At 58.6% G+C, this 57,348-nt stretch carries 53 protein-coding genes and 2 pseudogenes (2 of these 55 only partly in view); 28 read left to right on the top strand and 27 right to left on the bottom strand.

The annotated features are described in order from the left end of the window. Positions 1-287: the 3' portion of a GreA/GreB family elongation factor gene (locus tag M0746_RS05760; RefSeq protein WP_258448464.1), read on the top strand. The gene continues 196 nt to the left of window position 1, outside the view; 287 of the gene's 483 nt are visible here — the last part of the coding sequence; the start codon falls outside the window, past its left edge; its stop codon occupies positions 285-287. Positions 288-296: 9 nt separating this feature from the next. Here M0746_RS05760 and cysB read toward each other — a convergent pair whose 3' ends face one another. From cysB to M0746_RS05735, 5 genes are all read right to left on the bottom strand, one after another. Next, the gene (cysB, locus tag M0746_RS05755) at positions 297-1,271 is read right to left on the bottom strand and encodes an HTH-type transcriptional regulator CysB (protein WP_208940300.1); all 975 of its coding nucleotides are present in this window, start codon (positions 1,269-1,271) and stop codon (positions 297-299) included. 112 nt (positions 1,272-1,383) lie between these two features. Then, positions 1,384-1,887 (bottom strand): universal stress protein, encoded by a 504-nt coding sequence (locus M0746_RS05750; protein WP_090284968.1) that lies wholly within the window; start codon positions 1,885-1,887, stop codon positions 1,384-1,386. A gap of 96 nt (positions 1,888-1,983) precedes the next feature. Continuing rightward, entirely contained in the window at positions 1,984-2,889 is a 906-nt protein-coding gene (locus M0746_RS05745) for a 5'-nucleotidase (RefSeq protein ID WP_090284970.1), read from the bottom strand. A 21-nt stretch (positions 2,890-2,910) separates the two neighbouring features. After that, positions 2,911-3,864 carry a putative 2-dehydropantoate 2-reductase gene (locus M0746_RS05740; RefSeq protein WP_258448463.1) on the bottom strand — a complete coding sequence of 318 codons (954 nt, stop codon included), beginning with the start codon at positions 3,862-3,864 and terminating at the stop codon, positions 2,911-2,913. Beyond that, positions 3,864-4,250 (bottom strand): thioredoxin family protein, encoded by a 387-nt coding sequence (locus M0746_RS05735; protein WP_208940297.1) that lies wholly within the window; start codon positions 4,248-4,250, stop codon positions 3,864-3,866. Before M0746_RS05735 ends, M0746_RS05740 begins: the two co-directional genes overlap by 1 nt. On the opposite strand from M0746_RS05735, the gene M0746_RS05730 reads away from it, so the two are divergent. Both M0746_RS05730 and M0746_RS05725 read left to right on the top strand, forming a co-directional pair. Next, positions 4,249-4,692 carry a PilZ domain-containing protein gene (locus tag M0746_RS05730; protein ID WP_258448462.1) on the top strand — a complete coding sequence of 148 codons (444 nt, stop codon included), beginning with the start codon at positions 4,249-4,251 and terminating at the stop codon, positions 4,690-4,692. The two genes, M0746_RS05735 and M0746_RS05730, sit on opposite strands and share 2 nt — an antisense overlap. Positions 4,693-4,821: 129 nt before the next feature. After that, a complete protein-coding gene (locus M0746_RS05725; RefSeq protein ID WP_090284978.1) occupies positions 4,822-5,898 on the top strand; it encodes a 3-deoxy-7-phosphoheptulonate synthase in 1,077 nt (358 codons plus the stop codon). A gap of 60 nt (positions 5,899-5,958) precedes the next feature. Here the strand turns inward: M0746_RS05725 and M0746_RS05720 are convergent, their stop codons facing one another. Then, positions 5,959-6,240: a GNAT family N-acetyltransferase gene (locus M0746_RS05720; RefSeq protein WP_203418892.1), complete on the bottom strand. Its 282-nt coding sequence runs from the start codon at positions 6,238-6,240 to the stop codon at positions 5,959-5,961. Positions 6,241-6,880: 640 nt separating this feature from the next. On the opposite strand from M0746_RS05720, the gene oprI reads away from it, so the two are divergent. Beyond that, positions 6,881-7,132, top strand: a complete 252-nt coding sequence (gene oprI / locus M0746_RS05715; protein WP_003199355.1) for an outer membrane lipoprotei OprI — start codon at positions 6,881-6,883, stop codon at positions 7,130-7,132. 126 nt (positions 7,133-7,258) lie between these two features. On the opposite strand, the gene M0746_RS05710 is transcribed toward oprI, so the two are convergent. The 3 genes from M0746_RS05710 to M0746_RS05700 all read right to left on the bottom strand — a co-directional run bounded on the left by M0746_RS05710 (position 7,259) and on the right by M0746_RS05700 (position 9,324). Continuing rightward, a complete protein-coding gene (locus M0746_RS05710; RefSeq protein ID WP_208940295.1) occupies positions 7,259-8,230 on the bottom strand; it encodes a L,D-transpeptidase family protein in 972 nt (323 codons plus the stop codon). A 137-nt stretch (positions 8,231-8,367) separates the two neighbouring features. Further along, on the bottom strand, positions 8,368-8,661 hold the full coding sequence (locus tag M0746_RS05705) for a hypothetical protein (protein WP_003226812.1): 294 nt from the start codon (positions 8,659-8,661) through the stop codon (positions 8,368-8,370). 57 nt (positions 8,662-8,718) lie between these two features. After that, positions 8,719-9,324, bottom strand: a complete 606-nt coding sequence (locus M0746_RS05700) for an arylesterase (RefSeq protein WP_258448461.1) — start codon at positions 9,322-9,324, stop codon at positions 8,719-8,721. 10 nt (positions 9,325-9,334) lie between these two features. Here M0746_RS05700 and M0746_RS05695 point away from each other — a divergent pair, with 10 nt between their 5' ends. From M0746_RS05695 to greB, 3 genes are read left to right on the top strand one after another with little or no spacing between them, the layout of a single operon-like run. Continuing rightward, positions 9,335-10,018, top strand: a complete 684-nt coding sequence (locus M0746_RS05695; RefSeq protein ID WP_090284986.1) for an ABC transporter ATP-binding protein — start codon at positions 9,335-9,337, stop codon at positions 10,016-10,018. Further along, on the top strand, positions 10,018-12,522 hold the full coding sequence (locus tag M0746_RS05690; RefSeq protein WP_258448460.1) for an ABC transporter permease: 2,505 nt from the start codon (positions 10,018-10,020) through the stop codon (positions 12,520-12,522). The genes M0746_RS05695 and M0746_RS05690 overlap by 1 nt, the downstream gene beginning before the upstream one ends. A 34-nt stretch (positions 12,523-12,556) precedes the next feature. Then, positions 12,557-13,054 carry a transcription elongation factor GreB gene (gene greB, locus M0746_RS05685; protein ID WP_203418896.1) on the top strand — a complete coding sequence of 166 codons (498 nt, stop codon included), beginning with the start codon at positions 12,557-12,559 and terminating at the stop codon, positions 13,052-13,054. A gap of 6 nt (positions 13,055-13,060) precedes the next feature. Here the strand turns inward: greB and M0746_RS05680 are convergent, their stop codons facing one another. The 3 genes from M0746_RS05680 to M0746_RS05670 form a co-directional block, all read right to left on the bottom strand. Next, entirely contained in the window at positions 13,061-13,369 is a 309-nt protein-coding gene (locus tag M0746_RS05680) for a hypothetical protein (protein WP_090284993.1), read from the bottom strand. A 248-nt stretch (positions 13,370-13,617) separates the two neighbouring features. Then, a complete protein-coding gene (locus M0746_RS05675; protein ID WP_208940291.1) occupies positions 13,618-14,052 on the bottom strand; it encodes a DoxX family protein in 435 nt (144 codons plus the stop codon). Between the two features lie 112 nt (positions 14,053-14,164). Next, complete coding sequence (locus M0746_RS05670) at positions 14,165-15,586, bottom strand: transglycosylase SLT domain-containing protein (protein ID WP_258448459.1); 1,422 nt, start codon at positions 15,584-15,586, stop codon at positions 14,165-14,167. A gap of 224 nt (positions 15,587-15,810) precedes the next feature. Between M0746_RS05670 and M0746_RS05665 the strand changes: the two genes are divergently transcribed. From M0746_RS05665 to M0746_RS05655, 3 genes are all read left to right on the top strand, one after another. After that, complete coding sequence (locus M0746_RS05665; protein WP_258448458.1) at positions 15,811-16,617, top strand: TatD family hydrolase; 807 nt, start codon at positions 15,811-15,813, stop codon at positions 16,615-16,617. Between the two features lie 213 nt (positions 16,618-16,830). Further along, positions 16,831-18,312 (top strand): methyl-accepting chemotaxis protein, encoded by a 1,482-nt coding sequence (locus tag M0746_RS05660; RefSeq protein WP_258448457.1) that lies wholly within the window; start codon positions 16,831-16,833, stop codon positions 18,310-18,312. 212 nt (positions 18,313-18,524) lie between these two features. Next, positions 18,525-18,890, top strand: a complete 366-nt coding sequence (locus M0746_RS05655) for an Mpo1-like protein (RefSeq protein WP_007908547.1) — start codon at positions 18,525-18,527, stop codon at positions 18,888-18,890. A gap of 1 nt (position 18,891) precedes the next feature. Here the strand turns inward: M0746_RS05655 and M0746_RS05650 are convergent, their stop codons facing one another. The 3 genes from M0746_RS05650 to M0746_RS05640 form a co-directional block, all read right to left on the bottom strand. Beyond that, positions 18,892-19,686 (bottom strand): acyl-CoA thioesterase, encoded by a 795-nt coding sequence (locus M0746_RS05650; protein WP_208940287.1) that lies wholly within the window; start codon positions 19,684-19,686, stop codon positions 18,892-18,894. A gap of 231 nt (positions 19,687-19,917) precedes the next feature. Beyond that, positions 19,918-20,679 carry a CHAD domain-containing protein gene (locus M0746_RS05645; protein WP_258448456.1) on the bottom strand — a complete coding sequence of 254 codons (762 nt, stop codon included), beginning with the start codon at positions 20,677-20,679 and terminating at the stop codon, positions 19,918-19,920. A gap of 92 nt (positions 20,680-20,771) precedes the next feature. After that, entirely contained in the window at positions 20,772-21,050 is a 279-nt protein-coding gene (locus tag M0746_RS05640) for a hypothetical protein (RefSeq protein WP_090285007.1), read from the bottom strand. A 213-nt stretch (positions 21,051-21,263) separates the two neighbouring features. Between M0746_RS05640 and M0746_RS05635 the strand changes: the two genes are divergently transcribed. Beyond that, positions 21,264-22,301, top strand: a complete 1,038-nt coding sequence (locus M0746_RS05635; RefSeq protein ID WP_203418905.1) for a patatin-like phospholipase family protein — start codon at positions 21,264-21,266, stop codon at positions 22,299-22,301. Between the two features lie 121 nt (positions 22,302-22,422). Here the strand turns inward: M0746_RS05635 and M0746_RS05630 are convergent, their stop codons facing one another. From M0746_RS05630 to kdpF, 6 genes are all read right to left on the bottom strand, one after another. After that, positions 22,423-23,121 carry a response regulator gene (locus tag M0746_RS05630; RefSeq protein WP_258448455.1) on the bottom strand — a complete coding sequence of 233 codons (699 nt, stop codon included), beginning with the start codon at positions 23,119-23,121 and terminating at the stop codon, positions 22,423-22,425. A gap of 48 nt (positions 23,122-23,169) precedes the next feature. Then, positions 23,170-25,821, bottom strand: a complete 2,652-nt coding sequence (locus M0746_RS05625) for a sensor histidine kinase (RefSeq protein ID WP_258448454.1) — start codon at positions 25,819-25,821, stop codon at positions 23,170-23,172. 127 nt (positions 25,822-25,948) lie between these two features. Next, complete coding sequence (gene kdpC / locus M0746_RS05620; protein WP_258448453.1) at positions 25,949-26,494, bottom strand: potassium-transporting ATPase subunit KdpC; 546 nt, start codon at positions 26,492-26,494, stop codon at positions 25,949-25,951. Between the two features lie 231 nt (positions 26,495-26,725). Further along, positions 26,726-28,783: a potassium-transporting ATPase subunit KdpB gene (gene kdpB / locus M0746_RS05615; protein WP_258448452.1), complete on the bottom strand. Its 2,058-nt coding sequence runs from the start codon at positions 28,781-28,783 to the stop codon at positions 26,726-26,728. 10 nt (positions 28,784-28,793) lie between these two features. Next, a complete protein-coding gene (gene kdpA, locus M0746_RS05610; protein ID WP_258448451.1) occupies positions 28,794-30,488 on the bottom strand; it encodes a potassium-transporting ATPase subunit KdpA in 1,695 nt (564 codons plus the stop codon). Positions 30,489-30,496: 8 nt separating this feature from the next. Continuing rightward, the gene (gene kdpF / locus M0746_RS05605) at positions 30,497-30,586 is read right to left on the bottom strand and encodes a K(+)-transporting ATPase subunit F (RefSeq protein ID WP_007899818.1); all 90 of its coding nucleotides are present in this window, start codon (positions 30,584-30,586) and stop codon (positions 30,497-30,499) included. A 397-nt stretch (positions 30,587-30,983) separates the two neighbouring features. Here kdpF and eat point away from each other — a divergent pair, with 397 nt between their 5' ends. The 3 genes from eat to M0746_RS05590 all read left to right on the top strand — a co-directional run bounded on the left by eat (position 30,984) and on the right by M0746_RS05590 (position 33,336). Next, complete coding sequence (eat, locus tag M0746_RS05600; RefSeq protein WP_208940281.1) at positions 30,984-32,348, top strand: ethanolamine permease; 1,365 nt, start codon at positions 30,984-30,986, stop codon at positions 32,346-32,348. A gap of 129 nt (positions 32,349-32,477) precedes the next feature. Continuing rightward, complete coding sequence (locus M0746_RS05595; protein ID WP_016770901.1) at positions 32,478-32,645, top strand: DUF2897 family protein; 168 nt, start codon at positions 32,478-32,480, stop codon at positions 32,643-32,645. 136 nt (positions 32,646-32,781) lie between these two features. After that, positions 32,782-33,336, top strand: a complete 555-nt coding sequence (locus tag M0746_RS05590) for a TetR/AcrR family transcriptional regulator (protein ID WP_208940280.1) — start codon at positions 32,782-32,784, stop codon at positions 33,334-33,336. Here the strand turns inward: M0746_RS05590 and fabF are convergent. From fabF to M0746_RS05570, 4 genes and pseudogenes are all read right to left on the bottom strand, one after another. Then, positions 33,333-34,607 (bottom strand): beta-ketoacyl-ACP synthase II, encoded by a 1,275-nt coding sequence (fabF, locus tag M0746_RS05585; protein ID WP_258448450.1) that lies wholly within the window; start codon positions 34,605-34,607, stop codon positions 33,333-33,335. The genes M0746_RS05590 and fabF overlap by 4 nt on opposite strands. Before the next feature lie 17 nt (positions 34,608-34,624). After that, the gene (locus M0746_RS05580) at positions 34,625-35,422 is read right to left on the bottom strand and encodes an SDR family NAD(P)-dependent oxidoreductase (protein ID WP_258448449.1); all 798 of its coding nucleotides are present in this window, start codon (positions 35,420-35,422) and stop codon (positions 34,625-34,627) included. 209 nt (positions 35,423-35,631) lie between these two features. Then, the gene (locus tag M0746_RS05575; protein WP_258448448.1) at positions 35,632-35,967 is read right to left on the bottom strand and encodes a ComEA family DNA-binding protein; all 336 of its coding nucleotides are present in this window, start codon (positions 35,965-35,967) and stop codon (positions 35,632-35,634) included. Between the two features lie 110 nt (positions 35,968-36,077). Continuing rightward, positions 36,078-37,939, bottom strand: a pseudogene (locus M0746_RS05570) (polysaccharide biosynthesis protein). Here M0746_RS05570 and M0746_RS05565 point away from each other — a divergent pair. Beyond that, positions 37,916-38,131 carry a hypothetical protein gene (locus M0746_RS05565; RefSeq protein WP_258451537.1) on the top strand — a complete coding sequence of 72 codons (216 nt, stop codon included), beginning with the start codon at positions 37,916-37,918 and terminating at the stop codon, positions 38,129-38,131. The pseudogene M0746_RS05570 and the gene M0746_RS05565 sit on opposite strands and share 24 nt — an antisense overlap. Before the next feature lie 42 nt (positions 38,132-38,173). Here the strand turns inward: M0746_RS05565 and M0746_RS05560 are convergent, their stop codons facing one another. Beyond that, complete coding sequence (locus tag M0746_RS05560; protein ID WP_258448447.1) at positions 38,174-39,202, bottom strand: MraY family glycosyltransferase; 1,029 nt, start codon at positions 39,200-39,202, stop codon at positions 38,174-38,176. Beyond that, positions 39,199-40,169, bottom strand: a pseudogene (locus tag M0746_RS05555) (UDP-glucose 4-epimerase family protein). Before M0746_RS05555 ends, M0746_RS05560 begins: the two are co-directional and overlap by 4 nt. A 432-nt stretch (positions 40,170-40,601) precedes the next feature. Between M0746_RS05555 and M0746_RS05550 the strand changes: the two are divergent. The 13 genes from M0746_RS05550 to M0746_RS05490 form a co-directional block, all read left to right on the top strand. Then, positions 40,602-41,612, top strand: coding sequence for a glycosyltransferase family 2 protein (locus M0746_RS05550; RefSeq protein ID WP_446731290.1), 1,011 nt, complete (start codon positions 40,602-40,604; stop codon positions 41,610-41,612). A gap of 176 nt (positions 41,613-41,788) precedes the next feature. After that, positions 41,789-42,622 carry an ABC transporter permease gene (locus M0746_RS05545; protein ID WP_446731289.1) on the top strand — a complete coding sequence of 278 codons (834 nt, stop codon included), beginning with the start codon at positions 41,789-41,791 and terminating at the stop codon, positions 42,620-42,622. Further along, positions 42,612-43,952: an ABC transporter ATP-binding protein gene (locus M0746_RS05540; protein WP_258448445.1), complete on the top strand. Its 1,341-nt coding sequence runs from the start codon at positions 42,612-42,614 to the stop codon at positions 43,950-43,952. Before M0746_RS05545 ends, M0746_RS05540 begins: the two co-directional genes overlap by 11 nt. Positions 43,953-43,956: 4 nt before the next feature. Then, a complete protein-coding gene (locus M0746_RS05535; protein WP_258448444.1) occupies positions 43,957-47,550 on the top strand; it encodes a glycosyltransferase in 3,594 nt (1,197 codons plus the stop codon). Next, positions 47,519-48,892, top strand: a complete 1,374-nt coding sequence (locus M0746_RS05530) for a glycosyltransferase family 4 protein (RefSeq protein WP_258448443.1) — start codon at positions 47,519-47,521, stop codon at positions 48,890-48,892. The genes M0746_RS05535 and M0746_RS05530 overlap by 32 nt, the downstream gene beginning before the upstream one ends. A 170-nt stretch (positions 48,893-49,062) precedes the next feature. After that, complete coding sequence (locus M0746_RS05525; RefSeq protein WP_258448442.1) at positions 49,063-50,475, top strand: glycosyltransferase; 1,413 nt, start codon at positions 49,063-49,065, stop codon at positions 50,473-50,475. Between the two features lie 12 nt (positions 50,476-50,487). Continuing rightward, entirely contained in the window at positions 50,488-51,426 is a 939-nt protein-coding gene (locus M0746_RS05520) for an NAD-dependent epimerase/dehydratase family protein (protein WP_258448441.1), read from the top strand. A gap of 284 nt (positions 51,427-51,710) precedes the next feature. Further along, positions 51,711-52,670, top strand: coding sequence for an acyltransferase family protein (locus M0746_RS05515; RefSeq protein ID WP_258448440.1), 960 nt, complete (start codon positions 51,711-51,713; stop codon positions 52,668-52,670). A gap of 265 nt (positions 52,671-52,935) precedes the next feature. Further along, positions 52,936-53,397, top strand: coding sequence for a hypothetical protein (locus M0746_RS05510; protein ID WP_258448439.1), 462 nt, complete (start codon positions 52,936-52,938; stop codon positions 53,395-53,397). Positions 53,398-53,754: 357 nt separating this feature from the next. Continuing rightward, positions 53,755-55,212: a UbiA family prenyltransferase gene (locus M0746_RS05505; protein WP_446731316.1), complete on the top strand. Its 1,458-nt coding sequence runs from the start codon at positions 53,755-53,757 to the stop codon at positions 55,210-55,212. Beyond that, the gene (locus tag M0746_RS05500) at positions 55,209-56,522 is read left to right on the top strand and encodes an FAD-binding oxidoreductase (RefSeq protein ID WP_258448437.1); all 1,314 of its coding nucleotides are present in this window, start codon (positions 55,209-55,211) and stop codon (positions 56,520-56,522) included. Before M0746_RS05505 ends, M0746_RS05500 begins: the two co-directional genes overlap by 4 nt. Beyond that, complete coding sequence (locus M0746_RS05495) at positions 56,519-57,259, top strand: SDR family oxidoreductase (protein ID WP_258448436.1); 741 nt, start codon at positions 56,519-56,521, stop codon at positions 57,257-57,259. Before M0746_RS05500 ends, M0746_RS05495 begins: the two co-directional genes overlap by 4 nt. Then, on the top strand, positions 57,256-57,348 hold the 5' portion of the coding sequence (locus M0746_RS05490) for a lysylphosphatidylglycerol synthase transmembrane domain-containing protein (RefSeq protein WP_258448435.1). Its footprint extends 873 nt past the window's final position; the window shows 93 of its 966 coding nt (coding positions 1-93); the start codon lies at positions 57,256-57,258; its stop codon lies off the right edge, out of view. The genes M0746_RS05495 and M0746_RS05490 overlap by 4 nt, the downstream gene beginning before the upstream one ends.

The following is a 57,348-nucleotide window of genomic DNA, read 5'->3' as shown; positions in this document are numbered from 1 at the left end:
AGTCGCTGGCGCTGTGCCAGAACCTGACGCTGCGTGCCTACGATGAACAGCGCGGCATCGAGATCGGCGCCCTGCTCGGTCTGGAAGACGAAAGAGGCCGCGAGCAATGGCTATTCCTGGCGCCTGATGCAGCCGGTTTGAAGGTCGATGTGGTCGGTCAGCCGATCACCGTTATCACCCCGCGCTCGCCGCTGGGCAAAAGCCTGCTGGGCAAGTTCGAGGGCGATGAGGTGGAGATTCTGGTGGCGGGCACCCGGCAACAATTCGCGGTCACCGAGGTGCTCTGAGACAGCGGATCAGTGAACCGGCAGTTCGACGCCGTCGAACAGTTCTTCCAGTTCCTGCTTGTTGTGGCATTGAATGGCTCTGGCCATGACTTCGCGGGTCAGGTGAGGGGCGAATTTCTCGATGAAGTCGCACATGAAACCACGCAAGAACGTGCCGCGACGGAAACCGATCTTGGTCACGCTCGACTCGAACAACTCGCTGGCGTCGAGCACCACCAGATCGTTGTCGAGTTTGGTGTCGACCGCCATTTTAGCGACGATGCCCACGCCCAGACCCAGGCGCACGTAGGTTTTGATCACGTCGGCGTCGGCGGCGGTGAACACCACTTTCGGGGTCAGGCCGCGATGACTGAAGGCTTCGTCGAGTTTCGAACGGCCGGTGAAACCGAACACATACGTCACGATCGGGTATTCGGCGAGGGCTTCCAGCGTCAGCTTCGGCAGCTTGGTCAGCGGGTGGCCCTGGGGCACAACCACGCAACGGTTCCAGCGGTAGCACGGCATCATCACCAGATCGCCGAACAGCTCCAGCGCTTCGGTGGCAATGGCGAAATCGACGGTGCCGTCAGCGGCCATTTCGGCGATTTGCATCGGCGAGCCTTGATGCATGTGCAGGGCCACGTCGGGATATTGTTTGATGAAATTGCTGATCACCGGTGGCAGCGCGTAACGGGCCTGGGTGTGCGTAGTGGCGATCGACAGGGTGCCCTTTTTCTCGTTGGAGAACTCCTGAGCGATCTGCTTGATGCTCTCGACCTTGCGCAGAATCTCGCCAGCGGTGGTGATGATGCGCTCGCCAGCCGGGGTGACGCGGGTCAGGTGTTTGCCGCTGCGGGCAAACACTTCGACGCCCAGTTCGTCTTCCAGCAGACGGATTTGCTTACTGATGCCCGGTTGTGAGGTGTAAAGGCTTTGGGCTGTAGCGGAAACGTTGAGGTCGTGGTGCGCCACTTCCCAGATGTAGCGCAGTTGTTGAAGCTTCATATCAATCCCTCAAAGCAGGTAGACGCCACGGGCATCAGCGACGGTATATAACTATATTAATGGTTTGAAGAATAAATCTAGAACTTTTTCATCAAAGCGCCATTATTTTGCCTCAGCGATCTTCGCGCCGCCGACGCTCGACCAGCGGCACCAGATAAACCGGCACCTTGGCCAATTGCAGGACCCGCGCCGCCGTCCGCCCCAAGGGTGTTTCCGCGCCGACCCCGTGGCTGTGACTGCCTACGATCAGCAGATCGACCGAGAGTTTCTGCACCTGGTCGAGAATCACCTGCGACGGATCGCCCTGCAGTACGCGCACCGCACGTATGCGCTGCAGATCCAGTTCGCCATCGTCGCCGAGTTCTTCGCGAAAGCTCTCCAGCACGCGCTGCTCGATATTGGCGATGACTGTTTTCAGACCCTGGCTGTGGAATTCGTTCAATGCCTGCTCGTCGAGATAACTCTGCAACACCGATTCGGCGAACAGCCCCATCGGCTCCACCGCGTGCACCACATACAGATCGGCATTGAACGTGCGCGCCAGCGCCAGGGCATGCTGCATCACGAACGGGGCGTACAGACCGAGGTCAGTGGCATACAGCATCGAACGAATCATATGACCTCCTCGCAAGCCAACATGGCGGAGATTGATTCAGCTTAGCAGTGCCTTGACGAGTACGACGGGCGAGGCAACGTCTTGAGCCAAAGGGCTTTAAATCGATGGTTCGTTGCTGATGCCGTGGGGCACATGGCCGGTGGCAACCACTTCGCGGGCCAGCTCGCAATGCCCGGTCTGATCATCGAAGAACACGTCGGCAGCGAAGGCTTCGAGGAACGCCGATTTGGTCAGACCGCCGAGAAACAGCGATTCATCGAGACGGATGTCCCACTCGCGCAAGGTGCGGATGACCCGCTCATGGGCCGGAGCCGAGCGTGCGGTGACCAGTGCGGTACGGATCGGGCAGTCATCATCGGGAAACTCGCGCTGGAGCAGATTGAGCGCCGCGAGAAAGCCCTTGAACGGGCCGCCGCGCAACGGCTCGCGCGCCGACTCGCGTTCCTTGGCCTGAAACGCTGCGAGGCCGCCGGACTGATAAATGCGCTCCGACTCGTCAGAAAAAATCACCGCGTCGCCGTCGAAAGCGATGCGCAATTCGTCACTGGCAGCACGGCTGGCGCCACCGGACAGAATCGTCGCCGCGGCAAAACCGGCGTCCAGCGCCGCGCGCACATCCTCGGCGTGGGTGGACAGAAACAGGTCGCAGCCAAAGGCTTTCAGATAAGGATAAGGACTGCGCCCGCCGACAAACGCCGCGCGGGAGATCGCCAGACCGTAATGATGGATCGAGTTGAACACGCGCAGCCCGGTGTCGGCGCTGTTGCGCGAGACCAGAATCACTTCGACCCGCGCACGGCCGAGGCGGCTGTTCAGGCTCAGCAGTTTTTCCACCAGCGGGAAGGCATCACCGGGCGCGAGAATCTCGTCCTCGTGTTCGATCTGATATTGCCGATAGGCCTCAACGCCACTCGACAGGTAGACCTTGTGGCTTTCGCTCAGGTCGAACAAGGCACGCGACGAGATCGCCAGCACCAGTTTGTCATCGATGTTGTTGGCCATGTTTTCCCCCAGAGCGACCGGTTAAAGGTTGCGTCGGTCGATAAATCCCAAAGTGCGGTACAGCGATTCGATGCGCGGCAGTTCGCAGCCTGCCGCTTTCGCGGCTGCCAATGGCCGAGCATAGATCGCTTCCAGCTCCATCGGCCGCTTGTGCAAAAAGTCGTGGTACATGCTCGGCCAGTAGTCGGGCATTTTGTCGGTCATCGTAAACAGGTAATCCGCGTAGCCCGGCGGCATATCGTGGCCACAAGCCTTGGCGCCCTGCACCACTTCGACCATCAGCGCCTGGATCAACGTGCGGCTGTCGGCATCGGCCATCAGCGCGCGGGTGCCGGCACCCAGCAATACCGAAAGTCCATTGTAGGGAATGTTCCACACCAGTTTCTGCCAGCGTGCCTGATGCAGATTGGGCATCGCCTGGGAATCGATCCCGGCAGCGCGAAACAGCCCGGCGCCCTCTTCGACAATCGCCATGCGCGCCAGCTCATCAATGGCCGGACCGCTGTGGTAACCGATGTTCACCGCGCCCAAGGCTTGATGAGTGATCACGCCGGGGCCTTCGCGATGGACGCAGATCAGGCACAAGCCGCCCAGCAGATGCAGGGAATCGGGGAGCAGTCGGCGCAAGCTGTCTTCGACGTCGAGGCCGTTCTGCAGCAACAGCACTTTGGCGTCGGGCTTGGCCGCCTCGATAATCGCCGGCGCCAGATCGGCGTTGCTGGTGGTTTTCGCGCCGACCAGCAGCCAGTCGCACTTGGGCATGTCGGCAGCGGCGCAATAGGCCTGCGCCGGATTCAGCGTCAGCGGGCCATGCACGGCGCTGTTGACCTGCAAGCCACGTTCAGCCACCGCCGGAAACTCGCTGCGCAACAGAAAGTGCACATCGAAGCCCGCACGCGCCAGCATCACCCCGTAAAAACCGCCAATCGCCCCGGTGCCGATAATCCCCACCACGGGTTTGTGCTCTGCCCCCATCACGGCAACTCCTCTGCAGTTCGACCCAATGCCTGCGCCAACGCGGCGTTCAACGCATCGGCAGTCAGGCGCGTGTGCAATGCGCCAAAGAACTCGCCGTCGCGTACCACAAACAGCGCCGGCAAATGAAATACCTGATAACGCTCGACCAGTCCGCCGTTGTCGCCGGCATCGATCCAGCACAGGTGATCGACGGCCAACGCCAGCCCCGGCAACACTTCGCGGGCATAGCGGCAACTGGCGCAGCCGACGCTGGTGAATATCACCAGGGAAACGCCACTCATCGCCAACAGGCGCTGGTCGGCGTCGAAATCGGTCAGTTCGGATTCGACCACTATACTGGGGGAAACAATGTCAGATGGCCGACACAGGGAGTCCGTGCTCATGGGACGTTTCATTCCTCATCCGGACGAAGTGCCGGTTGAATTGACGTTGCTCAAGCCTGAATGCATTTCCAGACAACAGCTGCACACTATCAGCCTCGGCGGCATCGCTTGCAATTACCACCGCGCATGGCGCCATGGCACCGCGTTGCAGGTGCGCATGCCAAGCGTGAATGCCGAGCTGTGTTACCCGGGCTATGTGGCGTGGTGTCTGCGGCGCAAAAAAGGTTACCTGGTGGGCATCGCGTTCACCGACGAGCAGACGCTGTTCAGTGCGCGAATGGGTGAGCAGGTGTGTCAGATCGAGCGCTTCTACCGCATGAAAAACAGCCACGACGATCTGCAGGATATTCAGGCGCTGGCCCTGCAATGGGTCGAGCAGCACGCTGACGAGTTCTCCCACGACACCGTGCACAAGGCTTTTATGCCGCCGACATTGGACTAAAGCGCTGTTTGCCCATTGTCGAGCAGCGCCCGACGCGCTAAGGTTCGGCTCCCCCGACGCGCTAAATCTGCTGTGCCCCGCCGCGCGGGGATCGCTGGCGGCCGGCACCCGTGACCTGACGAGTAAACGATGGCTGATTTACCGATCAACGACCTGAACGTCGCCTCTAACGAGACCCTGATCACTCCCGATCAGCTCAAGCGCGATATCCCTCTGAGCGATGCCGCCCTGCGCACCGTCACCAAGGGCCGCGAAGTCATTCGCAACATTCTTGACGGCACCGACCACCGTCTGTTCGTCGTGATCGGCCCGTGCTCGATCCATGACATCAAGGCTGCCCACGAATACGCCGATCGCCTCAAGGTGCTGGCCGAAGAAGTTTCCGACACCCTGTATCTGGTGATGCGCGTGTACTTCGAAAAGCCGCGCACCACCGTAGGCTGGAAAGGCCTGATCAACGACCCGTACCTGGATGACTCGTTCAAGATTCAGGACGGCCTGCATATCGGTCGCCAGTTGCTGCTGGATCTGGCGGAAAAAGGCCTGCCGACCGCCACCGAAGCCCTCGACCCGATCTCGCCGCAGTACTTGCAGGACCTGATCAGCTGGTCGGCGATTGGCGCGCGCACCACCGAATCGCAGACCCACCGGGAAATGGCTTCCGGCCTGTCCTCGGCGGTCGGCTTCAAGAACGGCACCGATGGCGGCCTGACCGTGGCGATCAACGCCCTGCAGTCAGTGTCGAGCCCGCACCGCTTCCTCGGTATCAACCAGGAAGGCGGCGTGTCGATCGTCACCACCAAAGGCAACGCCTACGGTCACGTGGTGCTGCGCGGCGGTAACGGCAAGCCGAACTACGATTCGGTCAGCGTCGCCCTGTGCGAGCAGGCGCTGAACAAGGCCAAGATCAAGCCGAACATCATGGTCGATTGCAGCCACGCCAACTCCAACAAGGACCCGGCCCTGCAACCGCTGGTGATGGAAAACGTCGCCAACCAGATCCTTGAAGGCAACCAGTCGATCATCGGCCTGATGGTCGAGAGCCATCTGAACTGGGGCTGCCAGGCGATCCCCAAAGACCTCGCCGATCTGCAATACGGCGTGTCGATCACCGACGCGTGCATCGACTGGTCCGCCACCGAAACCACCCTGCGCAGCATGCACGCCAAGCTCAAGGACGTATTGCCGAAACGTCAGCGCACCTGATCGACGTTTTGCAGGCACAAAAAAACGCCGGGCAGTGCCCGGCGTTTTTGTGTGTGCCGTTCAGATTTTCGCGGCGCGGCGCTGGTGGCGCTCCATGTAGCGCTCGACGTAGGAGCACGACGGGATCACCGTGTAGCCCATTTCTTCAGCGTAATTCAACGCACTTTCGGTCAGCGCGGCAGCAACGCCCCGGCCACGCAGGGCGTTGGGCACGAACGTGCGGTAGATATCCAGGGTCTGTTTTCCCAGATCCATATAGGTCAGATAGGCACGATGACCGTCCACGGTGGTCTCGAACTGATGACCAGCCTGGTCATGGTGGATGGACAACGCCTCGCTCATCACTACTCCTCGCGGGTCTTGGATTGTGACCCCTACCTTACCGATGTTTTCCCGGCGAAGGAACATCTACGCCACCCCGTGTCTGACGGACACCGAGAAGAGCCACACCGATCTCGCGCACCCTGACACCTGATAAATAGTAGGCACCATTGGCGGGAATGCTCAAGATGCGCTCGTCATTCGAGCGCGTTGCGCGGGGTGGCTCCCGGGGGACGCAGGACAGTCTCGGAAGAAGATCTTCGCGGGCCGCTCAGCTGAACATTGCCGGTTGTTGAGACTTGAGACGTGCAACCTTTTATAAAGTCACCTGAGCATCAAAAAGATACGCCAGGCCGCTCACGGAAACGGAACAAAAGTATCGACGAATTCATTTAGGCAGACTTTAGCCGAAGACGCGAAAAGAGCATCACAGTCAGGGAACTTTTTCCAATCAAGTCGCTCGGGGCGGGGCTTGCAGCTGGATGTTTTTTATACAGCGCAGTTAAAAGTTGCTCGAAAAAGAATCAACGCCTACAATTTTTTTTGCTTCTTGCGCTACGTCAGTTTACTTACTACAAGTAATGGGTAGTATGTACGCCGGCTATTTCCTCAATCGTGAGGAGACAGCTACTTAATTTGAAAGTCCTTGAAGGGGAACACGATGAACAACGTTCTGAAATTCTCTGCTCTGGCTCTGGCCGCAGTTCTGGCTACCGGTTGCAGCAGCGCATCGAAAGAAACCGAAGCACGTCTGACCGCTACTGAAGACGCAGCTGCTCGCTCCCAGGCTCGTGCAGACGAAGCTTACCGTAAAGCTGATGAAGCTCTGGCTGCTGCTCAAAAAGCACAACAGACTGCTGACGAAGCTAACGAGCGTGCTCTGCGCATGCTGGACAAAGCTAGCCGCAAGTAATAATCCCTCGGGATTGTTATCAGGCCGACCCGATTTTTTCGGGTCGGCTTTTTTATGCCTGATGCTTTTCTGCGGGCCATAAAAAACCCGTCGCTGCGTAACGCGGCGACGGGCTCGACTTGCGATTTACTGCTGCATGTCGATCGGCGTATTCGCAACAATCGGTGCCGAACCGCTCGGTGTGCCGATTTCCGTTGGCAGTCCGTCTTCGGCCGCGACCACGTCACGCACCACATCCCAATTCACACGCAGATTACTGGTGACGTCTTCACGCTTGAGCATCGCGTTGATGACCGCCGTGTGCTTGTCGACCACCGAAGGATTGCCCTTGTCGTCAATCGGCGTGTGGGCTTCCAGATAGACCTTGCCACCACTGCTGCCGAACTTGTAGGCATCGTTGAGAATGCGCACCGACGTGCCGACCGGCACCATGTCGGCCATTTCCAGCACGTTATTGTTGAACATGCGGAAGCAGCCGTGGCTGGTGCGCATGCCGATGCCGAACTTCTTGTTCGAGCCGTGGATCAGGTAACCCGGTGTGCCGAGGGTGAACTTGAACGGCCCCAGCGGGTTGTCCGGACCGGCGGGCACGACGTTTGGCAGCGGGTCACCATCAGCGGCGTGTTCAGCCTTGATCGAAGCCGGCGGTGTCCAGGTCGGATTGGGCGTTTTGGCAATGATCGAGGTGTGCGCTATCGGCGAGCCCCAGCCTTCACGACCGATCCCCAGCGGGAAGGTGTAGACCACGTTCCGGCCTTTGGGAAAGTAATAGAGGCGGTATTCGGCGAGGTTGATGACGATACCTTCGCGCGGCCCTGGCGGCAGAATGAAGCGCGTCGGCAACACGATCTCGGTGCCGGCGCCAGGCAACCAGGCATCGACACCGGGGTTGGCCGCGACCATTTCCGAGTAGCCCAGATCGTACTTCGTGCCCAGATCGGCAAACGTATCTTCGTATTTGGCTTTGATCACCTGCACCTGGCCGACGATGTCTTCGCCAGGCGGTGGCAGGGGAAGCTCCAATGCAGCAACGGGACCGGCCACACACAGGGCGGCAAGTGACAGGCAGCGGGTGACGGCAGGAAAGCGCGGCAACATCCGGAAAATCCTTCGCATGATCATCAAGGGTACAAGCGCGCGATTGTACACCGCGGCATGGGAATTCGGGGAGGTAGCGCGGCTATAGGCGACAGGGTGCGTTCAGTATGGGAGCGAGCCTGCTCGCTTGCACAGGGTCAGAGCTCGAAACGCAGCTCCGGCCAGATCGGCGAGGTGCCGCGCTTCTGCGATTCCAGAATGGCCCGGCACAGCGAACACAGGCGCTGATCCTGAAACACCCGGCGATCCACGCTCGACCAGCGCGGTTGCGCCGGCAACAGACTGCCGCACAAGGTGCGATCGGCCGAGCCGCCGAGTTCGAGCTGACGGGTCACCAGATGCACCCGCACTTCCTGGCAGGCAAACAGATCCAGCTGTTCGTCAGGCTCGATCAGTTGGTAGGCAAACAGGGACCAGGCAGGACGCGGCATCGGGGCCTCCGAATAAGGGGGCGCCACATTAGCCGAAAGCCTGCCGCTAGAAAAGCCTCATAACAGTGGTTTTAGCGTCGGCCAGACATTTTCCAGCAACTTGCCCTGAGCCCCGGCTGCCGGGTGCAGACCGTCGGCCTGCATCAGGTCCGGATGGCCGCCGACACCTTCAAGAAAAAACGGCACCAACGGGACCTTTTTCTCTTCGGCGAGCTTGCCGTAGACCTCGGCAAACGCATCGGTGTAACGCTTGCCGTAATTGGGCGGCAATTGCATGCCGAGCAACAGTACCTTGGCACCTGCCTGGCGAGCGCTGTCGATCATCGAGGTAAGGTTTTGTTGCAATTGCGTTGGCGGCATTCCGCGCAGGCCGTCATTGCCACCCAGCTCGAGGATCACCAGCTCCGGCTTATGCTCTGCAAGCAGCGCCGGCAGCCGCGCCTGGCCTCCCGCGCTGGTGTCGCCGCTGATGGAGGCATTGACCACTTTGTCGTCGAAACCCTCCTGTTTGAGCCGTTGTTCGAGCAACGACACCCACCCCAGGCGGGTATCCAGTCCGAAACCGGCGCTGATACTATCGCCGACGATCAGGACTGTACCCGCCGCTGCGTTCTGGGCCATGCACATCAAGGCCAGGCCAGCACTCAAAAACCACACTCGCATCGGATTCTCCATGGGCGCAAGCATTCTCACCGCGAAGGACCTCAGCAAAGTGGTAGCCAGCGCGGAAGGTGAACTGACTATCCTGCACGAACTCAGCCTGGAACTGAACAAGGGCGACAGCCTGGCCATCGTCGGCGCCTCCGGTTCGGGCAAATCCACCCTCCTCGGTCTGCTCGCCGGCCTCGATCTGCCGAGCAGCGGCGAAGTGGTGCTCGCCGGGCAAGGCCTGAGCAATCTCGACGAAGACCAGCGCGCGCGCATTCGTGCCGAACATGTGGGTTTCGTCTTCCAGTCGTTTCAATTGCTCGACAGCCTCAATGCACTGGAAAACGTCATGCTGCCGCTGGAGCTCGACGGCCGCAAAGATGCCCGCGAGCGCGCGACCCAATTGCTCGAGCGCGTCGGTCTCGGCCAGCGCCTGACCCACTCGCCGCGTCAGCTCTCGGGTGGAGAACAACAACGCGTAGCCATCGCCCGCGCCTTCGCCGCCGAACCCGACGTGCTGTTCGCCGATGAACCGACCGGCAATCTCGACAGCCACACCGGCGAGCGCATCAGCGATCTGCTGTTCGAACTGAACAAGGAACGCGGCACCACCCTGGTGCTGGTGACCCACGACGAACGCCTGGCCCATCGTTGCCGGCGCCTGATCCGTCTTGAAGCCGGGCGCCTGGTCGCCCCTCTGGAGCCTTGATGGTGCGCCTGCCGCTGTTGCGTCTGTGCAGTCTCGCGATACGCCAACTGTTGCGCGATGCCCGCGCCGGTGAGTTGCGCGTGCTGTTTTTTGCCTTGGTAGTGGCTGTGGCGGCGAGTACCGCCATCGGCTACTTCGGTGCCCGCCTGAATGGTGCCATGACCCTGCGCGCCACCGAGTTTCTAGGCGCCGACCTGGTGCTGGAGGGCAGCTCACCAGCGCGTGAAGAACAAATCCGAAGCGGCAGTGAACTGCGCCTGCAGCACGCGCAAGTGGTGGAGTTCTCCAGTGTCATCGCGACCGACAACGGTATTCAGTTGTCGAGTATCAAAGCCGTCGACCGCGCCTACCCGCTACGCGGCGAACTGAAAAGCGCCGCCGCACCCTTCGCGCCCGAAGAAGTGGGCGGCGAACCGCAACCCGGCGAAGCCTGGGTCGAGGCACGCCTGCTGACTGCACTGGATCTGCAAATCGGCGACAGCATCGACGTCGGCATGAAAACCTTGAAGCTGACGCGGGTACTGACCTACGAGCCGGATCGCGCCGGTAACTTCTACAGCCTGACCCCGCGGGTAATGATCAACCTCGATGACCTCGCCGCCACCGGTGTAGTGCAACCCGGCAGCCGGGTCAGTTACCGAGAACTGTGGCGCGGTGAACCGCAGGCGCTGGAAACCTACCGGCAACTGATCAAACCCGGGCTCGCCGCCAATCAGCGGATTCAGGATGCTCGCGATGGCAACCGGCAGATTGGCGGTGCCCTGGGCAAAGCCGAGCGTTATCTGAACATGGCCAGTCTGGTCGCGGTGTTACTGGCCGGGGTCGCGGTGGCGCTGTCGGCCAATCGTTTCGCCAGTCGCCGTTTCGACGCCAGCGCGCTGCTGCGCTGCCTCGGCCTGTCGCGGCGCGAAACCATGCTGTTGTTCAGTGTTCAACTGACGGTCCTCGGCCTGCTCGCCGCCCTCAGCGGTGCACTGCTGGGTTGGCTGGCGCAACTGGGCCTGTTCGCGCTGCTGCATGATTTGCTGCCGACCGATGTTCCACCGGGCGGCCTGTTTCCGGCAATTGCCGGGATCGGCACCGGGCTGGTGGCACTGGCCGGGTTTGCCTTGCCGCCGCTGGCCGCACTGGGTCGCGTGCCGCCGCTGCGGGTGTTGCGCCGCGACATGCTGCCGATTCCGTCGAGCACCTGGATGGTCTACGGCGCCGCATTGGGCGCGCTGGGCCTGATCATGTGGCGGCTGAGCCTGGATCTGTTGCTGACCTTCGCCCTGCTCGGCGGCGGTGTGGTGGCGGCGCTGGTCCTGGGTGGCTTGCTGTTACTGTTGCTGCAAAGCTTGCGGCGCATGCTCGCCCGTGCCTCATTGCCGTGGCGCCTGGGCTTGGGACAACTGCTGCGCCATCCGTTGGCGGCGGCGGGTCAGTCACTGGCATTCGGTCTGATTCTGCTGTCCATGGCCCTGATCGCCCTGCTGCGTGGCGAACTGCTCGACACCTGGCAGAACCAGTTGCCGAAAAACGCGCCGAACTATTTCGCACTGAATATCCTGCCGGGCGACAAACAAGCCTTTACCGATCACCTGATCAAAGTCTCTGCGCAAGCCGCGCCACTCTATCCGGTCGTGCCGGGGCGCCTGATCAGCATCAACGGCGAAGCGGTGCAGCAAATCGTCAGCAAGGATTCGGCAGGTGATCGTGCGATTCAACGGGATTTGAGCCTGACCTGGGCGGCGGATCTGCCGCCCGGCAACAAGCTCACCGCGGGTGAATGGTGGAAGGACCAGCCAGGCGACGATGTGCCGGGTGTCTCGGTGGAAGGCAAAGTCGCCGAAAGTCTCAAACTCAAACTGGGCGACCACATGGTGTTCAGCGTCGGCGGGGTCAACCGTGAAGCGCGAGTGACCAGCCTGCGCGAGATCAACTGGGACAATTTCCAGCCGAACTTCTTCATGATCTTCCAGCCCGGCACGTTGAAGGATCTGCCGGCGACGTACCTGACCAGCTTCTATCTGGCCCCCGGTCATGATCAGCAGATTGTCGAACTGTCGCGCACCTTCCCTGCGGTGACCATTCTCCAGGTCGAGGCATTGCTTGAGCAACTGCGCAGCATCCTCGCCCAGGTCACTCTGGCGGTGGAGTACGTGTTGTTGTTTGTCCTGGCGGCGGGGATGGCGGTGCTGTTTTCCGGCTTGCAAGCGACACTGGATGAGCGTATTCGCCAAGGCGCACTGTTGCGGGCGCTGGGGGCCGAGCGGCAATTGCTGATCAAGGCGCGACGCATCGAATTCGGCCTGCTCGGTGCGGTGAGCGGTTTGCTCGCGGCCATCGGTTCGGAAGTGGTGAGTCTGGTGCTGTATCGCTTTGCCTTCGACCTGCCGTGGCATCCACATCCGTGGTTGCTGGTGCTGCCATTGATCGGCGCGGTGCTGATCGGCGGTGCCGGCGTGTTTGGCACTCGTCGTGCGCTTAACGCCAGCCCGCTGACAGTGTTGCGCGAGGGTTGATAGACTCCAGCGGTCTCAATCACAAGAAGTTGCCATGAGCCGTTATCGCCCTCCCCGCACTGCCGGCACCGCGCTGATCACCCCTGAAGGTGAAGCGCGGATGCGCGCCGAATTTCATGAATTGTGGCATGTGCGCCGCCCACAAGTGACGCAAGCAGTCAGTGAGGCGGCTGCTCAAGGCGATCGTTCGGAAAACGCCGAATACACCTACGGCAAGAAAATGCTCCGCGAGATCGACAGTCGCGTGCGCTTTCTCACCAAACGGCTGGAAGCGCTGAAAGTCGTCAGCGAAAAACCCAGCGATCCGAACAAGGTCTATTTTGGCGCCTGGGTGACCATCGAAGACGAAGACGGCAAGCAATCGCGCTACCGCATTGTCGGCCCGGATGAACTGGATCTGAAACTCGGCCTCATCAGCATCGACTCGCCGCTGGCCCGCGCCTTGATCGGCAAGGCGCTGGATGCGGAAGTCCGGGTACAGACGCCGACAGGCGAGCAGCTGGTTTACATCGTGGAGATTGAATATCCGTAAAGCGCTTCAGCGCCGGGTGATCAGGCCCTGCCGCGCTACGCGGGTCAGTTGCTTGATCATTTCCGGCGCTTGTTCCGCGCTCGGCGCCTGAATCACCGCCAGATCGAAACTGTCACTGGCAAACCGCGCCAGCGACTCGCCGTCGTCGACAAACTGAATCAGGAACGCGGCCGGACCGCCGCTGCGACGTGGCCAGCCATCGAGATAACGCAACAGCGTCGGCTGGTGTTTGCCGCCAAGAAGAATTTTTGGATTGCGCTGGGTGATATGCGCCGTGATCGGTGCGGGACGTGCTGGAGGGCGTAGTGCATTCATCGTGTCGTGTCTCTGCCTCAAAAGTCTGCATGGCAGGTGAGAGGCAACACCGAACCAGCGCTTTAGCGGTATTTCGAAGCCCTGTTCCGGCTTCTGACGGCAACTGTCTGAGTCACCTGGCGCCCCGCAAGTAGCTGTTTAAATCGGCGCATGAGCAACATCCTAGATAACGTGACCGACCAGTGTCAAGAATCGCCCGCAACAAAAAAGGCCCGCACAATGCGGGCCTTTGCCTTGAGTTAGAGCGCTCAACCGGCGATGGCGCGATCCGCCGAGAGTTTGCCGGCGCCTTCGATCAGCACCGCGATGCTGCCGGCCAGCAAGGCCAGGGCGAACTCGTAACCGTTGTTGGCCATGAACAGACCGTTGCCGATGTGCACCGAGAAGATTGCCACCAGCGAAAGGAACGCCAGACCCAGCGCCGCAGGACGCACCAGCAAGCCGATGATCAGTGCCAGACCGGCGAAGAATTCGGTACCGCCAGCCAATGTCGCCATCAGGTAGCCCGGTGTCAGACCGATACTTTCCATCCATTGCGCGGTGCCCGCCAGACCGTAGCCACCGAACAGGCCGAACAGCTTCTGCGAACCGTGCGCGGCGAAGATCACGCCGACCGCGATGCGCAGGACAGTCAGGCCGTAGCCAGCGCGGGTGAACAGTACTTTGTTGATCAGAGAGCTCATGGGGCGTTCCTTGTTATTGCGAGAGGTTTTATGTGTTGGTTGGCCGCTATATTAATCAATAAAACTCATGTTAAAAGCGCAAAAACTCCGCCATAACAATCGATTTATTAGATCACTTTCGTGTGGCGACTTTTTGCGACCCGGGCTCCAACGACTCCCGTTCCCGGTCGTACGCCAAGTAGTACTTGTTCACGCTATTAACATAGCTGACGGCGCCCATCCCCACCTGCTCCATGGCAATGCGCTCGACCTGAAAGAACCATTGATTGGGGTTGAGCCCGCGCCGCCGGGCTTCGGCGCGCATGCCCTGTACGCGCTCGGGGCCGATGTTGTACGCCGCGAGGGTGAAGGCCATGCGTTCACGCTCGTTAAGCTTGGGGCTGTTGAAGAATTTGCGACGGATCATTGCCAGGTACTTGGCCCCGGCCTGCACATTGGCATCGAGATTCTGGATATTGCTCACGCCGACACGCTGGGCTGCCGACGGCGTGATCTGCATCAACCCGGTCGGGCCGCTGCCGCTGCGGGCATTGGGTTGCAGACGTGATTCCTTAAAGGCTAGCGCCGCCAGATTGAGCCAGTCCATGTTCTGCGCCTGGGCATGTTTCTGCAAAGTCGGGCGCAGCTTTTCCAGGCGCTGACGGTCGGCCTTGGCCAACGGATAGTGGACCTGGTACAGGCGTCGATAGATGCGCAGAAACGCGGCGTCTTCGTTCGAGGGCTTCTTGTAGCCGCTCAGAAAGCGATCGATGCTGGCACGCAACATCGAGGCATCGCGGCGCACGAACCAATGCTCTTCGCCCGGCTCGCTGATGACCAGTTGGCGATCCAGGCGCAGCTTGGGCAGAATCTTGCCCCAGCGTTCGGCAATCGGCAGTTCGACGACGGTCAGGTGAAAGATGCCGCCCTGAACCATTTCCAGCACGTCTTCCACGGCCAGCGTCGGATCGACCCATTCGATGTTGATCGGCGCCAGTTTGTGCAGCGCCAGTTTCTGATTGAGCTGACTGACCGCCTCCCCCGCCGCGCTGCCGGTGGGCAACGCCAGGGTCTTGCCGGAGAGTTGTTCAACCTTGGTATAGCGCCGCTGGCCCTTGATGCCGACCAGTACCAACGGCACGTCACGGGCGATCGGCTCGCTGCTGGAGACCGCGTAGCCACCCGGCAAGTCCATCAATTCACCGGGCGCGACCATGTCGCCTTCGCCACGCTGCAACGCGCCGAGCAACTGGTCCTTGGCTTTGGGGATGATCTTGAGGGTAACTTCCTGGCCGTCGCGGGCGTGGCCATTGAGATATTGCTCGAAGGCGCGCAGGCGATGGTATTCAACGCCGATGGTCTGGCCTTGAACCTCACCGGAGCTGTTACGGCTCTGATTGACCAGCACGCGCAGGACACGGCTGCTGCGGATCTCGGACAGGTCACGGACCTTGGCCGCCGGCACGGCTTGCAGTGGTCCGGGCAGGCGCGCAAGCGCCGTCAGCGGCAGCAGCAGCGAGGCGCACAACAGCAGCAAAACCGAGGGACGATGCATCCACTCTCCGAAAAGAATACGGGGCGATTTCAAGCGAAATCACCGACGAAAACAGAGCGCCTGGAGCGCTGGTAAAGTGCGAAAGACTGGCACAGTGATGGCATTGTCGCCACCCCGGGACTCTCGCGGCCTCAACAGACAGCCATAAGTCGTTGTAGTTCTTGGCTTTTCTTATGAATCTACAGCTCTGGTATGCTTTCCGGCCTTCGGCCCGAGGTAGCACCATGCAACTCATCGATATCGGCGTCAACCTGACCAACCCCAGTTTCGCCGACAAACACGCGGCGGTGCTCGAGCGCGCCTATACGGCCGGCGTCTGCCAACTGGTGCTGACCGGCACCAGCGTCGAAGGCAGCGAACAGGCGCTGGAGCTGTGTCAGCAACTGGATGACAGCGGCCAGCGGCTGTTCGCCACCGCCGGCATTCATCCGCATTCGGCCAGCGACTGGAATGCCGACAGCGCGCGACGTCTGCGCAGTCTGCTCAACGAAGCCAATGTGGTCGCCGTGGGTGAATGCGGGCTGGATTTCAACCGGGATTTCTCGCCGCGCCCGCAGCAGGAGAAGGTCCTCGAAGAGCACTTGGCGCTGGCCGTCGAGTTGCAATTGCCAGTATTTCTACACGAGCGCGATGCCAGCCAGCGCCTGCTGGAGATCCTCAAGGATTTTCGCGATCAACTGCCCGCCGCCGTGGTGCATTGCTTCACTGGCGAGCGCAAGGCGTTGTTCAGTTACCTCGACCTTGATCTGCACATCGGCATCACCGGCTGGATCTGCGATGAGCGTCGCGGCACGCACTTGCATCCGCTGGTGAAAGAGATCAAACGCGGACGCCTGATGCTGGAAAGTGATGCGCCCTATCTGCTGCCACGCACGCTGCGACCGAAGCCGAAGAACGGCCGCAATGAACCGGCGTATCTGACTGAAGTACTGCGCGAAGTGGCGTTGCATCGTGGTGAAACCGAAGAGGATCTGGCGGCGCATACCACCGCGTGTGCACGCGCGTTTTTCAACCTTCCCACCCTCATCTGACCCACCCGAAGCCCATGTAGGAGCGAGCCTGCTCGCGATAGCGGTGGGTCAGTCAACAAATCTTGCCTGACATTCCGCTATCGCGAGCTGGCTCACTCCCACATTAAGGCGGGACCGCCTCATCTGTTGATTCATATCAAGGTCTATTGATCTGCATAGCGGCACAATAATGGCACCTTGCCAAAACTGTTTCCGCTATCAGAGAAGACCTCCATGGGTGCCTGGCTTAGCAATATCTCGCTGAAATACAAATTCTGGGCGGTCAATGCGGTCGCCTTTGTCACCACCCTGCTGCTGGTGTTGTATGCCGTGCAGCTCGAACAACAGGCTCGCAGCCACGCAGCTCAAGCGTCCGCGCAGGCGCAAGCGCAGTTGCTCAAGGCTTGGCCGGCGGGTCAGCCGCTGCCCCAGGTCGAGCAGGTGCTGAGCTTCAAACGCGGCGAAGCACCGCGGCTCAACGGTCAGCCGCTGCTGGAAATCACCGGCAGCAACGGCTGGAATGCAATTGATGCCCTGCCCTTGTTCGGCGACAACCCGTTGCTGGGCGCCGAAGTGTTCAGCCGCGCCGATGGCGAACAGGTTGCGGTGATCGCCTATGGGCCGAGCCTGAGCCAGGTGTTCAGCGAGCGTTTTAGCCACTACGCGGTGGCGGTGTTTATTCTGATGCTGGCGATGCTCGGCGCTTCGCAATTGCTGATCCGCTTTTTGCTGAGCCAGCTCAACACCTTGAAAGACGTCATGCTGCATGTCGAGAAAAGCGGCGATCTCAGCGCGCGGGTGCCGCTGGCCGGCAACGATGAAGTCGGGCAAATGGCCAACGCGTTCAACGCCATGCAGGCCGGTTATCAGCGCGTGGTCAGCACCGTCGCCAGCACCGCGCGGCAACTGGATGTCGGTGCCGCGCGACTGGCGTCGAGCATGAACGAGGTGCGCCACGGCATGCTCGGCCAACAGAGCGAGACCGATCAGGCGGCCACCGCGATCAACGAAATGACCGCCACGGTTCACCACATCGCCGAACACGCTGGCGCCACCCGCGACCTGTCGCAGACCGCCGATGGCCTGGCTGGCAGCGGCCAGCAAGTGGTTGCCCGGGTGCAGCATTCGATTGCCGGGTTATCCAGCGGCGTGCAGCAGACCGCAGAAATGATCCAACGCCTGGCCGAAGACAGTCAGAAGATCAACGGCGTGGTCAGCGTGATTCACAGCATCGCCGAACAAACCAATCTGCTCGCCCTCAACGCGGCCATCGAAGCCGCGCGCGCCGGCGAGATGGGCCGGGGCTTTGCGGTGGTCGCCGATGAAGTGCGCAATCTGGCCAAGCGCGTGCAAACCTCGACCGACGAGATCACCACCATGGTTTCCGCGTTGCAGGCTGGCACCCGCGATGCGGTGGATTTCATGCAGGAGAGTTCGTACAAGGCCGACGATTGCGTGCAGCAGGCGCAAGAGGCCGGCGAGGCGCTGGCGGAAATCACCGGGGCGGTGGCGCAGATGCGTGAGAGCAACACGCAGATTGCCGTGGCGGCGGAGCAGCAGAGCCAGGTCGCCGAGGAAATGAACCGGGCGGTGGTGAGCATTCGTGATGTGACCGAGAACACCGTGCAGCAGACCGTGGATTCGGCGACCACCAGTAATGAGTTGGCGACGTTGGCCGGGGAACTCAACAAGGCGATCGGGCAGTTGAAACTCTGAGTCCATTTTCGCGAGCAGGCTCGCTCCCACAAGGATCCGCGGGCGCCACGCATTCAATGTGGGAGCGAGCCTGCTCGCGAAGGCGCCTGATGGATCGACATCGAATCCACCCATGACGCCTATCACTCCAATAGCCAACCTTGATTCGCCGCCCTGCGCGCCCGGGCCTATTCTTCAACCATGAGTTCAAACATGGATTAAGGAGTAGCAACATGGGCAAACGTCACCCCAATCTTCCCGCGTGGCAATGGCGCGCCTACCCGGGCAATCACCAGCACCCGACCAATCTGGTTTTGCATCTGATTGCCGTGCCGCTGTTCATCGTGGCGTTTCTGCTGATCGTGTCCGGGGTGTTCAGCCTGAGTCTGGCGAGTGTCGCCATCGGTGTGATCGGGATTGTCGCGGCGCTGGGTCTGCAGCGCCATGGCCACAGCCTGGAGGCGCAAGCCTCCGAGCCGTTCAGTGATCGCAAAGATGCCGTGTCGCGATTGCTGGTCGAGCAGTTTCTGACCTTTCCGCGATTCTTCCTGAGTGGCGGCTGGTGGCGCGCCTGGCGTGAACGCCACCGTCGGCATTGACTCAGGCGAAGATCGTCACTGTCTGTCGGCTCATCGCAATCAACTCGCCTTTCGCGCTCCACAATTTGGCCGCGACATGACCATAACCGTCAGCAGCGTATTCGATATCGGCCAGGTACTGGCACCAGTCCAACGTGCTCAAATCGTGTAACGGCTGCACGAACTCGATCGTCCAGGTCAGCGTGCTGCCCGGTGCAGGTTTCTTCAGATACGGCAACAGCGCCGGCGGCCAGGCATCGACCAGGGCCAGCAGATGCGCCTCGTTGACTGGCTCTTCCTTGACATCCCCTCGCAAGCGCACCCAACCGCCCATCAAGCGCGACGCAATGCCGGTAAACGGCATGCCGCCAACGCTCCAGCGCATCGCCAGATGGCGCATGAATTCCGGGGTCACGCCTTTGATGTACGGCAATTCCTGACATTCGTCCCAGTGTTTCATCGACGGCGCCGGATACGCCTCGACCGCTACCTCCGAAGGCCGCGAGGCACCGAAGCTGCCTTGCACGATCGTCACCACCTGCCCGTTCTGCAACGCCCGGCCCAACACCTGGCTGACGGCTTTACCTTCACGCAACACCTCCACTTCGAAGCTCACCGGCACGCCCGGCTCCACCGGCCCGACAAAGGTGATCGCCAGCGAACGCACCGGGCGCTCTGCCGGCACTTTGCCGCGCATCGCCTCATATTGCAGCGCAGCCACCAGGCCACCAAAACTGGCCCGGCCCTGGCCCCATTCGGCAGGAATCGTCACTTCAGGTTGTTGGCGGACAGCATCGAGCAGATCGCAAAAGCGCATGACAACCTCGGCAAACGGGAAAGGGATGCGCGGATCTTAACCAGACCCGCCGCGCGCCGCAGCGTCTATTCCGGTCAAATGGGCTGACAGAAAGGCCTTGGCGCCCTATACAGCCCGAAGCCCTCTGTAGGAGTGAGCCTGCTCGCGATAGCGGTCGGACATTCAACGATGGGTTGGCTGACAGATTGCTATCGCGAGCAGGCTCACTCCTACCGGGGGATCGGTGTTGTTTCAGGAAGATTTGAAGCAGTCGGCATCGAGCTTTTCCAGCACTTGATCAGCCTTGAGCTCCGCCTTGATCAGACCCGCCTGCCACGTGGCGACACACGGTTGCAGATCCGCTTCCAGTTCGGCCTTGGCCAACCACTGCCAGCAATCGTGCCAGTCACCCAGCGCACCCTGCGCAGACTTCAAGCGCTTGTACGCCGCGGCGGGCAAACGGTCCAGTTCGGGATAGGCTTCGATGCCGTAGCGCACGCGTTTGATCAACAGGCGCAGGCGATGGCGGTCATGGGCGGGATCATGCAATGCGTCCTCGAGCTTCTGCCACTGCTTGCCCAGACGTTTTTCAATGCGCTTGTCCAAGCCTTTGAGCAGGCCCTGACGCTGAGAAGCGCGCAAAAACCGCGGAAACGCATCGAGGATCATCATCAACGACGCCACTTCATTGCTCGCCGCCAATGCCGGATAGGCCTCGGCCATCTGCGCCATGCGGCGCTCGGCGGCTTGCGGCTGATCATGTTTGAGCAGGTACGCCGCCAGCACTTCGCGATCGCGCCACGGTGTGGTCAGCTCACCGACGGCAGACGCCGCGTCTTCAAGCTGCTCGACACCCGGCAAGCCGCGCAGCGGTCGCAACAGACTGCGCAAGCGTCGCACGGTGGTACGCAAATCATGCAGCGCCTCGGGATCGGTCCTCGCCGTCATACGCGCCTGACAAGCCAGCAATCGCACTTCCAGGCTCAGGATATGAGCCACCAACCGGTCAATCATGGGGGTCTACTCCGTAGACAGCTTCAAGTGGCGAGCTACAAGCTGCAAGCTGACCGCGTACTGACTTGAGCTTGCGGCTTGCAGCTGCCGTTTTAACGTCCTGCGCGGGATTCGCGGATGTAGAAACGCGCTTTCTCGGCTTTCTTGCTGCAGCCTTCGAAGCCTTCGAATTGCTGCTGGGTCTTGGCCGCGGTCAGCAGCGACAAGGCTTTGGAATAGCTGACGGTGCCGGCAAAGCCTTCGGCCTTGGCCAGGTCCAGCTCGTGCCAGGCGGCGTCGAGCTGGCTGCCACAGCTGTCGCGGTAAGCGGTTTTACCGGCGCAACCGGCCAATGCCAGCGCCAACAACGGCACACAGATCCAGGCTTTCATCAATCACACCTCAAAATAGGTCAACAATCGTGCAGGTAAGACGGCCAGGCGGCGAAAAAGTGCCTTGCCGGCGCATGAAACAAGCGGCTGAAGAATAGCGCTGAAGCGCGCCGCAAGGGCAAAAAAACGACGTCACTGCCACCCTCCGCGACCTTGGCGATTGAGCCGGCTCGGTGATCAGTGCATTGTGCAGGCTTGCCGGGAGGAAGCTGGATGAAAAAACGTGTCGCACTGGTGTTGGGTTCCGGTGGCGCCCGGGGCTATGCCCATATCGGCGTCATCGAAGAAATCGAGAAGCGCGGTTACGAAATCGCCTGCATCGCCGGTTGTTCGATGGGTGCGGTGGTCGGTGGGATCTACGCCGCAGGCAAGCTTGATGAATACCGCAACTGGATCGAGCGCCTCGACTACCTCGATGTGCTGCGGCTGGTCGACGTGAGCTTTCGCCTTGGGGCGATTCGCGGCGAGAAGGTCTTCGGACAGATCCGCAAGATCGTCGGCGAGATCAATATCGAAGACTTGCGCATCCCCTACACCGCTGTCGCCGCCGACCTCACCAACCAACAGGAGATCTGGTTTCAGGAAGGCTGCCTGCATCAGGCAATGCGTGCCTCGGCGGCGATTCCCAGCCTGTTCACGCCGGTGATGCAAGGCAATCGCATGCTGGTCGACGGCGGCATTCTCAACCCGTTGCCGATCGTGCCGGTGGTGTCGAGTCACTGTGACCTGATCATTGCGGTCAATCTCAACGCGACCAACCAGCGCCAATACAAACTGCCGGTCATTGAGCGCCCGCCAGCGTTCCGCTCGCGTTTTGACAGCCTGATCAACTCGCTGGGCTCGAAGTTGCCGTTTCGCCGTAAACAGGCCGAGCAATTATTGAAGCTCGAACAGGAAGCGCTGCGTGCCGAGGCGGCGGCCATCAATCCCTGGCTCGAAGGCGCCGAACCGGAAAGCCAGCAACCGGCCGCCGCGCCCGAGCGTGAAGGTGCGCCAAAATCCGCGACGGGTTCTTTCATCATCGACAACGTCGGCCCGGCCTCGCTGCTTGATCTGATCAACCAAAGTTTCGAGGTCATGCAGACCTCGCTGGCGCAGTACAAGATCGCCGGGTATCCGCCGGATATCCTGATCAACGTGCCGAAGCGCGTGTGCCGGTTTTTCGAGTTTTACAAAGCACCGGAACTGATTGCGCTCGGGCGCGAGATTGCCAGCGATACGCTGGATCGGTATGAGCAGGAGCAGGGTTGAACACTGAAGTTTTTCAGTGATTTTGCCGGCCTCTTCGCGAGCAGGCTCGCTCCCACGGGGGATGCATTCCAAATGTGGGAGCGAGCCTGCTCGCGAAGGCGTCAGACCAGGCGCCACATCCCTACAGACCAACCTCATTCAGCAGGCGATAGCCCACCCCGGCTTCGGTCACGATAAACCGCGGCCGCGTCGGATCATCCGCCAGTTTCTGGCGCAGATGGCCGACCACGATCCGCAGGTAGTGGCTGTCCTCGGTGTGCGTCGGTCCCCAGATGTCCTTGAGCAATTGCTGCTGGGTGATCACCCGCCCCGGATGCCGCGCCAGTTGCGCCAGCACCGCGTATTCCTTGCGGGTCAGCGCCACTTCGACACCATCGAGCAGCACCCGCCGATAGGCCAGATCCACGGTCAACGGGCCGAAGCTCAACGCGGCCTGCTGCGCCTCCCCCGTCGGTGCCTGACGGAGCAAGGCGCGAACCCGGGCGAGGAATTCCTGAATGCCGAACGGCTTGGTCACATAGTCATTCGCACCGCCATCCAGCGCCTCGACTTTCTGCCCTTCGCTGGCGCGCACCGACAGCACCAGCACCGGCGCTGTGGCCCATTCGCGAAATTCGCGCAGCACTTGCTGGCCGTCCATGTCTGGCAGGCCGAGGTCTAGCACCAGCAGATCGGGCTTGTTCAGCGCCGCCTGGGCCAGGCCTTCGGCGCCGGTGCCGGCCTCGAGCACTTTGTAGCCTTGGGACGCCAGGCTGATGCGCAGGAACTTGCGGATCTGCGGCTCGTCATCGATGACCAAAATGGTCGCGGTCTGGCTCATGAATTCACATCAACACAAAAGAGTGGCAAGAGAGTAGCGCAGTCGGATTCACGCTTCACCGTCCATCCCCGGCTGCGTCTGCAATGGCAGGTGCAAGGTGATGCACGTGCCACGGCCATCGATACCGTCGGCGACGCTGATCCGGCCGCCGTGCGCGCCGACCATGCCCTGACAGATCGCCAGCCCGAGGCCCGTGCCCTGGCCGCCACGATCGCCGCGCGCGGCGGTGTAGAACATGTCGAAAATCTTCGCCCGCTCGTCCTCGGGAATCCCGGGCCCCTCGTCGCTGACCGAGAAATAAATTTCCTGATCATCCGCACCCGCGTTGAGCTGCAAGCGGCCGTGAACGGGCGAAAACCGTGCGGCGTTTTCCAGCACGTTGACCAGCGCCTGCTCGATCAGCGCTGCATGCACGTACAGCAACGGCAACTCGGCCGGCACCTCGGTGCTGACCTGCAACGGCGCGAGCACCGCGCGCAGACGGTTCAGCGAACTGCCGACGATGTCTGCCGGCGACACCCAGTCGCGCGCCAGTTTCAGCGCGCCGTGGCCGAGGCGGGTCATGTCGAGCAGGTTCTGGATGTAGCGGTCGAGGCGTTCGGCTTCATCGCGGGTGCCTTCGAGCAGTTCGCGGCGGTCCTCCAGCGGGATCGCTTCGCCGAGCGCCAGCAGGCTGTCGATGCTGCCGCGCATGGCGGTCAGCGGCGTGCGCAGATCGTGAGACACCGAGGCCAGCAAGGCACTGCGCAGTTGCTCGGTTTCGCCGTGCAGGCGCGCGGCCTCCAGATCGTCGGCCAACTGCGCGCGCGCCAGTGCCTGCGCCAGCGGCTGGCTCAACGCGGTCAGCAGGCGACGACGCTGGCCACTCAGGCTCTGGCCTTCTTTGGCGCACACGCCGAGCAGCGCCAACGGCCCGTCTTCGACTGAGAGCGGCCACCACCACCAACGCCCCAACGGTAGCGTGCCGGTGCCCATACCCGCCGGTTGATCATGCTGCCACGCCCAATCGGCGGCGGCGCGTTCGGCTTCGGTCAATTGCAGCGGGCCGCCAGTCTCGACTTTCCAGCCGCCCTGGCCGTCGCGATTGAGCAGGCACAGCTGCAGATCGTTCCAGCCATTGAGATGCTGCGCGGCGGCGCTGACCACGGCCTGGCGATCGGTCGCTGCAGTGAGCTTGCGCGACAGGTCGAGCAGTTCGCTGGTTTCTTCCTGGGTATCGCGCAGGGCTTGCAATTGCCGACGCTGGCGCGCCGCGAGATTGCCGGTCAGCGCGGCCATCAAAAGGAAAAACAGCAAAGTCAGCACGTCTTCTTCGCGTTGAATGCTGAACGAGAAATTCGGCGGAATGAATAAAAAGTCGTAGGTCAGAAACGACAGCGCCGCACAGGCCAGTGCCGGGCCGAGGCTGCTGCGCACCGCCACCAGCAACACCGCGGCGAGGAATACCAGCGAGATGTTCGGCAGCGGCAACACGCTCGACACCGCCCATGCCAGTGCCGTCGCCAATAGCGTCGCAACCAGCGCCAATGCGTAGTCGAACCACACCAGCGTCAGCGGACTGCGGGCATGCGGTTGCTGCGGTTGTTCATCACTGTCGAGAACATTGATTTCCAGCCCATGAGCCTGACGCAACAGCCGCGCAGCGAGTCCCCCACCAAACAAGCGTCGACGCAGGCGCGGCCGCGACTGGCCGACCAGCACCAGACTGGCGCGGCGTTCGGCGGCGTGCTGGATCAGGGTTTTCGCCACCTCGCCGGCACGCAGCAGCACCACTTCGCCGCCGAGGCGTTCAGCCAGTTGCTGGGCACTTTGCAGGCGCAGGCGCGATTGCTCGTCACGCACACTGCCGTTGTCGACATGCACCAGACTCCACGGCAAATGCCGACGCTGAGCGACGCGACTGGCGTGACGCACCAGACGTTCAGCCTGGGCATCGCCATCGACGCCGACCAGCAAGCGCCCGCGCACCGCCGGCGCGGCCTGACCGAGCTGGCGATAACCCTGCGCCAGATCGTTATCGACCTGCGCAGCAGCCGTTTGCATCGCCAGTTCGCGCAGTGCGGTGAGGTTGGTCTGGGTGAAAAATGCATCGATCGCCGCCCGCGCCTGTTCGGGCACGTAGACCTTGCCCTCGCGCAAACGCTCGAGCAATTCGCGCGGTGGCAGGTCGATCAGCAGCAGTTCAAAGGCTTCCTGCAGAACCCAGTCCGGCAGGGTTTCGCGGACCTGCACACCGGTGATGCCGCGCACCTGATCGTTGAGGCTTTCCAGGTGCTGGACGTTGACCGTGGTGAAGACGTCGATGCCAGCGGCGAGCAGTTCCTGAATATCCTGCCAGCGCTTGGCGTGACGGCTGCCGGGGGCGTTGCTGTGCGCCAGTTCATCCACCAGCACCAGCTTCGGTCGCGCTGCGAGGATGCCGTCGAGGTCCATTTCTTCGAGCATCACGCCACGGTATTCCGAGCGCAGCAGCGGTTGCTGCGGCAGGCCACCGAGCAACGCTTCGGTTTCAGCGCGGCCGTGGGTTTCGACCACGCCGGCGAGGACTTTCACGCCTTGGCGAAGTTGGGTGTGGGCGGCCTGGAGCATGGCGTAAGTCTTGCCAACGCCGGGGGCGGCGCCGAGGAATACTTTCAGCCGGCCACGGCCGTCACGGGGCAGGTCTGCTAACAGCGCGTCGGCGCGGCCGGAGTCGCTCATGCTGGGTCTCTTTTCCTGGTATTGATGCGGTGACTTTCAGCGCGCCTTCGCGAGCAGGCTCGCTCCCACCTATGGAATGCAGACTCCTGTGGGAGCGAGCCTGCTCGCGAATGGCCGCGCTGCCGATTCAGAGTTTTTGCAGCGCCCTGTTCAGCGCCAGCACATTCACCACCGGCGGCCCCACCAGCGGCTGTTCGATGTGCGCATCGAGCAGTTGCTGCACCGTCGACAGCGGCAGATTGCGCGCTTGCGCAACACGCGCCAGTTGATAGGCAATTGCCGCCGGAGGCAAGTGCGGATCGAGGCCGCTGGCCGAGGTGGTCAACAACGCCAGCGGCACCGGGCCCTGACCGGGAACCTGGATTTTTTTGGCCTCGTCGATCACTCGTGTGGCGAGCGCCGGGTTGCTCGGGGCGAGGTTGCTGGCGCTGCTGGAAACGGTAGCGAAGGCGCCGGCCGATGGCCGTGGGTGGAACCAGCCATCGCCGCTGAAATCCTGGGCGATCAGTGACGAGCCGCGGACTTTGCCGTCGGCGTCACGGACCAGACTGCCATTGGCTTGTTCGGGGAAGGCGATCTGGGCGATGCCAGTGACCACCAGTGGATAGGCGATGCCGGTGACCAGGGTCATCAGCACCAACAGGCTCAGGGCCGGACGTAGCATTGTGGACATTGGTTGATCCTCGAATTCGTTGGGCAAACTTTGGGTGGGGTGTCAGGGCGATCTTTTCCCCCTCACCCCAGCCCTCTCCCCCAAGGGGGCGAGGGGGAAAGGGAGCCGATCTTTGTACTTTTCAAAACCCGGGCTCGACTCGGTATCTCAAGCCGGCGTACCTCTCGCAAACACCTCCGTCAGTCCCCTCTCCCTCCGGGAGAGGGCTAGGGTGAGGGGCTCTTTTCAGCCTCACACCAGATGCAGCGCCGTGAGCAGCATGTCGATCGCTTTGATCCCCACGAACGGCACCAGAATCCCGCCCACGCCATAGATCAGCAGATTGCGCCGCAGCAACGCCGCCGCACTTGCCGCCTGCACCCGTACGCCGCGCAGTGCCAGCGGAATCAGCACGACGATGATCAAGGCGTTGAAGACGATCGCCGAGAGAATCGCGCTCTGCGGACTGGTCAGCTGCATGATGTTCAGCACACCCAGTTGCGGATAGATCGCGGCGAACAGCGCCGGCAGGATGGCGAAGTATTTGGCCACGTCGTTGGCGATGGAAAAGGTCGTCAGCGCGCCACGGGTCACCAGCAATTCCTTGCCGATCTGCACCACGTCGAGCAGCTTGGTCGGGTCGCTGTCGAGGTCGACCATGTTCGCCGCTTCGCGCGCCGCTTGCGTGCCGTCATTCATCGCCATGCCAACGTCAGCCTGGGCCAGCGCTGGCGCGTCGTTGGCGCCGTCGCCGCACATCGCGACCAGGCGCCCGTCGTTCTGCTCGTGACGGATGCGCGCGAGTTTCTTCTCTGGTGTGGCTTCGGCGAGGACGTCATCGACGCCCGCTTCTGCCGCAATCGCCGCAGCGGTCAGCGGGTTGTCGCCAGTGACCATTACCGTGCGGATCCCCAGTTTGCGCAGTTCGGCAAAACGCTCGCGAATGCCCGGTTTGACCACGTCCTTGAGGTGAATCGCACCGAGCAGTTTGCCGTCAGCGCAGACCAGCAACGGCGTGCCGCCGCTCTGGGCGATCTTGTCGATTTCCCGTGCCAGCGCCGGGGCCAGATCGGCGCGTTGCAGGCCAAGGAAGGTCAGCAACGAATCCACCGCGCCCTTGCGATACACGCGGCCCTGATAGTCGACGCCAGACAAACGGGTTTCAGCGCTGAACGGCACCACCGTCAGGACTTCCGGCGCCGGCTCAGGCTGCGGATGCAGACCGCGAAGGTACTCGACGATGGATTTGCCTTCGGCGGTTTCGTCGCCGAGCGAAGCGAACAACGCGCCCTCGGCCAGATCGCGTGCCGACACACCCGGCGCGGCGTACACCGCGCTGCAACGGCGGTTACCGAAGGTGATGGTGCCGGTCTTGTCGAGCAGCAGCACATGCACATCGCCCGCCGCTTCCACCGCGCGACCGGATTTGGCGATCACGTTGAGGCGCACCAATCGATCCATCCCGGCAATGCCGATGGCCGACAGCAGGCCGCCGATGGTGGTCGGAATCAGCGTGACCAATAACGCCACCAGAAACACCAGCGGCAGGCTGCCGTTGGCGAAGTGAGCGAACGGTTGCAGGGTGACCACCACCAGCAGAAAGATCAGGGTCAGGCCGATCAGCAGGATATCCAGCGCGACTTCGTTCGGGGTCTTCTGACGCTTGGCGCCTTCGACCAGCGCGATCATCCGATCGAGGGTCGACTCCCCGGGGTTGGCAGTGATCTTCACCAGCAGCCAGTCGGACACCAGCCGCGTGTTGCCGGTAACCGCCGAGCGATCACCGCCAGATTCGCGAATCACCGGTGCCGATTCACCGGTGATCGCCGCCTCGTTGACCGCCGCGATGCCTTCGATGACTTCGCCGTCGCCGGGGATCATCTCCCCGGCCTCGACACGCACCACGTCACCGCTGCGCAGATTGGCTGCGGGCACCACCTGGAAGCTGCCATTGGCCTGTCGGCGCCGGGCGCTGAGGCCTTCGCTGCCGGCCTTGAGGCTGTCGGCGCGGGCCTTGCCACGCCCTTCAGCCAAGGCTTCGGCGAAGTTGGCGAACAGCACGGTGAACCACAGCCACAAGGCGATTTGTGCAGCAACCAAGGTCGGCACATTGGCATCGGGAATGAAGCACAGCACCGTGGTGAAAATCGCGGTCAGTTCGACCACCAGCATCACCGGCGAACGCTTCAGTTGCCGCGGGTCTAGCTTGACGAACGCTTGCAGCAGCGCCGGGCGCCATAGGGCCGAGATCGCGGTTTTCGCGTGTTCCGGCGCTTTGGCAGCGACGGGTTTTATTGCGGGCATATTCATCGTCAGCTCCTTAGAAGCCCAGGCTCAGATGTTCGGCAATCGGGCCCAGCGCCAGGGTCGGCAGAAAGGTCAGGCCGCCCACCAGCAAAATGGTCACGGTCAGCAGGGTCACGAACAGCGGGCCATGGGTCGGAAAGCTGTTCTGGCCAATCGGTGCGGTTTTCTTCATCGCCAGGCTGCCGGCCAGTGCCAGTACCGGGAGGATGTAACCGAAGCGCCCGATCAACATGCCCAGGCCGAGCATCAGGTTGTGGAATGGCGTGTTTGCGCTCAGGCCACCGAACGCCGAGCCGTTGTTGGCGCCCGCCGAGGTGTACGCATAGAGCAACTGACTGAAACCGTGCGGGCCGGGGTTGCTGATGGTCGCCGCCGGACCAGGCAAGGCCGCGGCAATCGCGCCGAGGACCAGCACGCTGACCGGCATCACCAACAGCGTGACCACCAGTAATTGCACTTCACGCGCCTGGAGTTTCTTGCCGAGGTATTCCGGGGTGCGCCCGATCATCAGACCGGCGAGGAACACCGCGATCAGTACGTTGAGCAACATGCCGTAGAGCCCGGCACCAACGCCGCCGAAGATCACTTCGCCGACCATCATGTTGACCAGCGCGACCATGCCGCTCAGCGGGTTGAGGCTGTCGTGCATGCCGTTGACCGAACCGTTCGACGCCGCCGTGGTGGTCACCGACCACAGCACCGTGGCGGTGGTGCCGAAACGCGCCTCTTTGCCTTCCAGCGGCGCGGTCTGTTCCACCGCGGCGTTGTTCAAGGTCGGGTTCGGCTGATATTCGGCCCACAGCGAAGTCGCACCGCCGATCAGGAACAGTGCCAGCATGCAGGCAATGATCGCGCGGCTCTGGCGCAGGTCCTTGACGTAATGGCCGAAGGTGAACACCAGCGCGGCCGGGATCAGAATGATCGAAGCGACTTCGAACAGGTTGCTCCAGGCGGTCGGGTTCTCGAACGGATGCGCCGAGTTGACGCCGAAGAAACCGCCACCGTTGGTGCCCAGTTGCTTGATCGCGATCTGACTGGCGGCCGGGCCGAGCGGGATCACTTGATCGACACCCTGCAGGGTCACCGCGTTGACGTACTGCGCAAACGTCTGCGGCACGCCCTGCCAGACCAGATACAGCGCCAGCAACAGGCACAGCGGCAGCAGGCCGTAGAGGGTGGCGCGGGTCATGTCGACCCAGAAATTGCCGAGGGTCTGCGCTGATTTGCGACCGATGCCACGGCACAGCGCGACCAGCACGGCGAGGCCGGTGGCCGCACTGACAAAATTCTGTACAGTGAGGCCGACCATTTGGCTCAGGTAGCTGAGGGTCGCCTCACCGCTGTAGGACTGCCAGTTGGTGTTGGTCATGAAACTGACCGCGGTGTTGAACGCTTGCGTCCACTCCTGGCCCGGCAGGTTCTGCGGGTTCAGCGGCAGGTGATCCTGGAACAGCAGAATCGCGAACAGCAGCAGAAACCCGGCGAGATTGAAGGCGAGCAGCGCCAGCGTATATTTCTGCCAGCTCTGCTCCGCCTGCGCATCGACCCCGGCAATGCGATAGCAACCGCGCTCGAGCGGACCGAGAATCGGCGTCAGCCAGGTGCGCTGGCCTTCCATTACCTTGTAGTAAAAGCGTCCCAGGAACGGCGCCGGCAGCAGCACCAGCGCAAAGAAGCCAAGGATCAGCCAATAGTCATAACTGTGCATAGCCGCTCCTAGTTCCGGTCCGCGCGCAACAGCGCAACCAACAGATAAATGAACAGCCCCACTGCCAGCAGCAGCGACACCCCGTCCAGAACGCTCATGGAAGATCTCCGTGTAACGGCGTATTGCCGCGTGTGGGGTGATTGTCGAGAAGGAGGCTGTAAAGGAACGAGAGCGAGGGCGCGCGCGGGGCATAAAGAAAGCGTAAAGAGTGGTTTTATGCCGGGTTTACGGGGAGATTTCTTGTGTTTGTACAGACCCCATCGCGAGCAGGCTCACTCCTACAGTTGGAATGCGATCCCCTGTAGGAGTGAGCCTGCTCGCGATAGCGGCATTACCGGCAACATCGCACCCAACTGGCGCACAATGCCGGCACATCCAGCGCCAATCATCCCCGCTGCGACAGCTTTGAACTCATTACGACTTGTTTCAGCGTAATGGCACGCCCACTGCACACGCCCTCCCCCGAAGCTTTCCAATCCTTCAGGGAGCAAGCGCATGAACACACAACTCAAACCCACGCTGGGCACGCTGCATTTGTGGGGCATCGCCGTTGGGCTGGTGATTTCCGGGGAGTATTTCGGCTGGAGTTACGGCTGGGGCGTCGCCGGCACACTGGGCTTTCTGGTCACCTCGTTCATGGTCGCAACCATGTACACCTGCTTCATCTTCAGCTTCACCGAACTGACCACCGCGATCCCCCACGCCGGCGGCCCGTTTGCCTATAGCCGCCGCGCCTTCGGTGAGAAAGGCGGATTGATCGCCGGGCTGGCGACGCTGATCGAATTCGTCTTCGCCCCGCCAGCGATTGCCTTGGCGATCGGCGCCTACCTGAACGTGCAATTTCCCGCGCTCGACCCGAAACACGCTGCCGTCGGCGCGTATATCGTGTTCATGGGCCTGAACATTCTTGGCGTGAAACTAGCCGCCACGTTCGAGCTGATCGTCTGTGTGCTGGCGGTGGCTGAGTTGCTGGTGTTCATGGGCGTGGTCGCGCCGGCGTTCAGCTTCAGCAACTTCGCGTTGAATGGCTGGGCCGGTTCCGACGTCTTTGGCGCACCGGCGATCGCCGGGATGTTCGCGGCGATTCCATTCGCTATCTGGTTCTTCCTCGCCATCGAAGGCGCGGCGATGGCCGCCGAAGAGGCCAAGGACCCGAAACGCACGATTCCCAAGGCGTACATCAGCGGCATTCTGACCCTGGTGTTGCTGGCGATGGGCGTGATGTTCTTCGCTGGCGGCGTCGGCGACTGGCGCACCCTGGCGAATATCAACGACCCGCTGCCGCAAGCGATGAAAACCGTGGTCGGCGACAACTCTGGCTGGCTGCACATGCTGGTGTGGATCGGCCTGTTCGGCCTGGTTGCCAGTTTTCACGGCATCATCCTTGGCTACTCACGACAGTTCTTCGCCCTTGCCCGCGCCGGGTATCTGCCCGCCTCGCTGGCTAAACTGTCGCGCTTTCAGACACCGCACCGCGCGATCATCGTCGGCGGCATCATTGGCATCGCGGCGATCTACAGCGATGGACTGATCAACCTCGGCGGCATGACGCTCACCGCCGCGATGATCACCATGGCCGTGTTCGGTGCGATCGTGATGTACATCATGAGCATGCTCAGCCTGTTCAAACTGCGTAAATCAGAACCGAATCTGGAACGCACCTTCCGCGCGCCGTGCTATCCGTTGGTGCCGATGATTGCACTGGTGCTGGCGGTGGTGTGCCTGGTGGCGATGGCGTGGTTCAACACGCTGATCGGGTTGATTTTCCTCGGTTTCATGGCGGTCGGGTTCTGCTACTTCTTGCTGACCGGACAGCTGCGCGCCGATGCGCCGGCGGATGCGATGTTGACCGGTCTGTGACACCGTTCGGGTGTGCCGGGCAGAAGCGGCCTAGAATGGAACCACTGCGAAGTCGTTTCGCTCAAAGGTGGTATGCAGCGTCGCGCGGCGAAATCCTCGTCCGTCGAGCTGCCCTTAAGGAGAGCCGTTATGCCCTGGTATGCCTGGTTGATTCTGGTCGTTGCGATCGGCTCGATTGTTGGCGGATTGATGATGTTGCGCGACACCGCCAACAAGGTCGAACTGACCGATGAAGAACGCAAGCGCGTCGCACAGCGCAATGCCGAAGCGGATGCCAAGGATGCACAAGACCGCTGAAACGAACCCCGCCTGACCGGCGGGGTTTGCATTTATATAGCCACCAGATCTGACCGCACGCTTTTAAGAAGTAGAAGTACAGTCACCATCTAATTTTCCTTGGTTAAGATGTGTGCATTGTTGCGGAGAGTTCTCGATGCGTTATTCGCAAGACCATAAAGCCCAGACCCACCAGCGCATCATCAAGGAAGCCTCGGCGCGCTTTCGCAAGGACGGCATCAGCGCCACCGGCCTGCAACCGCTGATGAAAGCGCTGGGGCTGACCCATGGCGGTTTCTATTCACATTTCAAATCCAAAGACGATCTGGTCGAGAAAGCCTTGCAGGAGGCCGGCAATCAGGTCGACGGCCTGTGCGCGGAAATCTTTGCCCAAGACAATGCGCTGGATCTGTTCATCGAGACTTACCTGTCCGAATGGCATCAGACCTCACCCGACGAAGGCTGCCCGCTGCTGACCATTTCCTCCGAACTGGGCCTGCGCGGACAGCCGAGCCCCACCAGTGATGAAGTGCTCAATGCACGGCTGACGCAGATCGAGAACAGCCTCGACGGCAAGAACAATGCCGACCGCGCCGTCGTGATCATGTCGACCCTGGTCGGCGCGCTGTTGCTGTCACGCAGTGTCGCGGACGCCGGGTTTGCGCAACGCATCCTCGACGTCACCCGCGACCATCTGAAGAACCGCAACTAAGCCTGCCAGCGCTTGAACAACACGCTGGCATTGACGCCGCCAAAGCCAAAACCATTGGACAGTGCATATTCGATCGGCGTAGACCGCGCCTGGCCATGGACGATGTCCACCCCGGCGCTCGCCGGGTCCGGGTTGTCGAAGTTGAGCGTCGGCGGCACCACCTGATCACGAATCGCCAACAGCGTGAAGATCGCTTCAAGCCCACCGGCCGCACCGAGCAAATGCCCCGTGGCGGATTTGGTCGAAGTCACAGCGATTTTGTTTTCGGCACCGAACACCGTTTTGATCGCGGCCAGTTCGCCAAGATCGCCCACCGGCGTTGAAGTCGCATGAGCATTCAGATGCTGGACCTGACCCGGCTCGATACCGGCCTGCGCCAACGCCTGTTGCATTGCACGCCGCGCACCGCTGCCGTCTTCCGGCCCGGCGGTCAGGTGATAGGCATCGGCACTGGTGCCGTAGCCGACCAGTTCGGCCAACGGTTGCGCACCGCGAGCCAAGGCATGCTCCAACGATTCGATCACCAGCAGACCGGCGCCCTCGCCCATCACGAAACCGTCACGCCCGCTGTCGAACGGCCGCGATGCACGCTCAGGGGTGTCGTTGTAGCCGCTGGATAGCGCCCGCGCTGCGGCGAAACCGGCAAGGCTGACACGGTCGATGCAAGCCTCGGCCCCACCACACACTGCGATATCCGCCTCACCGGAACGAATTAACCGCGCGGCATCGCCGATCGCCTGGACGCCGGCAGCGCATGCTGTGACTGGTGCGCCCAACGGGCCTTTTAAACGGTGCTGAATGGACACATGCCCAGCGGCGAGATTGACCAGAAAAGAAGGAATGGTAAAAGGCGACAAACGCCGAGGACCACGACTATCGGTGGTACGTACCGCATCGGCGATCGCACCGAAGCCACCGACGCCCGATCCGATGATCGTCGCGGTACGCTCCTGGCTTTCGCCGTCCGCTGGATGCCAGCCGGCCTGCTCCAATGCCTGCCGCGCCGCCTCCATGGCGAACAGAATGAAACGGTCCATCTTCTTCTGTTCCTTCGGCGGCGTAGCGCGATCCGGATCGAAACCGGCTTCAGCGTCCTCCTCGACAGTAGGCACACTACCGCCAACGCGGGTCGGCAGGTCAGCAACCACCGCATCGGGCAAATTACGCAACCCGGAACGCCCGGCGAGCAAACGCTGCCAGACGATTTCAACATCACTGCCCAAGGGTGAAACCAGGCCCATGCCCGTGACGACGACTCGACGCGAATCCATACTCTGCTTACCTCCGATCAAGATTTGTAGCGTTGCGCCGCAGCACTGCGCGACAGATTCGGCACCATCGCATGGCGCGCAGCAACGAATGCCTGCCACTCATCCGCGTCAGGCAGCGAAGGGATGGTGATCAACTCGCCCTGATCCAGCCCGGCCAGCGCCGCATCGACCATTTCATCCGCTTCCATGATCATCTCCGCCGGAATGCCACTGGCATCGGTACCCGAGCGCGCCCAGATCTCGGTGCGCGTGACGCCGGGCAATACAGCCTGAACCTGCACCCCGGTGCCGTCGAGCTCGGTATGCAGCGACTGCGTCAGACTTAGCACATAGGCCTTGCTCGCGCTGTAGGTGGCGTTGAACCGTTCAGGAAACAGCGCCACCACCGAAGCAATATTGATGATCGTGCCACGGCCAGCCTTGGCGAAACTGGCAGCGGCGGCCGATGCCAGACGAGTGACCGCAGTGATGTTCAACTGAATCAGTTGTTCCAGCTGATCCATATCCGCGTTGGCCAGCAAGCCGTTTGCCGCAACACCAGCGTTATTGACCAGCAGACTGATGCTTGAATCACTGCGCAGCCGCTGCTCGAGTTTGAGCACATCATCTTTTTGTGTCAGGTCCGCTTTCAGTACCTCGACCTGAACACCGTGCGCTACGCGCAAGCGGCTCGCGGCATTTTCCAGACGATCCTGGTCACGAGCTACCAGCAGCAGACCAAACCCACGCGCTGCCAGGCGCTCAGCGTAAATTGCTCCAATGCCGGACGATGCGCCGGTGACGAGCGCTGTGCCTTGGGATTTTGCCGAATTCATGAAAATGCTCCAGGAAGACAGAGTGAAATGGGTTGCTCAATCACGTCGGGTCGACCGATCGGCAAATTATTATAGGCATAATTTGAAAGCAATATGATAGCCGTAATTTAAAAATCACAATGGATCTGATTGCGCAGGCCATCGGAGTCATCCCTGCACCAATCAAAAAGGCCGGTCAATGACCGGCCTCTTGGCGTTGAACATTCAGCTTAGTTGACTTCCAGCTTGTCGCGATTGCGATCCAGAATCGCCTTACCAATCCCCTTCACTTCCAGCAACTCATCCACCGATGAAAACGGCCCGTTTACATCACGGTACGCAACAATAGCTTGCGCCTTGGCTTCACCGACACCCGCCAGCTCTTTCTGCAGTGTTGCCGCATCGGCGCCGTTTAGATCAACCTTCGCGCTCGGCACAGGCTTCGCCGCATCCATCACCAAAGGTGCTTTGGAAGACTCTACCGGCGTGACAGGCGCAGCAATCGTGGCAATCGAGGCGCTGGTCAGGAAGGCGAAAATCAAAGAGTAGAAAAAACCGGTACGCATAAGTGACGCTCCATCATCGTTTGAGAAAGCAGCTTTTCCGAAGCTGCCCTCCAAACGTAGGTCATGATGAGGCGATGTCAAAAATGCGAGCGTTACAGGATGTGAAACAATCAGGGCTCGAGACCGCGTTGCTGGTAGATCCAGTCGACGATCTCACCGTCGGGTGTGTAGCCGCTGACGGTTTCTCGCAAGAGCTGGCGGACACGTGCGTAATCATCGCGCTCAACTGCCATGAGCAGTTCGCTCAGCTTGCCCTTCAGAACGTCCCACGTCAGATGATCTTCACTGGCCGTCATGATCATCGGATGTTGAGTGGCGGCCACGTTATCGCCGATCAAGAGCTCTTCATAAAGCTTTTCGCCCGGCCGGAGTCCGGTGAATTCGATGGAAATATCACCTTGCGGATTGCGCTCCGAGCGAATGCTGAGGCCGGAAAGATGGATCATTTTCTCCGCCAGCTCGACGATCTTAACCGGCTCGCCCATGTCCAGCACAAATACGTCCCCGCCTTGCCCCATGGAACCGGCCTGGATAACCAATTGAGCGGCTTCAGGAATAGTCATGAAGTAGCGAGTTATTTTCGGATGAGTGACCGTCAACGGGCCGCCGGACTTGATCTGGCTATGAAACACCGGAATGACCGAACCCGACGACCCCAGAACATTGCCGAAACGCACCATGGTGAATCGGGTCTTGTTCACCCGAGACACATTGGCCTTATCTCCAAAAAGCACCGGAGCCACCTCACGGCTGAGGGCTTGCAGCGTCAGTTCGGCCAAGCGCTTGGTACTGCCCATTACATTGGTCGGACGTACGGCCTTGTCGGTCGAGATCAATACGAAATTCGATACCCCAGCCTGCAACGCCGCTTGAGCTGTATTAAGCGTGCCGATCACGTTGTTGAGCACACCTTCAGCGATATTATGCTCAACCATCGGTACATGCTTATAGGCTGCTGCATGATAAACGGTGTCGACTTTCCAGGATTTCATGACGTCGAGGAGTTTGTTTGGATGACGAACCGACCCCAGAATCGGCAATAACCTGACGGATGCTAACTTACGGTTACCACGCTGCTCCAACTCCGACAAAATGCTGTACAGGTTGAACTCACTGTGGTCGAACAAAATAAGGGTAATCGGGCCCAACGCAAATATTTGTCGACACAACTCCGAACCGATCGAGCCGCCGGCACCTGTGACCAATACTGTCTTGCCCTTGATGCACCTCTCAAGCAAGTCAGGCTGCGCGGGGACGGGATCTCGTCCCAGCAAATCCGCAATATCTACTTCCTGAATATCCTCAACCTTGACCCGGCCGCTGGCGAGATCGGTAAAGTTCGGAACGCTGCGGATATGAAGCGGAAAGCCCTCAAGTAAATTCAAGATTTCCCGGCGCCTTGCACGGGTAGACGATGGTAACGCAAGCAGAATTTCTTTCGCTCCAGTCACGTCGATCATCTGCTGAATATGTTTGGGCTTATAAACCTGCAAACCCGAAATGGAGCGATCAGAAATACCCGGATCATCATCGATGAATGCGACTGGGCGCATGACGCGCCCCATACGCAGCGCAGCCACCAGTTGATTACCGGCAACGCCCGCCCCGTAGATGGCAACCTTGGTCAAACCATCATCACGGTTGGTGAACGGCACATGCTGAACGGCAGTAAACCAGTCACCCATAAAATACTGACGCATCAACAGACGCAGTCCGCCGATGATCACCATGCTCAACCACCAGTAGTTGAAGATAATGGACCGCGGCACAACCGTTTCGTGGTTGCTATACCAGTAAACAATCAACGCAAGGATCAACGATGAAAGACTGACAGCCTTGATAATTGCCACCAATGCGTCATTGCCAAAATAACGCATGACGGCCCGGTACATACCGAACCGGATAAACAGGGGAATCGCCACAAGGGGGCGGAAGCGAACAACCACATATGAACCCGCAACGGGTTGTACATATCATCGATGCCCAGGCGCACGATAAAGGCCAGCCACAGCGCCAGCCAGACCAATACAATATCGGTGGCGACCTGAATCAACCTTTTGCGACGCCGGGGCAATCCCAGCAGATACGCTCGAACCTTATCCATCATCCCGTCCACTACCTCAGCACGTTCCTTTCAACTGAATTACTGCGCCGAATCCTGTGATGCAGACGACGTTGACAGCACATTAAACAGTAACACCGTTTTTCAAGCATGGGAGGTTCGACCTTCCAACTGTCCCGCCTTGTACTTGATTGCCAGGGCTACCAGCGGCGCATAAGCCACGACCAGAGCCAGCGTGCCGTCCCAGTTGTAGAGGACCGCTCCGATCGCAATTGGCAGTAGCCAAAGCAGGTTGATCAGGCCGACGGCAAGCGTGACAGGCAGATGGCGACCGTGCGAACGGGATGCAAACTGATAGGCATGGCTGCGATGCGCTTCGTAGACCTTGTCGCCGCGAAATAGGCGCCTGAACAGCGTGAACGTGGCATCAACAATGAACACGCCCAGCAGAATCAGCCACCCCCACAACAAGCCGGGTGAGACCCAGGCCGCTTGCAGGGACAGAAGCCCCAGCACGACGCCGAGAAAACCACTGCCTGCATCGCCCATGAAAATTTTTGCCGGCGGAAAATTCCAACACAAGAATCCCACGACACATGTAGCCAGAAGCACAACGGGCCATGCAAGGTACAGATTGCCACTAACCCCGTATAGAAGTGCCCCGCCGACGCACACGGTGATCGCTTCAAGGCTGGCAATACCGTCGATACCGTCCATGAAATTGTAGAGATTAAGCATCCACACCAGGTAAACCACAGCCAGAAGGTGCCCGATCCAACCTGCGTCGATGGCAAACCCAAGCAAAGTAAACGGCGCCAGCCCGCCCAGCCAATAAGCCCCCCACGCTGCTGCGAAGAAATGCGCAAGCAACCGCCACCGCGCTGCAATATGCCCATGATCATCGAGAAAGCCGATCACAGCCGTAATGCCGCCCGCTCCGAGGAAAGCGATCAACACAGCAGGAGAAATCAGCTCCCAACCGAACAGCGCCATCAGAGCAACGCTATAACTCAGGACGATTGCCACGCCTCCGCCACGCGGAGTCGGCACGGAGTGAGAACTGCGACCGTTTGGAACATCCAGCAGACTGCGCGCCAGCGCATAGCGTCGCAAACCGGCAGTGAGGGCAAATGAAACAACCGTCAACAGCGGAACAATCCAGTAAAAGTTCATGACTTGTGAGATTCCAGATAAGCCTGCACGGTAGCGCTCAGTCCTTGATCAAGACTCATGGGGGGACCCACTCCAAGAGCCGTTCATTCTTGCTTATATCAACCTGCAGGGAGCCGAAGAGTCGCTGAGCCAGTGCTTGCTTACCCACAAGTCTCGCGCCCAAACGCATAAGCGGCACCGGAAAAGGCATCAACCTTGCGGGTTTGTTAAGCGCCTGTCCGATTCTGCGCAGTAACTCGGATGTGGATACATCATTTCCATCACTGGCAAGGAACGTCTGATTGGCTGCTGCCGGATGGGAGCAACACGTCACGATCAGATCAACCAGGTTATCAATTCCCACGAGACTGCGTTTATTGTCGACCGCCCCCAATGGCAATGGCACTCCACGTTCCAGCCAGCGAATCATGCTGAGAAAGTTTGCTTTCACACCGGGACCGTACACCAGCACGGGCCTGACAATGACGACCTCCATCGGCGATGACGAAGAGAGTCGACGCAGTGCCTCTTCAGCCTCGCACTTGGAAATCCCATAGGGATCAATGGGGGCCGGAGGATCGTCTGCCGTAAAGGCGCGCCCCGGAACAGTGAGTTCGCCATTGACCTTGACCGAACTGATGTAGATAAACCGTCGCACACCCGCCTCTACGGCTTGCCTTGCCAAATTCAGCGTGCCATCTACATTGATCAGGCGAAACTCGGCCAAAGGGTCACCCGCCTGCTCGTCCATCACATGGACACGCGCAGCGGCGTGTACGACAACGTCGACACAGGTCAAGGCATCGTGCCAATCCGCTGTTGCTGTCAGGTCCGGGACATTGAACTTGAGCACCGACGCTGGCAACACCGCGCTCTCGCGCCTTACGGCCGTGCGCAAGGAGTATTCACCGCGTTCGGCCAATTGCCTTAACAAGGCGCCGCCCAGAAAGCCCGATCCACCTGTTACTAATAGGGTGCTAACGCTCATCTATCTCATTCTTCAAAAGCAAAATCGTTATGAACAAGACATCGGCCCTGTCCCTTGGCGCCTGAAACGCATTTTTGAAATGGCGATGCATCGTAATGGCCAAAAAGCCACGTCAAAATGCGCAATCGCACGGATTTGTTACACGGTTATCCAAAAATCCAGTGCGCATCACGGCGGGGCATCCTCTAAAGCCGGGCCGCCGCTCTCTACAGTGAAAACTGATGCACGAACATCTTACCTGATTGAGCTCAGTCCGCCGGTCCGTCTCCCCGCGCGCGGGCTGCTAAGCACTACTAGGGCAAAGGTATTTTCGCTACAATGCGCGTTTTGACTTTGGTCATTTAACATTAGTCGAAGGGCGCGTTTCGCAGTAATGCCCTTCGACAAGGACTTTTCTGACCATCGAGTCATTTATTCGCAACGGAGTGCTAGGTGCATAGCCCCTCAACAACAGATTCCAAAGTGGATACTCACCAAGCAAATCAACTCGGGCAGACAAACTCCTTCCACCGCTTATCGTCCAGACGTGTCGCGGTACTCATGTGCACGTTCAACGGCCAACGTTTTCTGTCCGAACAATTAGCGTCCATCGCCGCTCAGACCCACGAAAACTGGGAAGTTGTGATCTCCGACGATGGCTCCACTGATCAGACCCTGGACATTATCGCCAGATTTTCCGCAAGCCAGAACAGAGCAGACTGCGTTCGCGTTTTCAATGGCCCTAAACGTGGTTTCGCCACCAATTTTCTAACCCTGACCTGTAACGAGGCTATTCAGGCAGATTTTTATGCCTGGTCTGATCAGGACGATATCTGGCTGAACAGCAAACTCGAGACGGCCTTGAACTGGCTGCAAACGGTTCCTGCAAGCGTCCCCGCACTTTATTGCGGTCGAACCCGTGGTATGAACGCTCAAGGAAAACCCATGGAGTGTTCACCGCTTTTCTCCCGGCCGCCAACGTTTGCCAATGCGCTGGTACAAAGCCTGGCGGGCGGCAACACGATGGTGTTCAACCAGGCGGCACGTGATTTGATGCGCAGTGCAGGCGGCCATCTGGATATCATTTCCCACGACTGGTGGGCCTATCTCCTGGTAACGGGTGCAGGCGGCCAGGTTGCCTACGACGCACATCCTTTCGTCCTGTATCGTCAACATGACGGCAATCTGGTAGGGGCCAATTCCGGGTTGAAAGCTCGGCTATCACGGCTTTGCATGATGCTCAAAGGACGCTTTTCCAACTGGAATGAACAGAACGTCCGCTGCCTGACTTCGGCACGCCGGCTGCTGACTGTCGAGAACCAGCAAAAGCTCGACTGCTTTCGACTGGCGAGGAAAAGCCACCTGCCGGGCCGTCTCCGTGGGTTGCTGCGCGCCGGCGTTTACCGCCAGACATTGCCAGGCAACATCGGGCTTTTCCTCGCGGCCCTTGTGAAAGGCATTTGAACGATGACCGCCCATCAAACGTTTCGCAGCGGCGAATACTGTCTCTACGCACACGCAGAGTTCAGCCATGGCGCTGCGTCAAGCGGACATTTCCAGTCGCCAGTTTCAGACGAACTGACTAACGTCGCCCGCCCCCACTTTTCATTTACCGAACGGCCGCCATTGGAGCCTTTTTCTTGAACATGCATGATTCATTTCCAACGTCGCCTTTGAGAATGCTGATCAGCGCAATCAAAAACCGTCAGCTCATCATGCAACTGACTAAGCGGGAGATTTCCTCTCGTTATCGCGGCTCCGTCGGAGGCGTGGCATGGTCGTTCATCAATCCATTGCTATTGCTAGCCATTTACACGTTTGTTTTCTCGACCGTATTCAATGCGCGCTGGGGAGGCGTTGCAGGCACAGGATCAAAAGTCGACTTTGCATTGATTCTGTTTACCGGCCTGATCATTCATGCGTTTTGCGCAGAGTGCATTAACTCGGCACCGAAATTGATTACCAGTAACGTCAACTTCGTGAAGAAAGTCGTTTTCCCGATCGAGACCCTGGCCCCCACATCAGTGCTGAACGCCTTGTTCCATCTGTGTGTCAGCCTGTCAGTACTGCTGGCCGCACAACTGGTGTTCAATCATTCGATACCGCTTACCGCCCTGCTCTTCCCTTTCGTTCTGCTGCCTTTGATCCTGATGGTGATCGGTCTTTCCTGGATCCTGTCCGCACTCGGCGCGTACATTCGCGATATCGGCCAGGTCACGGGCATGGCAGCTACGGCGCTGCTGTTTCTTTCCCCGGTTTTCTACCCGATCAGCGCCTTGCCTGAAGAATACCGCAGCTGGCTGTATATCAACCCGCTCACTGCCATCATCGAAAACGGTCGCGCAACGATGCTTTTCGGTCAGGTTCCGGATCTGCACACACTCGGCACGAGCTATATCGTCGGCATCATCATTTGCTGCCTCGGCTTTGCATTCTTTCAAAAAACTCGCGCAGGCTTCGCTGATGTCCTCTAAAGATGTTGCCATTCACGTAAATGGCCTCTCCAAGCGTTTCAACATGTACGAGAAAGCACACGATCGCTTACTTCAGATGATCCTGCCGTCGAAGAAACTTCACCATGAGTTCTGGGCGCTCAAAGACATCAACTTTGAAGTGGCGCGCGGCGAATCCGTCGGCATCATCGGCAAGAACGGCTCGGGCAAATCCACCCTCTTGCAGATCATCTGCGGCACGCTGACGCCGACTTCAGGCACAGTCAATGTGGATGGGCGCATCGCAGCACTGCTTGAGCTGGGCTCGGGTTTCAATCCGGAGTTCAGCGGGCGCGAAAACGTTTACCTCAATTGTGCGATTCACGGTCTGAGTCGAAGCAAGACCGACGAACTAATGGATGACATCCTGTCGTTTGCGGACATCGGCGAGTTCGTCGACCAACCCGTAAAAACTTACTCCAGCGGTATGTTTGTAAGGCTCGCGTTCTCTGTTCAGGCCAACCTGAAACCAGAAATCCTGATCGTCGACGAAGCGTTGGCCGTTGGCGACGCGCTGTTTCAGAAACGTTGCTACGAACGAATCGAAAAGCTCACTAGCAATGGCACCACCCTGCTGTTCGTCTCCCACGATGAAGAATCGGTGCGGACCCTGACGCAGCGGGCGATTTTCCTGTCGAATGGGAAAATTGAAAGCATCGGGTCCTCGGCAGACGTCATCCTCGATTACCGCAGAAACCTGCACGAGCAGGAAAGTCTTTATCTGCAACAGTTGACGAAAAACCTTTCCGACAAAGCTGCGCAACATAAAAAGGACGACAACACGGCTGCCAAGAGCGAATCGAAAACTGCAGACCGGTTCTCCTTCGGCAATCAGGATGCCGAAGTTCTCGATGTGCGCGTGTTGAACGCAGAGGGTGAGGAAACCCAGGTCTTCTATGCCACACAGACTGCCGTCATTCGAGTGTCCTTCCGCTGTAACGTCGATCTTGAGCACCTGAATGTAAGCCTGCGTCTGCGCAACAAGGAAGGCGTCAAAATTTACTCTTGGGGCACGCTGAACCAGGACATGGCCATCGCCGCCAATCTGGCGACGGGCGAGACCTTCTGGAACAAGACATTCACTGCCGGCACCGAATCATCGGTCGATTTTCAGTTTGAGTGCAGTCTGGGTGCCAACCTTTACGAAATTCAGGCTGCCATATCCCAGGAAGGCAAGCCTTACTACGCCGAACAACGCATTCTGCACTGGCGAGACGAAGCGGCATTTTTTACGGTGGCCACCAAGCCCCGCGAGTACCATTTTGGCGGTGTCCTCGACCTCCGCATGAAAGCAACCGAAATCAAGGGCTGAGCCAATGACTATTTCCATCACCAACATTTGCTCGGCATTGCTGACGGCAGAGGAACGCCAACAATTGGTCTCGCAGGTACTTTCCGCCTGCGGTAACGGCAACGTTCTGCATATCGGCCTGCCTGATACAGAGTTATTGCGGGCATTCCTGCTCGCGGGTGTGCAGGCGTATAACGTCTTTCCCGGCACTGAAACCGACAGTGGCAACGCACAGCTTCCAGGGCGCTTCATCGAATGGGACGGTACTGTCCTGCCCTTCGAAAATGAGAGTTTTACGACGGTATTTATTACCCATGCCGACAACGCCGTTCTCTCTCTCAAGCACTTGGCCGTAGAAGGACCAAGAGTCTCGAAGCGCAACATTTTCCTGTTTTTGGACACCAGTTCCGAACCCGACACGAAAGAAGCCCGCAAGGCCTGGGAAATGCTGTTTTTCGAAAACGGCGTACGCAAGCACCCTGCCTATTACCGCGTCAACGACTACCAGTCCCTGCAACACGAACAGGGCAAAATCGCCATTCCGCTTGAGAAGCTGCCCAAGGAAGCCGCCGTCGTTTATCCCCTGGAAGCGCTGAAAGAAGAGCGCGACCTGCACATGGACATGACGCGCGAGCCAGGCAGTCGCTCCGACGGCCATATCATTCGGTATCTGTTGGCCAGTCGCTATGTGCGCAATGGCGACCGCATTCTCGACGCCGCCTGCGGACTTGGTTACGGCGCCTACACTTTGTTCAACTGCTCGGACGCCGGCTCGATCCTCGGCGTTGATGGCAGCAATTACGCAATCAAATATGCTGATAAGAACTTCTCCGCAGTCAATTCGCAACTGACCTTCAAAGAAGGCTGGCTGCCGGAAGCGTTGAATGATATTCCGGATAACTCGATCGATCTGATTACGTCGTTTGAAACACTGGAGCACGTACCGGATCCGGTTGGTTTGCTGGCAGAGTTCTACCGGGTTCTGAGCCCGTCCGGCCGAATCGTGCTTTCCGTTCCAAACGACTGGTCAGACGAGACCGGAGAAGATCCGAACGAGTTCCACTTTCACGTCTACACGTGGGAGCGCATCGTTAAAGAACTCGAAAAAGACTTCATCGTCGAAGCGGCTTACGCCCAGACAGCGGATCAATACAAACCGAAAATCAACAACGCTTACGAGTGGGCCGTAGGCATTCGCGAGCTGTATGAGGTAGACACCAAGACATTGATCGAAAAAGATCCGTCTTGCGAATGGTGCCTTCTGGTCGGCATGAAATCGCCGACACTGGGCGCAACCGTGCCTTACCGCGAAACCACCTATGACCTCTATCCGGAAAACCCGGAATGGAAGGTCACGCGCTTTGACGACTACGCCAACCCCTGGCTGGTGAAAGGCCTGGTCACCATCGGTCATCGCATCGAAGACAGTCAGAAACTGCTCGAACTGTCCCGCGAAGTGGCCGCGCAAGCCTCGGCGACCTCGCCTGACCTGGGCGCTGCACTATGCATTCAGGCTTACCAAATGCTACAGGCACCTACACTGACGGTGAATCAGCTGGAAGTGTTTGCAAAGGATGCTGACGCTTACATGAATCAGGCGGATCATTCGCCGCAGCAGTTGCGCTGGAAAGTATCGATATCGTTCGTTATGGCTCAGCTCTGGCAAGCCGCGGGCGACACTGATCGGGCCATTGACCTGTATAAAAAATGTGCGTCCTATGACTGCACCCAATACAGCCCAACCCTTATTACCAAGCAAATCAGGTCGTACCTGAACCTGGGTTTGATCGAGTCCGGCAAAAGCAACAATCAACAGGCTGAGTTGTATTGGCGTACAGGCGTAACCAGCGCAGAAAAGGCCCTCGCCATCGATTGGTGCGCCTCAATGGGCTCGCTCGAGAAACCGACCGACTTTGGTATGTCCGAACTGGGCGCCATCGTCGAACTCGCGTCCTCGTGTGCTTATGCCTTGCGATACGCTTCCAACACCGAGGATCGCACCCCGCAATGGTGGCACCAACATCTTCGCGATCGCGACTCTCAACTGGCGAGAGTGCCCGGTATCGTGGCGGAAACCGCTCGACTGAATCAGCTGATCACGCACAAGGATGTGGCCAGCCGGTCCGCCCAGAGCGATTGGGAGCAGCAACTCAACGCTCTTTCCGCGAAAGAGCAAAGCTTGGGCCTGGCCCTTACAGCCGCAGAAGCCGACAAACAAACCAACGAACAAACCATCGCCTCGTTGAATCAGCAATTGGAACAAAAGAACGCTATCGTGCAACTGCTTAACGCAGAAGTCGCACATCGCGAGCAACGGTTACAAACCATTGGCCGGAGTCGACTGTTCCGTTTGAGCCAGGCATTTGCAGCGCAACCCAGCGACCTGAAGAAATACTTGCGCGTAGCCTACGTGCTCGCCTCCCTGGTGACCCCGGCCCCTGTTCGTCGCCTGATGAGCCCAACCGTTTCGGCCTTGAAGAAAAGCCTTAGAGGCCAGCAACCAACGGCCATTGCATCGAATACCGATGTGCTTGACGACATCAATGAAGATACGTACATCGTCAAGCAGCCAGCCAGCCTGAAAGCTGTCCGGCCACGGGTGCTGCATGTCATCGCCAACTTCATGACCGGCGGCTCCTCACGCCTGGTGGTGGATATCTATGAATACCTGGGCGACCGGTTCGATCAAAGCATTCTGACCAGTTACGCACCAATACCTGCGGCGTATTCGGGCATCACCATCAAGGAGATCAAACTGTCTGCAGACGAGATGCCTTTTGTCGAGTACCTGCAAGCAGTACAACCAGAAGTCATTCACATGCACTACTGGGGCGATTGTGACGAACCCTGGTATGACCAAACCATGCGTGCCGCGCAACAATTGGGCATTCCTGTCATCCAGAACATCAACACACCGGTTGCGCCTTACTTGTCGCCCGCCATCAAGCGTTACGTGTACGTTAGTGATTACGTTCGCAACGTTTTTGGACAAGCAGAAGCACCGAATGCAACGGTTTATCCCGGCTCCGACTTCTCGATGTTCAAAGCCGATGCGCCCAATCAGACTGCTACCGACACGATCGGCATGGTTTACCGACTGGAAACGGACAAGCTTAATGCTGACTCCATTACTCCGTTCATCAAAGCCGTACAGAAACGCCCGCAGACCCGCGTATTGATTGTCGGTGGCGGAAGTCTGATGGAGACCTTCAAGGAAGCGGTGAACTCGGCAGGGGTATCAGACAACTTTGAGTTCACCGGTTATGTCGCCTACTCGCAACTGCCGGACTTGTACCGCCGCATGAAGCTGTTTGTTGCGCCGGTCTGGAAAGAAAGCTTCGGCCAGGTCAGTCCTTTTGCGATGCGCATGCATGTCCCGGTTGTCGGGTATGACATCGGTGCAATTGGCGAGATTGTCGATGACAGCAGCCTGCTCGCCCCTTACGGCGATGCGGACAAGCTCTCTGACATCATCGTAGATCTACTGGATGACACTGCTCGTCGCACCTACATTGCCGATCGTCACAGCGAAAGAGCCGAGGCTCACTTCTCGATCCAGGCGATGATTGAGAACTACGACCAGATCTATGCCGAAACCCTGGCGGAAACCAAACAATGAAGATCGTTTTTTTGTGCACTGCTTCTTTCCGGATCATTTCTACGGAACAGAAACCTATACGCTGGAACTGGCCAAGAACTACCGCAATTGGGGCCACGATGTAGTCATCGTCAGCGCCTTGTTTCAGGGCGAACCCGCGGCAGCGGAATTGATCACTCGATATGAGCATGAAGGCTTTGAAGTTGTCCTGGTCGACAAAAACAAAATCCCTCACGTCAATATCAAGGAAACGTACTACCAGGCGGAGATGCGTCCGGTCTTGACCGATATTCTCGCCGACTTGAAACCGGACATCGTTCATGTCACCCATTTGATCAACCACACCAGTGCCTTGCTCGAAGCTACCAAAGCCTTGGGCATTCCGACCTACGCAACCTTCACTGACTTTTTCGGCTTCTGCCTGACCAATAAACTGGAAGCAGCTGATGGCGCACTTTGTGCGGGCCCGTCGAGAACTCGCAGCAACTGCGTGGCCTGCTACTTGAAAGAGACTGCACGCACATCGAAAGAGGGCTGGATCAAATACGCAAACAACGGCACGTCAGCCAAGCTCATCGCGAGCGCCGTAACCGCTCTACGCAAAATGCCGGGCGTGAAAAACAGTGTGTTCGATCAAACGATCGACTACATCGCGGAGCGCCCGGACATTCTTGGGGCTCTTTACAGCGGCTCCTACGCAGGTGCCGTCGCGCCAACGACCTTTTTAAGGGAAGCCTATGTCAACAACGACATCAAGGTACCCATGAAAACCTTGTGGTTCGGCATCGACGTCGACCGCACGCCGAAGCCGCAGCGAGACGCCGAACACATTCCAGTGATCGGTTTCATCGGCCAAATAGCACCGCACAAAGGTACAGATCTGCTGATTGATGCCTTCAATCGCCTGCCAAAAGGCAGTGCACGACTGTTGATCTATGGTCCGACCGACCAGGACCCGGCGTACATGGAAGAGCTCAAAGCCAAAAGCGCTGGCACGCAAATCGAATTCCGTGGCGTTTTCGAGAGCAAGGATATGGTCAATATCCTGCGCGACATGGACACCTTGGTGATTCCGTCGCGCTGGTATGAAAACAGCCCACTGGTGCTGTTGAACGCGCTGGCCACCCACACCCCTGCCCTGGTATCGGATGTACGCGGAATGACCGAGTTTGTAGAGGCCGGCGTCAACGGAGAGATATTCGATCGCGGCAGCGCCGAAGATCTTTATCGCAAGCTATCGGCCTGGGTTGCCAACCCGCAAGCCCTTTACGATCTCGCGAAAACCACGAACTACGAGAGGACGCCGGAAATCATGGCCCGAGAGACATTTGCCATGTACTCAAAGGCAACTGAATCAGCCTGAGGATTGTCTACGAACGGCGTGGTCAGGGACGGCCACTACCGGATTTATCCCCAATACTGTTTTAGAGTCCACCCTCTCCCCGACTGACAGTTGCTGAACGACTCGAGCGCTCAACGCCCGTCGAATGGAAGTCTGTAAATCGGTCTGCACAATCGGAACCATCAAAATGCATGAAACAATTCATCACCATGCAATCTGATAAGCCATTGGCCATCGGCAAGCGCATCCTCTTATGCGTTCACCAGTTTTTTCCGTTTTTTTCTGCGGGAACAGAAGTCCTGACTCTATCGACCGCTGAAGCGCTAAGAGCACAGGGCCATCAAGTCGAAATCGTCACGGCAAAACTAGACGATATCGAGTCGCTAGAGCGTTCAACATACGTATACAAAGACTTTACGGTGCATCAATTCAACATTCCCTATGCACCGGGAAAGTTCTCCCGCACCCGAATGATCGACGAGTACCACAATGCTTCCATCTACCAGCCATTCAGAGCCCTTCTTGAACAACTCAATCCGGATCTGGTGCATTTTTTCCATCTGAAGAACCTGACGATCGCAGCACTGAACGCTTGTTTTGACGAGAAAATACCGACGGTCTATACACCGACCGATTACTGGATAAGCTGTCGATCCTGCCAACTAGTAAAGCCATGGGGAAAGGCTGAATGCACAGGCCCGAACTTGCTGGCCGGAAACTGCTTAAAACATGTTGCCATCAACAACAAGAAGGGAGCAACTCGCACCCTGCTGGCATTGACACCTCAATTAATGTTTTCATCTGTTGCTCTGACCGCCTCAACCCTTATCAACACTCGACTGAAACTACTTGTTTCCCCCTTGGTTGATTTGAGCAACAGAAAAAAAGTTATTACAGAAGCGCTATTAAAAGTCGACAGAATATTGCCGCCGACATTATTTATAGAGAACTTATTGCTCCAGACGGGACTTCCACAAAGCAGAATCCAGCGCCTGAGGTACGGTATTCAACCACCACTGATTCACCCTAAAGAACCGGACCTTGCTACACCGACGAAAACAACTGCAACCTTTGGCTTCATCGGTACGCTCACGGAACATAAGGGCTGCCACATCTTCATGCAGGCAATCAAATCATTGCCGCACGCCAATGCCCGCTTTCTAGTCTACGGTGACAAACAGCAATACCCGGAATACTTTAACAAGCTCGAATCCATTATCCAGGAGGATAAGCGCGTCCGATTCATGGGCACTTTCCCCCATGAAAATATTGGCAACATCTTGAGTTCTCTGGACGCTCTGGTCATACCCTCGACATGGAGAGAAAACGCACCGCTGGTATTATTGAACGCATTGGCTTGCGGCACACCGGTCATTGCCAGTGATGTAACGGGTATAACGGAGTACCTGGGCAAGGACGATAACGTAGCTGTATTTGAACCCGGTAACCCCCGACAACTGGCACAACGAATAGAGTCTCGTCTTGCAATGGTAAATGACCCGGCCCACAATCAGAGCCAGGGAAGGATGGCAGGTGAATCGCTAGATGCCTATGTGAATGTACTTTCAGGCGTTTATGCCGATCTCATCAATCCACATGAATAATTGGAATAAATCATGAAATACGTAATTTTTGGCGGTGGTGGGTTTATCGGTTCTGCGATCGCGGACAAACTGCTGGAAGAAGGGCACAGTCTTCGAATTTTCGAACGCCCTCGCGTGCCGCCCTACAGAGCGTTCGAACCCCACGAAAGCGTTGAATGGATCTCGGGAGACTTGCAGAGCAAACACGACCTTGAAGAAGCGATCACTGGCGTCGACGGCGTGCTCCATCTCGTTTCCACCACCCTGCCAAAATCTTCCAACGATGATCCCATTTATGACATTCAGACCAATGTCATCGCCACCTTAAACATGCTTGACGTTATGGTTGAACAGAACGTTCAGCAAATTGTTTTTATTTCATCAGGCGGAACCGTATACGGCAAACCTGTACAGTGCCCCTTGACTGAAGAGCACCCGACAGACCCTGAAGTCTCATACGGAATAAGCAAGCTGACCATTGAGAAATATCTCTATCTGTACAGCAAGCTTCATAAGATAAAGCCGGTCATTCTGCGCGTCGCCAACCCGTACGGTGAAAGACAAAGAATCGAAACAGCTCAAGGCGCTATAGCCGCTTTCGTCAGCCGCGCAACCGCCGGCCAATCAATCGATATCTGGGGCGACGGTTCGGTGACTCGCGACTATATATACATAAAAGATATCGCGAATGCATTTTCAAAAGCACTGAAGTATTCAGGGCCAAAAACTGTTTTCAACATTGGTTCTGGCGAGGGTACTGCACTCAGTACTCTAATAGAACTTATCGAAAAAATTACCGACACGCCTGTCGCGAGAAACTTTCTTCCAGCGAGACCATTTGACGTCCCCGTCAATGTGCTTGAATGCTCTCTTGCTGAACGGGAACTGGGCTGGAAAGCAGAGTTTAGCCTTCAGGAAGGCCTGAAGCGCACGATTGCCTGGTATATCGAAAGCAAGTGCTCAACAAAGTAACCGGGTAAATCCGCCTTCCATATCATGGGGAGCGACAAGCTCATCGGGCTTGTCCTTTCCCAGTCCAAACCGATACGGGCCACTGGCGAGGTCGACGTCATGGGCTCGCTCTGCACTACTATTCAGAACGGCGGCAACGCGTGATGAACTCATCCACTTGCTCGGCCGCTCCCCCGCGACCGCCAATCCCAGTGATTTCTGAATCAGCACCCTCGCCCTGCGATCTTTAAAACACCATGACATAGCGATACCATACGCCCCCTTTTTTTATCCTGGTAGGACTTGTGAACGTTAAGCACAAATTGGACGCGCTGACGTCCCTGCGATTTTTCGCTGCAGCGATGATCGTGCTTACCCATGCGCACCCGATATTCGGGTCATTCGGGATTGCCGAGGCTGCTCCTCTGGGTCAGGGCGTTTCATTTTTCTTTGTGCTTAGCGGGTTCATTCTGGCGTACAACTACAAAGACTTTTCAAAGGACGGGTCGATCAAGAGGTTTCTGGTTGCCCGATTTGCCCGGGTCTGGCCGCTCCATTTAGTGACATGCATCATTTGGATAGGCCTGATTTTCCACTTTGACCGGTACACCTACTTTGGTGGCGAGACAGGCATGCTGCGCCTGATTTCAAACCTGACACTGGTCCAATCATGGATTCCACTGAAACTATGGGCCCTGTCATTCAATGGCGTGGCATGGAGCATTTCCAACGAAATGTTCTTCTACCTTCTGTTTCCGCTCCTCATCGGGCTGTGGAGCAAACACTGGGCGAAGCTGTTTTTTGCTGCAACCCTGGTTGTCGTGGCATTTATCTGGGCCGGTAACGCCTTGGAGTTGAAGTCTACCGACAATTACAACGGCGTCAGTTTGCTCGGAACCCTCTATTTCAACCCGATGGTCAGGGTATTTGAATTCATGTTTGGTATTTTCCTGGCCAAGGTTTTCATGACGCCAGCGATTCATGAGTTCAAAGCCAGTCAATTGGGCTGGCTGTATTTAGAGTTGATGGCACTTGGCTTGGTCGTCGCAGGCATGTTGCTGGCTGGCAACCCTGCACGTATCGCCGATACATTTGGAACCGCCGCCGGTTACTACTTCCAGCGGGAGGGTATCTGGCTCATTTGGGGAACGTTGATCCTCGTCTTTGCACTGAGCAAAGGGCCGATCGGGGCACTGCTCTCGACCAGACCACTGGTGTTTCTGGGGAAATCAGCTTCTCCCTTTACCTCGTTCACGCGATTCTGATCACATTCATTGAGCCATACACCGCAGCGATCAAGCCGTACGGGCTGACTGGGTACGCAATATTCTGGATAGTTGCGCTTACGTCATCGGCACTCCTCTATAAAGGCATTGAAGACCCTTGCAGGCATCTGATCATGAATGCCTGGGATCGCCGTCACGCCTCCGTGAAGGACAACCTCAGATCCAGTTATGGTCCAGTTGCGATCAGTTGCGTACTGGTGCTGATTGCCACTGTCGCAGCCTTCCACTTGAACAGGTTCTGAACATGAAAAAGTATTGGTTGCTCCCCGCCATAGCAATAATTGCCATCACCACCAGCATGGTTTACTCCATGGCAAGCATTGAAAAGTCAAAATCGGTCGATGGCAAAGTGATCTTCATCGACGGCACGACGATTTCCGATCTTAGCTATCAACCCACTGACACAGAGGACAAGCATAAGGTTGTATTTTTCAAGCTCGTCCCCGGAGCGCAGGCTGGCCTGATTTTCGCCATTCACCTAAATGACTCGAATCAAAAAATACTCATCAACGCGGGTGATTTCCCCCTGGCAAAATATTGCCAGGGGGACAAAGTTCTCGAATGCAGATTCCCTATCCCTGATAAAGCACTTGAACAATCCGAGACGCTGGGCATTGCCGCCTATGCGATTCCCGGCCAATTGATTCAGATTCAGGAAGGCAGGGCGGACTGGGATGACCATCGCGCCATTTTCCCAACTCGCTAGAACAACGCGATGGCGTGCTGCCCATCCGACGCCTCGATCTTGCAAGTACCCGTTCCTGAACGGGTGCGCGCTTGATTAGATCACCGCAGGAGCTCCTGGTCGCGCAATCAAGTCGTCCTGAATGGATTCGCGAGGAAGCTTCCCGCAATGGAAAACAGCCGAAAACGCACAAGCATTTACAGATGAGACCGAGACCCGACGAAGGGCAGAAAAAATCTGGAGTACCCTTCAACCCATGAAAAAAGCTCTGTTCGTGCTATGTTCGCGCGCTTAATGAATACCCGCTGGCCTTACTGATTGATTGTCGCCCAGCGGCGCTGTTCTCCTCGACTCACTACGCTGGGACAAGCCTTAATGCTGGCCAGCACTCAGGGAAGAACCCTCGTGACCGGCTCAGCTCCACCCCTTGTCGTTGACCTCGACGGCACTCTGTTGCGCTCCGATCTGTTGCTCGAAACCGGTATGGCCTTCTTGCGCAGTCACCCACTGCAATTGCTCAAGCCATTCAAATGGTTGGCCAACGGCAAAGCCACGCTGAAATCAAAGCTGGCCAATGCGACTCATATCGATGTCAACGTTCTTCCATACAATCGGGAAGTTATCGCGCTGATCGAAACCGCCCGCAGTGCAGGTCGTTCGGTAGTGTTGGCAACTGCAAGCCATCACTCATTGGCCGAGCGCATTGCCGAGCATCTTGATTTGTTCGACAGCGTGCTGGCGTCCGACGAAAAGACCAATCTGTCGTCCCACCGCAAGCGAGATCTGCTGGTCGAGCATTATGGCGTGCAAGGCTTCGACTATATCGGCAACTCCCATGACGATATCTCCGTCTGGGCCGCGGCACGAATGGCCTACGTGGTCGATCCGGAGTCCGGCGTCGAGCGTCAAGCGAGAGCTCAGGGTAATGTCGAACAAGTCATTCGCACCGCACCGTCGGCCATCAAGGACTGGACCAAAGCACTGCGCCTGCATCAATGGATGAAGAACCTGTTGATTCTTGCTCCGATGCTGGCTGCGCATCAGTTGACCAATTTGAACATGCTCTGGCAGAGCCTTATAGCGTTCCTGCTTTTCGGCCTGTGCGCTTCCAGCGTTTACCTGCTCAACGACCTGCTGGACTTGGCGGACGACCGCCATCACCACTCCAAACGTCATCGCCCGTTCGCGTCGGGACGACTGTCCATAAAGTTCGGACTGTTCGCGTTTCCTCTTTTATTGATCACCGCTTTCACAGGTGCGACGCTATTACTCCCCTTGGAGTTTTGTGGCGTACTGGCAGCCTATTACATACTCACGCTTGCGTACTCATTGTCACTGAAACGGCAAATGGCCATTGACGTCATTGCGCTGGCATTGCTGTATACAATCCGGATTATTGCCGGCGCCGCGGCCCTGAACCTGGAGCTGACCTTCTGGATGCTGGCGTTTTCGATGTTCATGTTCCTGAGCCTCGCGCTGGTCAAGCGTTATGCCGAGTTGCGCGAAGCCCGACGCAAGGGGCATACGGAGAAAACCCGCGGCCGCGGTTATTACCCCGACGACCTGGAGATGATTTCATCCTTGGGCGCCGCATCCGGCTACCTCGCTGTGATGGTACTTGCGCTGTATATCCATGATCAGGGTACCGTCGCACTCTATGCCCGGCCCCAACTGATCTGGCTGGCGTGCCCGTTGTTGCTGTTCTGGATTACACGGATCTGGATGCTCACCCATCGCGGACAAATGCACGATGACCCTGTTGTATTTGCCGTACGCGACCGAATCAGCCTGGTGGTAGGGGCGCTGTTCTGCCTCGTGTTCTGGGCTGCATCATGAGTGCACCGCTGTTTTCCTGGGGCCTCTATCCTGCGGCCCCACAGACCGCTCACGGCTGCACCTGGAAAAGCGAAGTACCTCAGCAACTGGACTGCCTGAATTCCGAGTTCGGTAGCACCCTGGCATACGGCAATGGCCGTAGCTATGGCGATAGCTGTCTGGCCGACAGCGATCACGTACTACACATGCGGACCTTGAATCGCTTTATCGAAGTCGATTGGCAACGGGGTGTGGTGACAGCAGAAGCAGGCATCACGCTCGCCGAGATCCTCGCCGTTGCCATCCCGCGGGGCTGGTTTCTGCCAGTAACACCGGGCACTCAGTTCGCTACGCTGGGGGGCGCGATTGCCAATGACGTGCACGGCAAGAACCATCATGTGCGCGGCACCTTCGGCAATCATGTGCGACGTTTGGGTTTGCAACGTCATGATCAGAATCTGCTGACCTGTTCGCCGGTCGAAGCTCCCGAAATGTTCGCTGCCACCATCGCTGGCCTGGGTCTGACAGGGGTGATCATCTGGGCCGAGATCCAATTGATACCGATCAAGTCCTGTCAGATCGACAGCAGCGCGGTACGTTTTGACAATCTGGCGGATTTTTTCGCCTTGTCCACGGAACTGGACCACCAGCACGAGTACAGCGTCGCCTGGATTGACTGTCTGGCCAAAGGTGCGCAAGCCGGTCGTGGCGTATTTTTTGTGGGTGATCATGCGGAATATGGCGCTCAAACCGTCGAAGAGCGCAGCAGGTTGTTCGTGCCGATCACACCTCCGATTTCGTTGATCAACAAACTTTCGTTACATACGTTCAATGAAGCGTACTGGCGAGTGCATCCCGCCACACAGACGCGCAAACGGGTGAATTACGAACCCTTCTTTTATCCGCTTGATCGAATTGATCACTGGAACCGGATCTATGGTCGCCGGGGCTTCCAGCAGTACCAATGCGTGATACCTCAGCCAGTGGCAGAGGTCGCCATTCGCGAACTTCTCAGCGCTATCGCACAATCAGGCCAAGGTTCCTTTCTGGCCGTGCTCAAGCGTTGCGGGGAAATCACTTCGCCAGGCTTGCTGTCCTTCCCGATCCCGGGAACCTCGCTCGCCCTGGACTTCCCTCAAAACAAACACTTGGCCGCCCTGTTCGCACGCCTCGATGCCATCGTGCACGAAGCGGGTGGACGACTCTATCCGGCCAAGGATGCGCATATGAGCGGGAAAGATTTTCGTCAAGCCTATCCCACCTGGGAGCGACTGGAAGCCCTTCGCGATCCCTCCCTGATGTCCCGCTTCTGGAAACGAGTGACAAAATGAAACGAGTTTTGATTGTTGGAGCCACATCGGCCATTGCTACTGCGTGTGCCAGAATCTGGGCAGCCCAGGGCTGCGAGTTTTTCCTGGTCGCGCGCAGCGAAGAAAAGCTGGAACAGACCCGTGCAGACCTGAGTGCCCGTGGTGCAAAATCCGTCACTATTCACATCATGGATGCCAACGACTTCAACGCGCATCCTGCGATGATCGACAGCTGCCTTGCTGCGCTGCACCAGATCGACATCTCCCTGATCGCCCACGGCACGCTGCCAGACCAGAAAGTCTGCGAGCAGGATGTCGATGTGGCGCTCAAGGAGTTTGCTAACAACGGCACATCCGTAATCGCTCTTTTGACCCTACTGGCCAATCAGTTTGAACGCCAACGCTGCGGTACGCTGGCTGTCATTTCTTCGGTTGCCGGTGATCGCGGACGTCCGTCCAACTATCTGTACGGTGCGGCCAAGGCTGCGGTCTCGAGTTTTTGCGAAGGCCTCAGAGCGCGCCTGTTCAAAGTTGGCGTACATCTGATCACCATCAAACCCGGCTTTGTGGATACCCCGATGACTCAAGGGTTACCGCTGCCTGCTGCGCTCGTAGCCAAACCCGAACAGGTGGCCAAGAGCATCGTCGCTGGTATCGAACGCAAGACTGCCGTCCTCTACACCCCCGGGTTCTGGGCACTGATCATGCTGATTATCCGATGCGTGCCTCAGGCAGTCTTCAAGAGGCTGAATCTTTGAGCGAGGGCATTTATCTATCAGGCTGGAGATATAGAGCAGTCGTTCTGTCGATCGTCGCATCTGCGCTGGGCTATCTGGGGTTTTCCTTG

Origin of the sequence: Pseudomonas sp. S11P7 (assembly GCF_023195435.1) — a bacterium.
GTDB lineage: Bacteria > Pseudomonadota > Gammaproteobacteria > Pseudomonadales > Pseudomonadaceae > Aquipseudomonas > Aquipseudomonas fluorescens_G.
The sequence above is the reverse complement of the archived record's forward strand: the minus strand, read 5'-3'. Positions and strand labels throughout refer to the sequence as shown.

Bases quoted from the DNA above. Each gene is read 5' to 3' on its own strand.
- M0746_RS05690 (WP_258448460.1), top strand. From the start codon at position 10,018: ATGGTGCGCCTGCCGCTGTTGCGTCTGTGCAGTCTCGCGATACGCCAA.
- M0746_RS05590 (WP_208940280.1), top strand. From the start codon at position 32,782: ATGCGTTATTCGCAAGACCATAAAGCCCAGACCCACCAGCGCATCATC.
- M0746_RS05635 (WP_203418905.1), top strand. From the start codon at position 21,264: ATGAAAAAACGTGTCGCACTGGTGTTGGGTTCCGGTGGCGCCCGGGGC.
- M0746_RS05705 (WP_003226812.1), bottom strand. From the start codon at position 8,661: ATGCCGCGTCCTGCCTGGTCCCTGTTTGCCTACCAACTGATCGAGCCT.
- kdpC (WP_258448453.1), bottom strand. From the start codon at position 26,494: ATGTCCACAATGCTACGTCCGGCCCTGAGCCTGTTGGTGCTGATGACC.
- M0746_RS05520 (WP_258448441.1), top strand. From the start codon at position 50,488: ATGAAATACGTAATTTTTGGCGGTGGTGGGTTTATCGGTTCTGCGATC.
- fabF (WP_258448450.1), bottom strand. From the start codon at position 34,607: ATGGATTCGCGTCGAGTCGTCGTCACGGGCATGGGCCTGGTTTCACCC.
- M0746_RS05575 (WP_258448448.1), bottom strand. From the start codon at position 35,967: ATGCGTACCGGTTTTTTCTACTCTTTGATTTTCGCCTTCCTGACCAGC.
- M0746_RS05725 (WP_090284978.1), top strand. From the start codon at position 4,822: ATGGCTGATTTACCGATCAACGACCTGAACGTCGCCTCTAACGAGACC.
- M0746_RS05560 (WP_258448447.1), bottom strand. From the start codon at position 39,202: ATGAACTTTTACTGGATTGTTCCGCTGTTGACGGTTGTTTCATTTGCC.
- kdpF (WP_007899818.1), bottom strand. From the start codon at position 30,586: ATGAGCGTTCTGGACGGGGTGTCGCTGCTGCTGGCAGTGGGGCTGTTC.
- kdpB (WP_258448452.1), bottom strand. From the start codon at position 28,783: ATGAATATGCCCGCAATAAAACCCGTCGCTGCCAAAGCGCCGGAACAC.
- M0746_RS05530 (WP_258448443.1), top strand. From the start codon at position 47,519: ATGCCGAAACCCTGGCGGAAACCAAACAATGAAGATCGTTTTTTTGTG.
- M0746_RS05675 (WP_208940291.1), bottom strand. From the start codon at position 14,052: ATGAGCTCTCTGATCAACAAAGTACTGTTCACCCGCGCTGGCTACGGC.
- M0746_RS05750 (WP_090284968.1), bottom strand. From the start codon at position 1,887: ATGATTCGTTCGATGCTGTATGCCACTGACCTCGGTCTGTACGCCCCG.
- M0746_RS05700 (WP_258448461.1), bottom strand. From the start codon at position 9,324: ATGCGAGTGTGGTTTTTGAGTGCTGGCCTGGCCTTGATGTGCATGGCC.
- M0746_RS05665 (WP_258448458.1), top strand. From the start codon at position 15,811: ATGCAACTCATCGATATCGGCGTCAACCTGACCAACCCCAGTTTCGCC.
- greB (WP_203418896.1), top strand. From the start codon at position 12,557: ATGAGCCGTTATCGCCCTCCCCGCACTGCCGGCACCGCGCTGATCACC.
- M0746_RS05645 (WP_258448456.1), bottom strand. From the start codon at position 20,679: ATGATTGACCGGTTGGTGGCTCATATCCTGAGCCTGGAAGTGCGATTG.
- M0746_RS05730 (WP_258448462.1), top strand. From the start codon at position 4,249: ATGGGACGTTTCATTCCTCATCCGGACGAAGTGCCGGTTGAATTGACG.
- cysB (WP_208940300.1), bottom strand. From the start codon at position 1,271: ATGAAGCTTCAACAACTGCGCTACATCTGGGAAGTGGCGCACCACGAC.
- M0746_RS05625 (WP_258448454.1), bottom strand. From the start codon at position 25,821: ATGAGCGACTCCGGCCGCGCCGACGCGCTGTTAGCAGACCTGCCCCGT.
- M0746_RS05735 (WP_208940297.1), bottom strand. From the start codon at position 4,250: ATGAGCACGGACTCCCTGTGTCGGCCATCTGACATTGTTTCCCCCAGT.
- M0746_RS05655 (WP_007908547.1), top strand. From the start codon at position 18,525: ATGGGCAAACGTCACCCCAATCTTCCCGCGTGGCAATGGCGCGCCTAC.
- M0746_RS05670 (WP_258448459.1), bottom strand. From the start codon at position 15,586: ATGCATCGTCCCTCGGTTTTGCTGCTGTTGTGCGCCTCGCTGCTGCTG.
- M0746_RS05720 (WP_203418892.1), bottom strand. From the start codon at position 6,240: ATGAGCGAGGCGTTGTCCATCCACCATGACCAGGCTGGTCATCAGTTC.
- M0746_RS05710 (WP_208940295.1), bottom strand. From the start codon at position 8,230: ATGTTGCCGCGCTTTCCTGCCGTCACCCGCTGCCTGTCACTTGCCGCC.
- kdpA (WP_258448451.1), bottom strand. From the start codon at position 30,488: ATGCACAGTTATGACTATTGGCTGATCCTTGGCTTCTTTGCGCTGGTG.
- M0746_RS05650 (WP_208940287.1), bottom strand. From the start codon at position 19,686: ATGCGCTTTTGCGATCTGCTCGATGCTGTCCGCCAACAACCTGAAGTG.
- M0746_RS05630 (WP_258448455.1), bottom strand. From the start codon at position 23,121: ATGAGCCAGACCGCGACCATTTTGGTCATCGATGACGAGCCGCAGATC.
- M0746_RS05580 (WP_258448449.1), bottom strand. From the start codon at position 35,422: ATGAATTCGGCAAAATCCCAAGGCACAGCGCTCGTCACCGGCGCATCG.
- M0746_RS05565 (WP_258451537.1), top strand. From the start codon at position 37,916: ATGAACCCGCAACGGGTTGTACATATCATCGATGCCCAGGCGCACGAT.
- oprI (WP_003199355.1), top strand. From the start codon at position 6,881: ATGAACAACGTTCTGAAATTCTCTGCTCTGGCTCTGGCCGCAGTTCTG.
- M0746_RS05640 (WP_090285007.1), bottom strand. From the start codon at position 21,050: ATGAAAGCCTGGATCTGTGTGCCGTTGTTGGCGCTGGCATTGGCCGGT.
- M0746_RS05525 (WP_258448442.1), top strand. From the start codon at position 49,063: ATGAAACAATTCATCACCATGCAATCTGATAAGCCATTGGCCATCGGC.
- M0746_RS05510 (WP_258448439.1), top strand. From the start codon at position 52,936: ATGAAAAAGTATTGGTTGCTCCCCGCCATAGCAATAATTGCCATCACC.
- M0746_RS05695 (WP_090284986.1), top strand. From the start codon at position 9,335: ATGGGCGCAAGCATTCTCACCGCGAAGGACCTCAGCAAAGTGGTAGCC.
- M0746_RS05660 (WP_258448457.1), top strand. From the start codon at position 16,831: ATGGGTGCCTGGCTTAGCAATATCTCGCTGAAATACAAATTCTGGGCG.
- M0746_RS05500 (WP_258448437.1), top strand. From the start codon at position 55,209: ATGAGTGCACCGCTGTTTTCCTGGGGCCTCTATCCTGCGGCCCCACAG.
- M0746_RS05740 (WP_258448463.1), bottom strand. From the start codon at position 3,864: ATGGGGGCAGAGCACAAACCCGTGGTGGGGATTATCGGCACCGGGGCG.
- M0746_RS05595 (WP_016770901.1), top strand. From the start codon at position 32,478: ATGCCCTGGTATGCCTGGTTGATTCTGGTCGTTGCGATCGGCTCGATT.
- M0746_RS05495 (WP_258448436.1), top strand. From the start codon at position 56,519: ATGAAACGAGTTTTGATTGTTGGAGCCACATCGGCCATTGCTACTGCG.
- M0746_RS05535 (WP_258448444.1), top strand. From the start codon at position 43,957: ATGACTATTTCCATCACCAACATTTGCTCGGCATTGCTGACGGCAGAG.
- M0746_RS05745 (WP_090284970.1), bottom strand. From the start codon at position 2,889: ATGGCCAACAACATCGATGACAAACTGGTGCTGGCGATCTCGTCGCGT.
- eat (WP_208940281.1), top strand. From the start codon at position 30,984: ATGAACACACAACTCAAACCCACGCTGGGCACGCTGCATTTGTGGGGC.
- M0746_RS05680 (WP_090284993.1), bottom strand. From the start codon at position 13,369: ATGAATGCACTACGCCCTCCAGCACGTCCCGCACCGATCACGGCGCAT.
- M0746_RS05540 (WP_258448445.1), top strand. From the start codon at position 42,612: ATGTCCTCTAAAGATGTTGCCATTCACGTAAATGGCCTCTCCAAGCGT.